This window comes from Paraburkholderia sp. WC7.3g (genome assembly GCF_050436345.1).
Taxonomy (GTDB): domain Bacteria; phylum Pseudomonadota; class Gammaproteobacteria; order Burkholderiales; family Burkholderiaceae; genus Paraburkholderia; species Paraburkholderia podalyriae.
The window spans coordinates 2,868,148-2,925,818 of record NZ_JBNDMA010000002.1; the positions used below are offsets into that span (position 1 = coordinate 2,868,148).

Annotated in this window: 47 protein-coding genes and 2 pseudogenes (1 of these 49 running past the window's edge); 22 read left to right on the forward strand and 27 right to left on the reverse strand. The window is 60.8% G+C overall.

Annotated elements, in window-relative coordinates:
- Positions 1-511: 511 nt before the first annotated feature.
- The 3 genes from OKW43_RS24555 to OKW43_RS24565 all read left to right on the forward strand — a co-directional run bounded on the left by OKW43_RS24555 (position 512) and on the right by OKW43_RS24565 (position 4,272).
- Positions 512-1,261: a nitroreductase gene (locus OKW43_RS24555; protein WP_184057122.1), complete on the forward strand. Its 750-nt coding sequence runs from the start codon at positions 512-514 to the stop codon at positions 1,259-1,261.
- Between the two features lie 270 nt (positions 1,262-1,531).
- Complete coding sequence (locus tag OKW43_RS24560; protein ID WP_187633097.1) at positions 1,532-2,818, forward strand: acetyl-CoA hydrolase/transferase family protein; 1,287 nt, start codon at positions 1,532-1,534, stop codon at positions 2,816-2,818.
- Positions 2,819-3,327: 509 nt separating this feature from the next.
- A complete protein-coding gene (locus OKW43_RS24565; protein ID WP_184057386.1) occupies positions 3,328-4,272 on the forward strand; it encodes a LysR family transcriptional regulator in 945 nt (314 codons plus the stop codon).
- A gap of 216 nt (positions 4,273-4,488) precedes the next feature.
- Here OKW43_RS24565 and OKW43_RS24570 read toward each other — a convergent pair whose 3' ends face one another.
- From OKW43_RS24570 to OKW43_RS24585, 4 genes are all read right to left on the reverse strand, one after another.
- Positions 4,489-6,162, reverse strand: a complete 1,674-nt coding sequence (locus tag OKW43_RS24570; RefSeq protein WP_184057126.1) for a GMC family oxidoreductase — start codon at positions 6,160-6,162, stop codon at positions 4,489-4,491.
- A gap of 27 nt (positions 6,163-6,189) precedes the next feature.
- Positions 6,190-7,680 carry an aldehyde dehydrogenase family protein gene (locus OKW43_RS24575; RefSeq protein ID WP_184057128.1) on the reverse strand — a complete coding sequence of 497 codons (1,491 nt, stop codon included), beginning with the start codon at positions 7,678-7,680 and terminating at the stop codon, positions 6,190-6,192.
- The gene (locus tag OKW43_RS24580) at positions 7,674-9,359 is read right to left on the reverse strand and encodes an aldehyde dehydrogenase (RefSeq protein ID WP_311734714.1); all 1,686 of its coding nucleotides are present in this window, start codon (positions 9,357-9,359) and stop codon (positions 7,674-7,676) included. Before OKW43_RS24580 ends, OKW43_RS24575 begins: the two co-directional genes overlap by 7 nt.
- 106 nt (positions 9,360-9,465) lie before the next feature.
- Positions 9,466-9,600, reverse strand: coding sequence for a hypothetical protein (locus OKW43_RS24585; RefSeq protein WP_260320969.1), 135 nt, complete (start codon positions 9,598-9,600; stop codon positions 9,466-9,468).
- A gap of 982 nt (positions 9,601-10,582) precedes the next feature.
- Between OKW43_RS24585 and OKW43_RS24590 the strand changes: the two genes are divergently transcribed.
- Positions 10,583-11,764: a porin gene (locus tag OKW43_RS24590; protein WP_184057130.1), complete on the forward strand. Its 1,182-nt coding sequence runs from the start codon at positions 10,583-10,585 to the stop codon at positions 11,762-11,764.
- 55 nt (positions 11,765-11,819) lie between these two features.
- On the opposite strand, the gene OKW43_RS24595 is transcribed toward OKW43_RS24590, so the two are convergent.
- Positions 11,820-12,029: a hypothetical protein gene (locus OKW43_RS24595; protein WP_187633098.1), complete on the reverse strand. Its 210-nt coding sequence runs from the start codon at positions 12,027-12,029 to the stop codon at positions 11,820-11,822.
- 289 nt (positions 12,030-12,318) lie between these two features.
- On the opposite strand from OKW43_RS24595, the gene OKW43_RS24600 reads away from it, so the two are divergent.
- On the forward strand, positions 12,319-13,518 hold the full coding sequence (locus OKW43_RS24600) for a multidrug effflux MFS transporter (RefSeq protein WP_187633099.1): 1,200 nt from the start codon (positions 12,319-12,321) through the stop codon (positions 13,516-13,518).
- A gap of 455 nt (positions 13,519-13,973) precedes the next feature.
- Here the strand turns inward: OKW43_RS24600 and OKW43_RS24605 are convergent, their stop codons facing one another.
- Positions 13,974-15,389, reverse strand: a complete 1,416-nt coding sequence (locus OKW43_RS24605) for an MmgE/PrpD family protein (RefSeq protein ID WP_187633100.1) — start codon at positions 15,387-15,389, stop codon at positions 13,974-13,976.
- A gap of 93 nt (positions 15,390-15,482) precedes the next feature.
- A complete protein-coding gene (locus OKW43_RS24610) occupies positions 15,483-16,553 on the reverse strand; it encodes a zinc-dependent alcohol dehydrogenase family protein (RefSeq protein WP_187633101.1) in 1,071 nt (356 codons plus the stop codon).
- Between the two features lie 483 nt (positions 16,554-17,036).
- On the opposite strand from OKW43_RS24610, the gene OKW43_RS24615 reads away from it, so the two are divergent.
- The 4 genes from OKW43_RS24615 (at position 17,037) to OKW43_RS24630 (ending at position 20,365) form a co-directional block, all read left to right on the forward strand.
- Positions 17,037-17,222, forward strand: coding sequence for a hypothetical protein (locus tag OKW43_RS24615; protein ID WP_187633102.1), 186 nt, complete (start codon positions 17,037-17,039; stop codon positions 17,220-17,222).
- A gap of 83 nt (positions 17,223-17,305) precedes the next feature.
- Positions 17,306-17,536, forward strand: coding sequence for a hypothetical protein (locus tag OKW43_RS24620; RefSeq protein ID WP_187633103.1), 231 nt, complete (start codon positions 17,306-17,308; stop codon positions 17,534-17,536).
- Between the two features lie 114 nt (positions 17,537-17,650).
- On the forward strand, positions 17,651-19,213 hold the full coding sequence (locus OKW43_RS24625; protein WP_187633104.1) for a class I adenylate-forming enzyme family protein: 1,563 nt from the start codon (positions 17,651-17,653) through the stop codon (positions 19,211-19,213).
- Between the two features lie 282 nt (positions 19,214-19,495).
- On the forward strand, positions 19,496-20,365 hold the full coding sequence (locus tag OKW43_RS24630) for an alpha/beta fold hydrolase (protein ID WP_246529972.1): 870 nt from the start codon (positions 19,496-19,498) through the stop codon (positions 20,363-20,365).
- A gap of 388 nt (positions 20,366-20,753) precedes the next feature.
- Here OKW43_RS24630 and OKW43_RS24635 read toward each other — a convergent pair whose 3' ends face one another.
- Positions 20,754-21,695 (reverse strand): LysR family transcriptional regulator, encoded by a 942-nt coding sequence (locus tag OKW43_RS24635; protein ID WP_187633106.1) that lies wholly within the window; start codon positions 21,693-21,695, stop codon positions 20,754-20,756.
- 481 nt (positions 21,696-22,176) lie between these two features.
- Between OKW43_RS24635 and OKW43_RS24640 the strand changes: the two genes are divergently transcribed.
- Positions 22,177-23,070: an alpha/beta fold hydrolase gene (locus OKW43_RS24640; RefSeq protein WP_187633107.1), complete on the forward strand. Its 894-nt coding sequence runs from the start codon at positions 22,177-22,179 to the stop codon at positions 23,068-23,070.
- A gap of 172 nt (positions 23,071-23,242) precedes the next feature.
- Here OKW43_RS24640 and OKW43_RS24645 read toward each other — a convergent pair whose 3' ends face one another.
- Positions 23,243-25,183 (reverse strand): AMP-binding protein, encoded by a 1,941-nt coding sequence (locus tag OKW43_RS24645; protein WP_246529959.1) that lies wholly within the window; start codon positions 25,181-25,183, stop codon positions 23,243-23,245.
- A 336-nt stretch (positions 25,184-25,519) separates the two neighbouring features.
- Here OKW43_RS24645 and OKW43_RS24650 point away from each other — a divergent pair, with 336 nt between their 5' ends.
- The 4 genes from OKW43_RS24650 to OKW43_RS24665 all read left to right on the forward strand — a co-directional run bounded on the left by OKW43_RS24650 (position 25,520) and on the right by OKW43_RS24665 (position 30,228).
- The gene (locus OKW43_RS24650) at positions 25,520-26,716 is read left to right on the forward strand and encodes an acetyl-CoA C-acetyltransferase (protein WP_187633108.1); all 1,197 of its coding nucleotides are present in this window, start codon (positions 25,520-25,522) and stop codon (positions 26,714-26,716) included.
- Between the two features lie 284 nt (positions 26,717-27,000).
- The gene (locus tag OKW43_RS24655; RefSeq protein WP_246529960.1) at positions 27,001-27,378 is read left to right on the forward strand and encodes a hypothetical protein; all 378 of its coding nucleotides are present in this window, start codon (positions 27,001-27,003) and stop codon (positions 27,376-27,378) included.
- Between the two features lie 43 nt (positions 27,379-27,421).
- Complete coding sequence (locus OKW43_RS24660; RefSeq protein WP_187633109.1) at positions 27,422-28,648, forward strand: ABC transporter substrate-binding protein; 1,227 nt, start codon at positions 27,422-27,424, stop codon at positions 28,646-28,648.
- A 71-nt stretch (positions 28,649-28,719) separates the two neighbouring features.
- Positions 28,720-30,228 (forward strand): aldehyde dehydrogenase, encoded by a 1,509-nt coding sequence (locus OKW43_RS24665; protein ID WP_187633110.1) that lies wholly within the window; start codon positions 28,720-28,722, stop codon positions 30,226-30,228.
- Between the two features lie 41 nt (positions 30,229-30,269).
- Here OKW43_RS24665 and OKW43_RS24670 read toward each other — a convergent pair.
- The 6 genes and pseudogenes from OKW43_RS24670 to OKW43_RS24695 form a co-directional block, all read right to left on the reverse strand.
- Positions 30,270-30,408, reverse strand: a pseudogene (locus OKW43_RS24670) (IS6 family transposase); the annotation flags it as partial.
- 154 nt (positions 30,409-30,562) lie between these two features.
- On the reverse strand, positions 30,563-31,243 hold the full coding sequence (locus OKW43_RS24675) for an ABC transporter ATP-binding protein (RefSeq protein ID WP_187633111.1): 681 nt from the start codon (positions 31,241-31,243) through the stop codon (positions 30,563-30,565).
- Entirely contained in the window at positions 31,227-31,973 is a 747-nt protein-coding gene (locus OKW43_RS24680) for an ABC transporter ATP-binding protein (RefSeq protein WP_184057160.1), read from the reverse strand. The genes OKW43_RS24675 and OKW43_RS24680 overlap by 17 nt, the downstream gene beginning before the upstream one ends.
- On the reverse strand, positions 31,970-32,962 hold the full coding sequence (locus tag OKW43_RS24685) for a branched-chain amino acid ABC transporter permease (RefSeq protein WP_184057162.1): 993 nt from the start codon (positions 32,960-32,962) through the stop codon (positions 31,970-31,972). Before OKW43_RS24685 ends, OKW43_RS24680 begins: the two co-directional genes overlap by 4 nt.
- A 3-nt stretch (positions 32,963-32,965) precedes the next feature.
- Positions 32,966-33,847: a branched-chain amino acid ABC transporter permease gene (locus tag OKW43_RS24690; RefSeq protein ID WP_187633112.1), complete on the reverse strand. Its 882-nt coding sequence runs from the start codon at positions 33,845-33,847 to the stop codon at positions 32,966-32,968.
- 13 nt (positions 33,848-33,860) lie between these two features.
- A complete protein-coding gene (locus OKW43_RS24695; protein ID WP_246529973.1) occupies positions 33,861-35,063 on the reverse strand; it encodes an ABC transporter substrate-binding protein in 1,203 nt (400 codons plus the stop codon).
- A 344-nt stretch (positions 35,064-35,407) separates the two neighbouring features.
- Between OKW43_RS24695 and OKW43_RS24700 the strand changes: the two are divergent.
- Positions 35,408-35,560: pseudogene (locus OKW43_RS24700) on the forward strand (acetyl-CoA C-acyltransferase); the annotation flags it as partial.
- A gap of 19 nt (positions 35,561-35,579) precedes the next feature.
- Here the strand turns inward: OKW43_RS24700 and OKW43_RS24705 are convergent.
- Complete coding sequence (locus OKW43_RS24705; RefSeq protein ID WP_246529974.1) at positions 35,580-36,770, reverse strand: acetyl-CoA hydrolase/transferase family protein; 1,191 nt, start codon at positions 36,768-36,770, stop codon at positions 35,580-35,582.
- Positions 36,771-37,474: 704 nt separating this feature from the next.
- Positions 37,475-38,422 carry a LysR substrate-binding domain-containing protein gene (locus OKW43_RS24710; protein ID WP_187633114.1) on the reverse strand — a complete coding sequence of 316 codons (948 nt, stop codon included), beginning with the start codon at positions 38,420-38,422 and terminating at the stop codon, positions 37,475-37,477.
- A gap of 152 nt (positions 38,423-38,574) precedes the next feature.
- Here OKW43_RS24710 and OKW43_RS24715 point away from each other — a divergent pair, with 152 nt between their 5' ends.
- From OKW43_RS24715 to OKW43_RS24725, 3 genes are all read left to right on the forward strand, one after another.
- A complete protein-coding gene (locus OKW43_RS24715; RefSeq protein ID WP_187633115.1) occupies positions 38,575-39,420 on the forward strand; it encodes an FAS1-like dehydratase domain-containing protein in 846 nt (281 codons plus the stop codon).
- A gap of 29 nt (positions 39,421-39,449) precedes the next feature.
- Complete coding sequence (locus tag OKW43_RS24720) at positions 39,450-40,610, forward strand: acyl-CoA dehydrogenase family protein (RefSeq protein WP_184057173.1); 1,161 nt, start codon at positions 39,450-39,452, stop codon at positions 40,608-40,610.
- A 146-nt stretch (positions 40,611-40,756) separates the two neighbouring features.
- The gene (locus OKW43_RS24725; protein WP_376776324.1) at positions 40,757-40,837 is read left to right on the forward strand and encodes a hypothetical protein; all 81 of its coding nucleotides are present in this window, start codon (positions 40,757-40,759) and stop codon (positions 40,835-40,837) included.
- Between the two features lie 467 nt (positions 40,838-41,304).
- Here OKW43_RS24725 and OKW43_RS24730 read toward each other — a convergent pair whose 3' ends face one another.
- The 5 genes from OKW43_RS24730 to OKW43_RS24750 form a co-directional block, all read right to left on the reverse strand.
- Positions 41,305-42,978: an electron transfer flavoprotein-ubiquinone oxidoreductase gene (locus OKW43_RS24730; RefSeq protein ID WP_187633116.1), complete on the reverse strand. Its 1,674-nt coding sequence runs from the start codon at positions 42,976-42,978 to the stop codon at positions 41,305-41,307.
- A 136-nt stretch (positions 42,979-43,114) separates the two neighbouring features.
- Entirely contained in the window at positions 43,115-43,945 is an 831-nt protein-coding gene (locus tag OKW43_RS24735) for an HpcH/HpaI aldolase/citrate lyase family protein (protein ID WP_187633117.1), read from the reverse strand.
- 125 nt (positions 43,946-44,070) lie between these two features.
- Positions 44,071-45,258: a CaiB/BaiF CoA transferase family protein gene (locus OKW43_RS24740; protein WP_246529961.1), complete on the reverse strand. Its 1,188-nt coding sequence runs from the start codon at positions 45,256-45,258 to the stop codon at positions 44,071-44,073.
- Positions 45,259-45,271: 13 nt separating this feature from the next.
- Positions 45,272-46,117 carry an enoyl-CoA hydratase/isomerase family protein gene (locus tag OKW43_RS24745; RefSeq protein WP_184057178.1) on the reverse strand — a complete coding sequence of 282 codons (846 nt, stop codon included), beginning with the start codon at positions 46,115-46,117 and terminating at the stop codon, positions 45,272-45,274.
- A 9-nt stretch (positions 46,118-46,126) separates the two neighbouring features.
- Positions 46,127-46,918 carry an SDR family oxidoreductase gene (locus OKW43_RS24750; protein ID WP_187633118.1) on the reverse strand — a complete coding sequence of 264 codons (792 nt, stop codon included), beginning with the start codon at positions 46,916-46,918 and terminating at the stop codon, positions 46,127-46,129.
- Between the two features lie 383 nt (positions 46,919-47,301).
- Between OKW43_RS24750 and OKW43_RS24755 the strand changes: the two genes are divergently transcribed.
- Together OKW43_RS24755 and OKW43_RS24760 are read left to right on the forward strand one after the other, a co-directional pair.
- Entirely contained in the window at positions 47,302-48,051 is a 750-nt protein-coding gene (locus OKW43_RS24755) for an electron transfer flavoprotein subunit beta/FixA family protein (protein ID WP_187633119.1), read from the forward strand.
- Positions 48,052-48,064: 13 nt separating this feature from the next.
- Positions 48,065-48,997 (forward strand): electron transfer flavoprotein subunit alpha/FixB family protein, encoded by a 933-nt coding sequence (locus tag OKW43_RS24760; protein WP_187633120.1) that lies wholly within the window; start codon positions 48,065-48,067, stop codon positions 48,995-48,997.
- 54 nt (positions 48,998-49,051) lie between these two features.
- Here OKW43_RS24760 and OKW43_RS24765 read toward each other — a convergent pair whose 3' ends face one another.
- From OKW43_RS24765 to OKW43_RS24775, 3 genes are all read right to left on the reverse strand, one after another.
- Positions 49,052-49,840 (reverse strand): IclR family transcriptional regulator, encoded by a 789-nt coding sequence (locus OKW43_RS24765; RefSeq protein ID WP_187633121.1) that lies wholly within the window; start codon positions 49,838-49,840, stop codon positions 49,052-49,054.
- 7 nt (positions 49,841-49,847) lie between these two features.
- Complete coding sequence (locus OKW43_RS24770) at positions 49,848-50,717, reverse strand: IclR family transcriptional regulator (RefSeq protein WP_184057186.1); 870 nt, start codon at positions 50,715-50,717, stop codon at positions 49,848-49,850.
- Between the two features lie 855 nt (positions 50,718-51,572).
- On the reverse strand, positions 51,573-52,727 hold the full coding sequence (locus tag OKW43_RS24775) for an acyl-CoA dehydrogenase family protein (RefSeq protein WP_187633123.1): 1,155 nt from the start codon (positions 52,725-52,727) through the stop codon (positions 51,573-51,575).
- Positions 52,728-53,077: 350 nt separating this feature from the next.
- Between OKW43_RS24775 and OKW43_RS24780 the strand changes: the two genes are divergently transcribed.
- Both OKW43_RS24780 and OKW43_RS24785 read left to right on the forward strand, forming a co-directional pair.
- Positions 53,078-53,983 carry an SDR family NAD(P)-dependent oxidoreductase gene (locus tag OKW43_RS24780; RefSeq protein ID WP_187633216.1) on the forward strand — a complete coding sequence of 302 codons (906 nt, stop codon included), beginning with the start codon at positions 53,078-53,080 and terminating at the stop codon, positions 53,981-53,983.
- 43 nt (positions 53,984-54,026) lie between these two features.
- Complete coding sequence (locus tag OKW43_RS24785; RefSeq protein WP_187633124.1) at positions 54,027-54,905, forward strand: MaoC/PaaZ C-terminal domain-containing protein; 879 nt, start codon at positions 54,027-54,029, stop codon at positions 54,903-54,905.
- Positions 54,906-55,667: 762 nt separating this feature from the next.
- On the opposite strand, the gene OKW43_RS24790 is transcribed toward OKW43_RS24785, so the two are convergent.
- Both OKW43_RS24790 and OKW43_RS24795 read right to left on the reverse strand, forming a co-directional pair.
- The gene (locus tag OKW43_RS24790; protein ID WP_187633125.1) at positions 55,668-56,336 is read right to left on the reverse strand and encodes a glutathione S-transferase family protein; all 669 of its coding nucleotides are present in this window, start codon (positions 56,334-56,336) and stop codon (positions 55,668-55,670) included.
- Between the two features lie 166 nt (positions 56,337-56,502).
- A protein-coding gene (locus tag OKW43_RS24795; protein WP_312892474.1) for an NADH-dependent flavin oxidoreductase crosses the window boundary here: on the reverse strand, positions 56,503-57,671 show its 3' portion. Its footprint extends 136 nt past the window's final position; only the last 1,169 of its 1,305 coding nucleotides appear in the window; the start codon falls outside the window, past its right edge; its stop codon occupies positions 56,503-56,505.

Sequence of the window (57,671 nt, forward strand, 5' to 3'; positions counted from 1 at the left end):
GCGGCGTGAATTGGGTCGGAGACGTCGGCGAACCGACGGATCCACATCGCGACTCAGCGAGACCGTGGGATCGGGCCCGCCACCGGTATGCTGATCTGTGCCTCAGCACGCGCATTCGCCGGCTGCGAATCGAAGCTTCGTAAATCACAAGTTGGCGCACAAGAATAAGCGCTTACACTTCGAGTCAGTCGGTGGCGTTTAACTGAGATTCAGTCTGTGGGATTGCAATGCACGTGCACGATTGCACACTGAAAGACCAGCCGCCCCGCCCTGCATCGCAGATCATTGTCTTCTACGGCGGCCTAGTATCGTTCGGCCGTGGACCCGTTGAAAGAGCTGCGCAAACCGAGTTCCGCGTACGCTGCGCTGATGTAATCCAGTGCAACTTGCTTGTCAGTCCCGCCTGGCCTAATGAGCGAAATCATTCCTGCGCGCCGGCGAATAGCAAGCAGTAGTCGCGCCGAATGTCATTCGTGATTGGATCAACACGAGTACCAATATGAACCGAGTAATGGATAGCGATCTTCAGGACCCGAGCAAAGTACCCGACGTGCTGGCAGTCGTCAATGACCCGCGAAGCGTCTACACGGCCATCGAAACGCGTTTTTGCTGCCGAGCCTTCCTGCCGAAATCGGTGGAACGTGCGACGATCGAGCGCATCTTGCGTGCGTGCAGTTGGTCGCCATCCGGTTCGAACACCCAGCCGTGGAAAGTTTACGTCGTGCAAGGCGCGAGCCGCGATGCACTCGTAAGCAAAGTGTGCGCCGCCCACGACGCATTACGCGACGACCCTTCGCTCGCGTCGGTCTACCGGGAAGACTACCCCTACTATCCGTCTGAGTGGAAGTCGCCGTATATCGAGCGGCGACGCGCGACAGGGTTTGGACTTTACGACGCGCTGGGCATCCGCAAGGGCGACCGAGACAGGATGCATGCTCAACTCCAGCGGAACTACAAATTCTTCGACGCTCCTGTTGGCATCTTCTTCACCAACGAAAAGGCGATGGCGCAGGGGGCGCTCGTCGATACGGCCATGTTCGTGCAAAGCGTGATGATCGCGGCGCGCGGCGAGGGGCTGCACACTTGCGTGCAGGCGGCATGGAATCCGTTCTCGTCAATAGTTCTGCCGCACATCGGTGCAACCGAAGAGCGGCTGGTCTGCACCCTTTCGCTCGGCTACGCTGACGCGGGTGCAGTCGTCAACGAGTATCGTCCCCAGCGCGAGGATCCAAGCGTCTTTACGCGCTGGCTTGAGAATTGACATTTGCCAAGGCCATGACAACCGAATTATCGCCTGCGCCTTATAAGGTCATCGGCTTGCGTGGAGAGAACTCGATCATCGTCGTGTGACCCGTCATCAGTGCGGGTGCGAGCGCACCTTCTAAAGCGGTTCACCCGCTTTCTGAGCACCGCCGCACTTCGAGTGTGGTCTCGGGCAGCCGCCTGCCACTTGCCGCCTGCGTCGGAGTCAGCCTCGACATCGCCGTGTATATTAGCTAATTGTCTCAATTGCGGAAGCACGCTAGATTGGATGACAACTGAGCCAGTCGAGATTCCCTTGAATCAATATCGTAGCCTGCAAAACCTAAGCGCGATTATCCGGCCCGGCGATACTGTGCTATGGGGACAAGCGCACGCTGAACCGGTAACGCTCATTCGCGCGCTCGTCCAGCAACGAGCAGCATTCGGACGGCTTAGATTGTTTATTGGCATCGGCGTAGCGGGAATCCTCCAGCCGGAACATGCCGATGCCTTTGACTTCCTTTCCTACTGTGGGACGGGTGAAAACCGCAAGCTCGCCGAGGCCGGAGTGCTGGATTTTTTGCCGGTGCACTACTCGCAATTGCCGCGCATGATTTGCAGCGGTCAGTTACATGCCGACGTCGTGTTTCTCCAAGTTTCGAAACCGGATGCTTTGGGGCGCTACAGCTTAGGGCTGGCCCGCGAATATGTCTCCGAAGCCGTCCGTCACGCGAGAAGCATCGTTGGCGAGGTGCATCCAGATGTCCCGTGGACTTACGGCGGTCCTTATCTGCGCGATCACGACTTCGCGTTGCTTGTCGACTCAACCTCGCCGCTTCCGATCAGTGCGAGACCGCTTCCCAATCCCGTCGAGACAGAGATAGGTCGACATGTCGCCGGTCTCATCGAAGACGGAGCCACATTGCAGACAGGTATCGGGTCCATCCAGGATGCAGTCCTCACACATCTCAAAGATCATCGCGAGCTGGGGGTCCATTCTGGAAGCATTGGCGAGGGAATCGCTTGCCTTTGCGAAGCGGGCGTCGTGACCAACTCTTGCAAAAGCATCGACGCCGGCCTGACCATTGGTGGGACCTTAATAGGCGGGGCGCCTCTCCACCGCTTCGCACACTTGAATTCATCGCTTGAGTTACGTGGAACGGAATACACGCACGATCCGTCGGTGCTGGCCGGTATTGAACGCTTCGTCGCGATCAACTCAGCCATCGAAGTAGATGTAACTGGCCAGGTTAACGCTGAAGTGGCAGGCGGGAGTTACGTCGGCGGCGTCGGAGGCATTGGCGACTTCCTGCGCGCGGCGCAAACCAGTCGCGGCGGCGTGCCTATCATTGCGCTACCCTCGGCCGCCGGCATACGCAGCGGCGTCGTGGCATCACTTTCTGGACCGGTGACTGTACCCCGCAGCGACGCATGCGTGATCGTGACGGAGCACGGGATCGCTGATCTCCGCGGTTTGTCAATCGCCCAGCGCATTCCTCGCATGCTCGCCATCGCGGATCCCCTTCATCGTGAGGCGTTGGAACGCGAGGTCCACGCGCTCATGAAGCACGCCTGAACAGCAGCAGTGCCTCCGCTGAACTCAGTTCCTTCAACGGGAAAAGTAAGCTGTCAGGCGTCGACGCCTTTCCGGCCAAGGGTTGAAGTAGCAACGAATACGTCGACTAATCTGGTGCGCCGACTCCGGAACGGAGGCCACGTTGGACTCGCTCAGGATGCCGACACGGGCTAACGCCGGACGAGGCTGCGAAGCTGATTTCTGACTGCAACCTCTCGCTATTGTCTCCGACCGTCAGCAAGAGTTGAGGCGCCGATTCGTATCCGATGCAGTTGCGTGCGGTCAGTCCGCGGGCGCGCTCACCAACCAGCCCCGAGACATGACGTCCAGATCTGCGAGCCATCGTGCGGCTCTGGAGCGTAGCTACAGGCGTGGCGCCATATACATGCTCCGATAGGGATTAACGCTCATGGTAAGCGAGAGGTTCTCAGCGGAAACTACGTTGCATAGGATCCGGCGGTACGACGGGGCGGTATTATCAGGTGTTCTCGCTGATCGTTATCTGGGCAATGAATTCCTTTAACAGACTGCATTTCATTCGGCAGGTCGATTTGTTCACTTTGCGGCTGTTTTTGTCCGCAGTGGAGGAACGTCAGATTGGCTTGGCCGCAATCCGTGAAAATATTGCTGCCTCGGCCGCGACGAAGCGAATCCAGGATTTAGAAGAGATTGCAGGCATCAAACTGCTCGAGCGCGGTCCAAAGGGTGTCGTACCAAGTCCCGCAGGACAAGTCCTCGTGGACTACATTCGCACTGTCTTCTCCAAGTTCGATGACATGAGAGCGGAGATGACCGCATTCAGCGAAGGCGTGCGCGGCACCGTGACTATCGCTTCCGCTCGATCGATCATTGCACCTTTCCTGGCGCGGGAGCTGGGCGAATTCGCACGTGAGTTTCCGCTCGTCGATCTCATCGTAAATGAGGTAGAAAATAGCGAAATCCCGAAGGCTGTGGCGCAAGGCGAAGCCGACATCGGCGTTTTCGCCGCTGCGCCTGGCCTGGACCTAGATGGGCTTGCTGTCGTCCCTTACCGCAAAGACCGCATGGTTGCAGTTGTGCCCGGCGGACATCACCTTGCACAACGGAAAAGCATCTCGTTTGAAGACTTGTTGCCCGAGAACATCATTGTCGCCGGCGCCATGCTCAGTGCTTTTCGTGAGGCGGCAAAACGGCTCGGACGCGAGTTAAATATTAAATATAGCGTACAGAGCGCGGGCGTGGCAATGAGCCTCGCACAGGCCGGTCTTGGTGTTACCGTGCAGCCTGAGTGCCTGCTGGACATCAAGTTATTCAGTGAAGTCGCAGCGGTGAACTTCACGGAGCCTTGGGCCAATCGCTCGATAGATATCGCGACCGCTGGGAGCCGCTCACTGGGGCCAGCGGTGCGTATGTTGCTAAAGCAGTTGCTCGATCGCCCGCCTGAGACGCCCTCCATCGTTAGCATAATTCGGTGATGAACAAGCGCTGGCGTACGGGCGGTCGGCCAATGGCGCCGGGCAAACTGGCGCGGTTACGATCCGCGAACAGCATAAACGGTTCGTTGTTCGCGCCGCAGCCCCTGCAAGGCTGACCACATGCATTGAACCGTGCTTCGCCGGAGTCACGCCTGCCGACTTGACTCCGGGCGGCGCCCGGTATGACCGTCGCCGCGGCCGGCTCGAATGTAACAGTTACATACTCTTGGCGACAGCAGGCGCGTGCCGCAGCGCCGACTCCACTTGCGCCTGAAACGCGTCCTTGTCTCGCGCGTCCTCGCGAATCATCTCGGCTCCCTTCTCGCCGATCATCATGGCAGGCGCGCTCGTATTCCCTGCCGTAATCTGCGGCATCACAGAGGCGTCGATGACACGGAGTCGATTGACCCCCCGAACGCGCAGCCGCGCGTCCACTACGGCCATCTGGTCATTCCCCATCTTGCAGGTGCCCACCTGATGCCAAGCGCAATTGCCGTGAGCGCGGAGATGATCGATCAGTTGCTCGTCCGTCACGGCTCCGGCGCCCGGTACCGTCTCCCGGACGATGCGCGTGGCCAAGGGCTCGGTGGCGAGAATGCGGCGCAGCATCCGCATTCCTATCACCATGCGCTGCACGTCGTCATTGTCGCCCAGATAGTTCGGATGGAATTGTGGTGCCTGCAGCGGGTCAGCGGAGGCAAGCTCTACATATCCGCTTGATCGGGGAAGCAGCAGCACCACGACGCCACTCAGACCCGGGAATTTGTCGATCATCACCTCGCCGGAGGAGGGGTGAAAATTGAAGGTCATGGGTCGCAGCACGAGTTGCAGATCGGGCTGGGGTGAGTCCGGCGAGCTTCGCACGTACGCGCTTGCCGGCGACATGCCCAGCGCCAGATAGCCGCCCCGCGTCATCAGATAGCGCAACCCGTGCCAGTACTTGCGCAAGCCGTGCAGGCTGCTGTTGTACGAACTCTCCGGAGTGCACTGCAAGAGTTGCGGGGCGAAGAAGTGATCCTGCAGGTTGCGCCCGACGCCCGGCAGATGGTGCAGCGTGGTGATGCCGAAACGTTGCAGCATGTTGCCGTCGCCGATCCCGGACAGCATCAGCAGGTGCGGCGAGTTCAGGGCGCCCGCCGAGACGATCACCTCGCGCGCCGCATGAATCACGCGACGTTGGCCTCCTTCCAACACTTCCACCCCGGTTGCGTCTCGGCCCTCGAACACGATCCGCATCACGTGGATCCCACTGCGCACGTGCAGGTTCGGCCGGTGTCGCACCGGAGCGATGAACGCGTCGTAGCTGCTGTGCCGGCGCCCGTCGCGGATGGTGAATTGCTGGTAGCCGACGCCCTCGTGCGGCGGCCCGTTCAGGTCCGCCGCACGGGGGATGCCGGCCCGGGCCGCCGCCTCGACGAAGTCGTCGGTCGTGGGGTGCTGGAGGACAGGATCGGACACGCACATGGGTCCTTCCGCTCCATGGAATGGACTGGCGCCACGCGTATTCGACTCGGAGCGCAGAAAATACGGCAGAACTTCAGACCAACTCCAGCCAGGATTGCCCTTGGCCGCCCACTCGTCGAAGTCCCGCGGGTGCCCTCGCATGTACACCATCCCGTTGATGGCGCTCGTGCCGCCGAGAACTTTGCCGCGCGGCCAGTACACTTTTCGCCGCTGCATTGAACGAATCGGCTCAGTGAAGTACCGCCAGTTGAACCGGCTGTCGTGGAACAGCTTTCCCACGCCCGCTGGAGTCTTCACCCAGAAAGAATTTGCGGCGGGCCCTGCCTCCAGCAGTAGTACACGGATATCCTTGTCCTCGGATAAGCGGCTCGCGACCACGCACCCCGCGGAGCCCGCGCCGATGACGATATAGTCGTATGTCTCCAATCTATCCTCCTCACCCTGTCCGCTTCTTCAAGCGTCAAGGTTGATCATCACCGTCTTGATTTCCGTATAGGCCTCGATGCCGGGCCATCCGCCTTCGCGACCGAGGCCGGAACCCTTGAAGCCGCCCACCGGTGAACTGGGAACCACGCCGTACCCGTTGATGCCCATGATCCCGGTCCGAACTGCCCGGGCGACCTTGAAGGCGCGCGAGATGTCCTTCGTGTACACGGTCCCTGCCAAACCGAAGCCGGAATCGTTGGCGAGCGCGATCGCATCCTCCTCGGTGTCGAACGGTATGGCGCTCAGAACCGGCCCGAAGATCTCTTCCTGGGCGATGCGCGTGCGGTTGTTAACGTCGGCGAACAGCGCGGGCTCAACCCAGTTGCCCGCCGAGAGCTCGCCTCCGGAACGCGTTCCGCCAAACACAAGCCGGGCGCCGTCCGCACGGCCCGAGTCCACGTACTCCAACACGCGCCGCGTCTGCTTCTCGCTAATCAGAGCCGCGGAAGTGGTGTCCATCGAGAACGGGTCTCCCCGACGGATCGTTTTCACCTGGCGCGCGGCGGCATCGAGAAACCGGTCATACACCGATCGATGCACGAGCGCCCGCGAGGTTGTCGAACAGACCTGCCCCGAAAGGAAGGTCGACGACAGACCCATGACGTGGGTTCCTGCAGCTTCCACGTCGCAGTCAGGAAACACAATGGCCGCACTCTTCCCCCCCAACTCCATCGTTGTCCGCTTCATGTTCTGGCCACTGCGCGAGAGGATGTACGCGCCGACTGCATTGCTGCCGGTAAAGGCGATCTTGTCAACGCGGGTATCCTCCACGATCGCGCGACCGGTCCCGCCTCCTCCCATGACCACGTTCAAAACGCCAGGCGGAAGGTCGACTTCCTCAATGAGTTGCGTCATACGCAGCGCGCAGAGGCCAGCGAGCTCGGACGGTTTGAGCACCACCGTGCAGCCGGCCGCGAGCGCCGGCGCGACCTTCATGGCGAACATCATGATGGGCGCGTTCCAAGGGATAATCGCCCCCACGACGCCCACCGGCTCGCGGAAGCTCATGAACTGCATATTCGAGTGGAAATCCGGGTACGTCTCGCCGTTGATCTTGTCGATCCAGCCTCCGTAGTGGTCGAAGATGTCCACGGCATTACGTGCGGACACACGCCCATTGAGGCTGTAGGCGATCGGCATGCCGTTGTCCAGCGTCTGCAGCCAGCTGAGTTCGTCGGCATGGCGCTCGATGACGTCCACAATGCGGCGGAACAACTGCTTGCGGTCGCGCGCTTTCATACGGGACCAGGGACCCTGGTCGAACGCCCGCCGCGCGGCCTGCACCGCGACACCCACCGTTTCAGCATCAGTCTCAGGCAATTCCGCCGTCACCTCGTTGGTCGCAGGATGACGCTGGACATAGCGTTCTGACACCCCCTCATTCGTCCAGCGACCGTCGACGTAATTCATCAACGGCGGCAAGGTCATGTCGTTGCGTCGCCCGAGGATGCTTAGCATGGCTTGGCCTCCATGATGATGGTCTTGGACTCCAGGAACGCAGCGAGGCCCTCAGGCCCGCCCTCCCGGCCGATACCGGACTGCTTGAAACCACCGAAGCCGACGGAAAAATCGGTGCGCGACGCATTGTGACCCACCGATCCGGCGCGGATCTGCCGGGCCACTTGCATCGCCAAGTGCGAGTCGTCAGTGAACACTGCGGCGTTCAGGCCGTAAATGGTGTCGTTGGCGATCTGGACGGCATGCGCTGTGTCGTCCGCCGGAATGACGCATAGCACCGGACCGAAGATCTCCTCCTGGGCAATCGTCGAACGGTTGTCCACGTTCGCGAAGACGGTCGGTTCGAAGAAGAAGCCCCTTTCCTTGTTGGCCGGGCGCTTGCCTCCCGTGACGAGAGTCGCGCCTTCGGATGTGCCTTTGGCCACGTACCGTTCGACCGTTTCCCGCTGCCGTGCAGTTGCCAACGGACCGGCTGTGGAGGCCGCATCGAACGGATCACCCAGCACCATGTTCCGCGCGACTTCAGCCAGCGCCTCTGTCATCGCGTCGTGCTTCGCGCGCGGAACGATCACGCGCGTCAGGCTGTGACAAACCTGCCCGGATAGGTAACCGAAGAAGGACGCGCCTATCGTCTTTGCTGCCACCTCGACGTCGTAGTCGTCGAGCACGAGCGCGGGCGACTTGCCTCCCAGCTCCAGCGTCACCCGGGCGATCCGATCCGCGGCCACCGCAGCGATCCGGCGGCCGGCCGCAGTTGATCCGGTGAAGGTGATCTTGTCGACTCCGGGGTTTCGGACCAATTCCTCGGAGACCGCGCGATCCGCCGTCAGGACGTTGACGACGCCCGGCGGAAAGCCGACCTCTTCACACATTTGCGCGAACAGATAGGCGGAGCATGGCGCCTCGGGAGAGGACTTGATGATGACCGTACACCCTGCGAGGAGCGCCGGCGCCACCTTGTACGCCATGAGACCGGCCGGGCCGTTCCACGGGATGATCGCGACGACCACGCCCGCCGGCTCGTGAACCCGGTAAGCCGCATTGCCGGTGGCCGATGTGCAGGGCTCCGTGAACGCGAACGTCGATGCCATGGCGGTGTACTGCCGGAAGGCGCCGCTTAGGAAGACGCCGATGCGCGGCTGCGCGACCCGATAAACGATGCCAGATTCGATGGACCACACGCGCGCATATTCGTCATTCATTGCCTCGAAACGCTGCGCGAGCTTCTCGAGATAGGCGGCACGTTCCAGGACAGTCATCCGAGGCCAAGGGCCGCTGTCGAATGCTTTCCGTGCGGCCTGCACAGCGCGTGCGACGTCGCCGGACCCCGCTTCCGCGACGCTCGCAACGACCTGTTCCGTGCTGCAATCGAGCACGTCGAAGCTCGCAGACAGGGACGGCTGGATCCACTCGCCTCCGATGAAGAGGCGGTGCGGATGCTGCAGTTGGATGGTTCTTTCGCTCATCAGGGAATCCTCGGTAAATGGTTGAAAAGGGCCGCCCGGATTACGAGCCCAGGAACTGAGCCGGTAGTTGCCGGCTGCTGATCCCGCGTTGTCGTTTCCATACCAGCGGTGAGAGGCAAGGTCGATGAATTTGACATTCTGCCGTCCGCCGGTGAGCGCCAGATGCTTCCCATCGAACGCGCTTTGATATTGCCCCCACTGTGTTGCCGGCATACGTTAGCCGCAGGCGCATGGGTTCAGAAAAAGCGAAAGAACCTCGCCGGACATGCGCGCGAAGGGCAAGATTTTTTTCCACCGTCGAAGGGTAAGTTCGGGAGTCTCAGTAGCAGCCGATGCTTGCGCCCAAGGCGCCGAAATCGGATGCCGCGGCGGTCCCGATCCGTTCACTGCCGGCTTTGGCGAGCGCGACAAGGGTGAAGAGGATGACGACGGCAGTTGTTGGCAGTGGGATCACGGGTGTCTCCTTTTTTGTGAGAACCATTGAATCACTGAATGCAGCTTATTTTCAAAACCTTCGCCCAAATATTCCGTACAACGGAACCAGGCGTGTCGCGGGCCGTCCGCGCGTGGCCCGGGAGAGCCGCAACGATATGTGCTGCGTCGACGGCTTCCTGACTTATTGAACCTAGCCACAGCAGAAACGACCGAAGGAACAATCTGCTTTCACGAGGGATTGCGAGAAGTGACCTATCCCGTTTCTCGTACCCCAAAAACCCCCGCTCGTTTGTAGCACCGAGTTCGGAGACATGACACGGTTCCACCCGGATTCGACAGCAGCTTTGGCATTCCAAGATTAACGACGTTTATCAGCGATTCGCCTCACTTGCCCGTGTCAGTCAGACTGACGTCTCGGCCACGTTGCCTCTCGGGGCTTCCACGCAGCGCCCCCGCGACGCTGCGGACCTTCGGACTCCTTGTCGGAACGGCTTCGCACATCACCATTGCCAGTAGGGCATGCGACCCTAGCCGTAACAGCCGCCTCACAGGGGCTCAGCTACAGCGATAGAACAAACTCACGGTTGGACAATGGTGTTAGCGGGCATGCACTGCACCCAACCACCGAGCCTGATGCTTCGCCTGCTCCATCTTCAAAGTACGGAACACCTTCCGAGGTCCTATTGCCTGGTCGAAGGCAACTCTATCCAATGGCGAAAAATCAATCAGATATGGAGACGCTCTATGTTCATCGGCAACATCAGCAGACTGCTCGCTTTTCGCACGCTACGCGCAAATGCGTTCCACGTCCCAAGGAAAGTAACCATTCCTTTGGCGATCGTCAGGAATGCTATTTCGATAGTTCTGTGACGACATATAAGTTCGACCATCGACACAGCCAAGCGTGCAATGGCCCGCCCCGAGTGGTCTGAAGATTCGCTTCAACTGGTTCTTTTGCAATGCAAGTATCACTTGCCAACAATGATGAACGGAGGCCGTCAATGAAGAAGTCTTGCATTACTTTCGCAATGCTCAGTTTAGCCAGCAGTATCGCTTATGGCCAAAGTAGCGTGACGTTATACGGAATTATAGACGAGGGCATTAACTACAATAGTAACGCGAATGGTAAGGCGCTCTACAATATGGCCAGTGGCGTATTGCAAGGAAGTCGCTGGGGTCTGCGTGGAAAAGAAGATCTTGGCGGAGGGCTGTCTGGAATTTTTGTCCTTGAGAGCGGATTTGATGTCAACACCGGAAAGCTTGGCCAGGGCGGCCTCTTATTCGGCCGGCAAGCGTACGTGGGCCTTTCCAACCAATATGGCACGGTAACGTTGGGGAGGCAGTACGACTCTGTCGTTGACTATCTCGGACCACTCGAAGCTGGTGATCAATGGGGTGGCTATCTCGCCGCGCACCCTTCCGATAACGATAACTTCAATAACACGAATCGCACAAACAATGCTATCAAGTACACTAGCCCTAACATCGCGGGCCTAACATTTGGCGGTGTGTATGCCTTGGGCGGCGTGGCCGGCAGCGTCGGACGCAATCAGATCTGGTCACTCGGTGCAGGCTACTCGAATGGGCCGCTTGTCGCCGGCGTCGGCTACCTTAATGTGCGCAATCCTAACACTTCGTTCTACGGCGCTGGCGGGACTGTCGCACCTACGACAGCCGGCGTACCGGGATCGAATTTTGGCGCCTCCCCTGTCATTTCTGGTTACGCGTCGGCGCGTTCTCTCCAAGTGATTGGCGCGGGCGTGGCATACACGTTCGGTGCAGCAACTATCGGCGCGAATTATTCGAACAGTCAGTTTCGGAATCTGGGAGACAGGACCTCGGGACCTGTTCCCATTGGTGGCATCAGCGGAACGGCTACATTCAATAACGCCGAAGTCAACTTCAAATATCAGATCACACCAACTCTTCTCGCGGGCGCAGCTTATGTCTATACAAAGAACAGTGGCGCCAACGGATCCGACGGGGCCACGTACCACCAAGGCGCTGTCGGTGTTGACTACTTTTTGTCTAAACGTACCGACGTATATCTGATCGGAGTCTACCAAAAGGCCAGCGGTACAGACTCATCGGGTAAGGAAGCGGTCGCGTCAATCAACCAGTTGACGCCGTCGACGTCAAATCATCAGGTTGCAGTACGAATCGCCATTAGACACAAGTTTTGATCTGATTCTTCATGTCCTTCCCGCTCCGTTTAGGTTAGCTCCGTGTTGATGCGGCTTATTCGTCGGAGATCGGGAAATCGGGGTGGTCAAGCGTATGGCGAGCATGCATGTCTTCATGCACTCGCCGCTGCGCAAGTACGGCCACGTCGCCACCTTCGATGGTGTCGTCCCGGGAGCGTACGTCGTCGACCTTCCCCGTGATTCGCTCAGACGCATTGCTGGCGCTCCCTGCGCTTTTTTTGTCTTGACCGAACCAGTCGAGCAAGCTTGTGCTGTCGCTGGATAGTCGTGGATGCCACAGTCGACATCATCGATCAGACGAAAACGCATGCGCTTCGGCATCCGGAACCACCTTGAGAATGACGACGCCACTATCTCCTCGCACGATCGGCGCGGGCACCGGAACCGGAGAAGGAGTGTCGTTTTGGAGCCTATAGCTGCAAAGTACGGAACAGCCTGCACCACGCCGTTGACTTGGGGACCTCGCACCGCGATTCTCACCGGTGGCTTGCTATCAAACAGCGGAAGCCGCCTTGCAACGAGAAAGGATTACAATGAGTTCTGAGTGCGTCGATTCGATTCCGCGTGCAGCGCCGCCTTTCTGGGTGCTGGCGCTGATCGCGTTGGGTGGAACGATGGCCATGCACATGTTCGTGCCGGCGCTGCCCGATGCCGCCCAATCGCTTCACGCGCAAGCGGGCCAGATGCAGATGGCTATCAGCATCTATATCATCGGGCTGGCCGCAGGCCAGCTCATATATGGTCCGCTATCGGATTCGTTTGGCCGCCGTCCGCTGCTGATGATCGGGCTCATCGTGTACGTCGTCGGCGGACTGATCATCGCGCTCGCCCCTAATCTCCCGTGCCTGCTTTTCGGGCGCCTCGTACAAGCCCTCGGCAGCTGCGCCGGAGTGGCGCTGGGCCGCGCGATCGTCCGCGATACCTCAGATCCCAGTTCGTCAGTCTCGCAACTCGCGCTGCTCAATCTCCTGGTCGTCATGAGCCCCGGTTTCGCTCCGATGGTCGGGGGTTTCGTCGCGGGGGCGTGGGGATGGCGCATCATGTTCGCCCTGCTGTCCCTCGTCGGGGCCTTCACACTTGGGGTGGCGTGGAAACTATTGCCCGAAACGCGACACGCAGCGCGCCGGAGGGATGTCCTGAATCTTGTGGCCGATTACCGCGCACTGCTTGGGTCCGCCCAATTTCTGGGGTTCGCCGTTGGCAACGGCCTCGCGACGTTTTCGATCTATGCGTTTCTATCGGCAGCGCCCTTCATTCTTGTCAACGAATTGCACCTACCTTTGCATCTCGTCGGCATCTACATGGGGCTCATGATCGCCGGCATGGCGATTGGCAACGGCATTACAGCCAAGCTGGTACACCGCGTATCCCCCGAGTCCTTGATGCGGGTAGGTTGTACCATCAGTTTTGTCTGCGCCTTCACGCTCCTTTGCATCCTGCTGCTCGGCCAGCTCGATGTGCATACGGTGGTTTGTGGCATGATTCTCTTCACCTGTGGCTCCGGCATGGTGAATCCCGTCGCGCTTGCGAATGCTCTCAGCGTCAATGATCAGTCGATCGGTTCGGCGGCAGGATTGTGCGGGTGCATCCAATACGCCGTCGGCGCAGCGTGTACGACTCTTGCAGCACTCGGCCCGAGCCCCGCGTTCTCAGCGTTACTGGTCCTTGTCATCGCGACAGCGACTGCGCAATTCGCCTTTTTCCTAGCGCTCCGCAAACGGCCCGCTGGATAGCGGGGAATACATCTCGCACCTGAAAGCGGAGCGCCGGCGGGAAAGCCAGTCAGCAATTCACACTACGCACGTCATGTCGCAGCGCCAAGATAGCCCTCTCGTAGAGGCGAGAAGCCGTTCGTCGACTATTTGAGCAAGAAGCTCGGGTACTCAACCCGGACATCGACGAAATCCGCGCTGTAGAACAGTTCATCGCCGCGCTCGACGCGTCCAGCCTGACATCTGCGGAATTCACCTTTAACCCGCAGTTGCCAGACTAGAGTGGCTCGCACGTGCGCGCCTGATCCGGAGATCAACCCGCCCCTCTGTGACGGTCATCCCGGGCACGCATTAGAAAGCCCCGCGGCGTAAAATCAGTGGAACAAGCAGTGTGGACTCGCTTTAGACATGATACATATCAAGTCGTGACGAGCCTTAGACGTATCAGACGGACGAACTCCCTTTGCCGAGATGCATCACGCGGCGCACATCGCCATCAGGTCGGCAGCCTTCGTGCGAGGGTCCATCTCCTTGAGGGTGGTCAGCAGCGCCTTTGCCCGAGCGTCACCGAGCACATCAGTGGTCAGTTCCATGAACTTCGCATCCTGTTGCTGCTCGGACATCGGATTGACGAGCGTGCCGATCGGGTCCTCCACGAATACGTGCTCCGACTTTCCGTCGCGAAACGTGACAGTCACTTCAGCCACGAACTTGCCCGGGTACTGCTGCTCGAGTTCAGGGGCTTCAGTAATCTTGATACCGCGTGCCGCAGCCATCACAGGGCTCATATCGATCTTGCCATTCAGATAGTCGCGGTGCACCCGGTAACCGTTGCCCTTGCCGAGCATCGCGAACGCCATTTGCACAGGCAGGCTGAACTGCACATGCTCGATGTTCTGCGGCTCGTATGCGTTCGCATTGGCGGTGCCAACAACCACGTTGAACGCCGGGTGGATGCGGGCCTCCACGCCCGAGATGTCGGCGAAACGGTCAGCGAACGGCCGGATCGCATCGATGTACGCGTGAGTGCAGTAGCAGGCGCAATACGCCTTGAGCCAGACGGTGCCAATCTCGAATGGTCGATCCAGCGAGAACTGCTCCTCGGCCTGCTCGCCAGGACCGCGCTGCAGGAAGGTGCGAAATAGCCCCTTATTGCCGCTCAGGAACGATCGAGGCCCGGTAATGCCGGAATGCGCCATGTCGGCGGCCACCATGCCACTGCGCGTGCCAATACCGGCATGCACACGCTTGATCGAGCCTCCAGTGGACGTGTACTCGGTGGTGCCGGACGCATGGCTCAGCGCGATGGAAAGCGCATGCAACGTCGTCTCCGCATCGAACTTGCGCAGCTTGGCCGCCACCGCCGCGGCGCCAAAATTGGACAGCACCGCGTGCGGATGGAAGCCGCGCTTGAGCAAGTCGGGTGCCGCCAGCACGCCGATGCGAGTGTATACCTCGTAACCAGCAACGATTGCCGTGATGACCTCTTCGATATTAGACCCCAGCTCTTCGCCAATCGCGAGTGCTGCAGCAACCACGCAACTGCCTGGATGGCTGGCGCTGGGCCCGTGCGCGTCGTCATACTCGAAGCCGTGGCCAAACGCGGCGTTGACGAATGCGGCATCCGCGGCGCTCAACGCGAGCGCGCTAGCGGACACGCGGCTGCGCCCGGGGCGCTGTTGAGCGCCTGCGAACGCCAGCACCTTTTGGGACCAAGGCATTCGCGAGGTGCCGATCTGCAGCGCGAGCTGGTCGCGCATGAGCCGGCTTACTCCGGCGTGCGCCGCATCGTTCAGGTGGTCGAACTTCAACTCCTGGACAAGGCGGACCACCGCGTGCTCCAAAGGCGGGCAATTGGCCGGCGATCTGGTGTCGGGCTGGTTCGTAGTCAAACGGTCCTCTCGATGGAAGTTATTGGTGACAGGCGTCCAGTTGATATTGGACGCGCAGCATGTGACACCCTGGTTTCTCGCACGGCGCGTGCTTCAAAAGACGAATACGGCCTTGCCCCCCGCCTGGCCGTCGAAGATGCGATACGCTTCCTCCGCCTGCTCGAGCCTCCAGTGGTCAGTGAACAACTTGTCCACGTCGACGCCGTGATCGGCGATGAAGTGGGCGCAATCCTTCATAGCGACCTCCGAAAACGTGTAGGACCCGATCACGGTACGCTGCTTGCCGATCAGGTCCTTCATCGCGTCGACGGTGAGATTGCCGCCGACAGCCACCAGCGCTATTTTTCCCCATGGCCGGGTCGAGCGCACGGCCTGCTGCCGCGGCACTTCCCCGCCGGCGCAATCGATCGCGCAGGTCACGCCTTTGCCGCCGGTGAGCTGGAGAATCTCCGCCACGGCGTCGACCTGACTGCCGTCGACGGCGTGGGCGACGCCGAACTCCCTGGCCCGGCTGACACGCTCAGCCGAGATGTCGACGCCGATCACCTCGACGCCCATCGCCGCGGCGAGTTGCGCGGCAGAGAGGCCGACGGGACCGAGCCCGAACACCGCCAGCGTGTCGCGCGCGCTGATGTCGAGACGCAGCAGCGCGCCAAAGGCGGTGCCGGTTCCGCACGACACGGCCGCGCCGCCCGCGAACGACATCTCCTGTGGCAAATGGACGAGCGACGAAACAGGCACTTTCATGTAGTCGGCATGGCCGCCGTGCGCGATCAAGCCGTGAATTGTGGCACCGTGATCGCATAACTGAGTCCAGCCCGTGCGGCACGAATCGCAGTGCTTGCAGCCTTCATAGTGAAACACCATCACGCGATCGCCGATCTTGAAGAGGCCCGGGTCCACGCCCGCGCCGACGGCGGCGATCACCCCGCAGGGCTCATGACCGCCGATGACCGGCGCACGCTCGTCGATGCCGCGTGAAGCCAGGTCCCTGAAACCCAACGACCGGATGACCTCAGCCGGATCGTTCCGATAGAAATGCAAATCGCTGCCGCACATGCCCGAAGCCTTCATCTCGATCACGGCTTCGCCCGGCCCCGGGGTCGGGTCGGGAAATTGCATGAGTTCCAGCTTGCGGTCTCCTTTGAACACGACGCCACGCATGTCTGCTCCTGATAGGTGGAACCCGAACGACGAAACGGGCCCGTGACAACGAAAATCAACCCTGCTAACGGCGGGTAGCTTTAGCCAGTGTGCGACGCAGCGCCCCGAGCGTTAGCCCCGCATCTGCCGAATTGGAACACCGATATTTCATTCCGGTTCGCTTCGGGCGATTTGATTCCGTACTTCGATTTAGGATTGGGTACGTGTCGATAAAGAGCTATTTGCCACGCTGACTCATCTGCGCGCAACGTGTAAGGATTAACACCCATGGCGATTCGCCTGTCGATCAATAAAACTAACATCTCTTAGCTGGTACGTAGATAAAAGATGCATTTCGGTCGCGCGACCTACGCCGGCACATGCTTCACGGATGCCGACGCATGCACGCCCGATCTGCCCGCATTCAGTTCTGCGGCACGTCGTACTTTCCCGCCGCCTACCGAACATTCCCCGACAGGCCCGTCGGCCGATTGCGCGAGCCTGATGACCAACGACCACCTCGCCGCCAAGTTCCACCGAAACACTGCAGACGTGATGTCAGCCGACTGCATCGACCATGTGATCGACGCCGTCTTCAATCTTGAGGACATCGGCGACGTTGCGTCGATCATGCGTGCGCTGGAGGCCAATATAAGCCGCGCGCATGCGTGCGAACGGAGGACCGGATGATCGCGGCCTGCCTCATCTCGCTTCGATGGCTATTACTGTGCAACGAGACGTGCGACGGAGATTCGCGTACGCGGACCGCAGGCTTGGTGATTGAAGAGCGTGCGGGTCGTGCCATTCCTCTCGAACGATTTGGTGGGACGTTCCGTGAGAGCCTCGCGGCGGCTGCATCAGCAGGTCACATGCCGGCCGGGGTGCAACGGTCCTGTTATCTTTTCGGACTGCTGTCACTTCCTTATTCGCTTGCGCATCTCGACAGCCAGGCGATCGATCGCCTGATCAATCCCGCCGAGGCATTACCGCTGCGCGACGACTGAACTGCCGGCCCGGGGTCGACATAGAACCGAAGTGGGACGGCTGGACGAAACCGGACCCTTCGGCACGCACGAAGCCGCGACCGGCTGGAAAGCGCACATGATCAGGAGAACTCGATGACGGTTCCAGATAAACTCGCACGGATCAGCGGGATTCCGTGCTTTTGGGCGTCGCGCGCGCCAGATCTCGTTGCCATCGTCGATGGCGAGCAACGCACGACGTTCGGAGAACTGTGGGCGCGCATCCAAAAGGCCCGCGCATTTTTCGAAAGCCGGGGCGCAATGCCCGGCGACCGCGTCGTGATCGTCGGTGAGAACTGCACGGCGCTAATCGTCATGCTGTTCTCGTTGTCGGAAATTGGGGCTTGGCCGGTCGTGGTCAATGCACGTCTGTCGGAGCGAGAGCTTTCCGCGATTTGTGCGCATTGCGAGCCGCGGCTGGTGTTGTTCACGCACGATGTTTCGCCGGACGCGTTGCGTCACGGCGAACGGCTTGGCGCTCGCATAACTGTAGCGGACGGCATCGGCGCCGTCTTGTGCAGCGATGCGGATTCAAATGCTCGCCCCGAGAGCGGGACGACGGCGCGCGAGGTGGCCATCCTGATCTATACGTCGGGGACCACGGGCCAGCCCAAAGGCGTCATGGTCACGCATCGCGGCTTGTTGCACTTCGCGCGAGTTTCCGCGATCTCACGTGACTTAAAACCAGGCGACTGCGCGTACGCGGTGCTGCCGATGTCTCACATATTCGGCATCGGCACCTTGCTTCTCGCCACGTTATACGGCGGGGCAAGCCTGCACTTATGCGCGCGTTTCGATCCAGGAGACGTGATCGAAGCGATCGAAAGCGGCGCGATCTCAATTCTGCAGGGCGTGCCGACGATGTTCACACGCGTCGTCAGCTATTTGCGGGAGTCCGGACGGACGGTGGGCGCGTCGAAGCTCCGTTACCTCTACACCGGCGGCAGCCTGCTCGACCTGACGCTCAAGCGCGAAGTCGAAGCGCGTTTCGGGCAACCTCTGCACCACGGATATGGCATGACCGAATACGCGGGATCACTGGCGGTGACGCGTATCGAACGGCCGCGGCAAGACTGTTCTGCAGGCGAAATAGTTGAGGGTGCCGAGTTGCGCGTGTTGGACGAAAACCGCAACCTTGTCCCGCGCGGAACGCCGGGCGAGTTGTGGGTGCGCGGTCCCGGCGTCATGCGAGGTTACTACCGCGCGCCGCATGCGACCGCCGAAGTGCTGGACCCAGACGGTTGGCTCGATACCGGCGACATCGGCACGATCGATGCCGACGGTGCATTGTTCATCGTCGGGCGGTCGAAGGACCTGATTATCCGTTCAGGGTTCAACGTCTATCCGGTCGAAGTGGAAACGGTGATCAATTCATTCGATGGGGTCAGGCAATCCGCCGTGGTCGGCCGACGCACAGAAGACAGCAATGAGGAGGTGATCGCCTTCGTCGAGTTCGAAGCCGGAGCAACGGCCGACGTCGACGCATTGAATCGGCACCTGGCCGCGCGGCTGTCGCCATACAAGCGGCCCTCACGGATCATCGTCATTCCGGAAATACCAACGACTGCCAGCGGAAAACTGATGAGGCATATTCTCCGTGCGATGGCACAAGATGATCACGCAGTGCCATCGCATCGAAGTTCGGCTACTCCGCGATAACACGCTGCGACAGCAAGCGCTTCGAAGCCCTTCGCGCTCCGCGGATCTATTACTCGCTAAATGCTGCCGGTCCTGTTCCCGTTTCTACGTCGGAACGACCGACCAGAGTACGGAACACCTACGCGACTGGGATTGACGCCGTGACGCTCCGCGTTGAAGTTACGGCTATACGTGTCGACTCGTGCGCAAAGCATGCACGCACACGCCGCGCAACCTGAGAGCAATTCGACCATGAAGACTTCGACGGAAGTGGGCACATGCCTGCCGGCCGCGCCCGCCCCCATGCATGTATGGAGAAGCGCGGACGGCATTCGCCTCGCTGGCGACTCGTGGGGCGACCCGGACGGTACCCCTGTCATCCTCCTGCACGGCAGCGGCCAAACCCGTCACAGCTGGAGTGGAACAGGAAGAGCACTCGGTGACGCAGGTTTTTTCGCCGTGGCATTCGATGCCAGGGGCCACGGCGACTCCGACTGGTCTCCCATCGGCCACTACAGCCTGGGCGCTATGGTCCGCGATCTCGAATGCGTCGCCTCGACGTTAGGCGAGCGGCGGCCCATGATCGTCGGCGCCGGGTTGGGCGGCGCAGCCGGTCTCCTCGCGGTGGGAGAAAACTATCTGAACGCCCAGGCGCTGGTTCTCGTCAATATCGCGCCTCATACCGAGCCTGCGGGCGTATCGCGTCTCCAATCGTTCATGCGACAAAAGCCCGGCGGGTTTCGGTCGCTCGACGAAATTGCTGACGTGATCCGGCAGTTCCATCCGCAGCAACTGCAATCGCCAAATCCGGAAGGCCTGACCCGAAGCGTGCGCTTCGGAGACGACGGCAAATATCGCTGGCATTGGGATCCTCGCTTCCTTGCGTGGCCACGCGATCTCCCGCGCCGTCATTCACGATTTTCGGCGAGCGCGCGCAAGCTGAAGCTGCCAACACTTCTGCTGCGCGGCGAAAGCTCAGAGATCGTCAGTGAGGCAGGAGTGGAGGAGTTTCTGCGTTTGTGCCCACATGCGGAATCGGCCGATGTGCAGGATGCCGGTCACATGGTTGCATGTGAGCGCAACGACGTATTTGGCGAAACGGTACTTCGTTTTCTCGTTCGCCAGGCGCGCGCCGATCAGTCGGCGACGCGCCGCGCGGTTGCATATAGTTGAAGCCGCCGCTGGAGAATGCTTCCGGCGCGCCGCAGAGCCGCCGGCGCCACGGGTTCACGACGAAGCGGCGACCCTCTATCTTGCGCGCGGTCCGCCGTGGCTTGGTAGCAGGCTTCACGCCCTCGAAGAACATCGTGCAAAGCTGATCCGCGACGCTTTCCAATGTGCCCTTCTTCCGATTGAACCAAGTCTAACCGGAATTGATGCGGCTGAGAACGAACACCCTGCACTGCGCAATATCGCCATCTCCCCGCAAGAATCCTTGTGAGCAGGTCGTCGAACAGCGCCGCCTATATCTTACTTTTGCCATGCAACCCAGTTGTCGAAATCGCCGACCGCGGAGGCGACAGCCGCGCCCCTAGAACGACCGCCCTGCCGATGCATCGGACTATTGCTTGCCGTACATGCACAATGCCGTCTTGTCGGCCGCGAGCGCCTGCGGAACGGCTTCCCGGAGGAAATGGACGAATGTCCCGATCTTCGCGTCGAGGTACTGGCGCGACGCATACAGGACGTACGCGGTCAGATTCTGCAACTGATAGTCGGGCAGCACGCGAACCAGCGCACCACTGCGCAGCGCCGGCATCGCCGTCGCCATAGGAAGCGAGCCGATGCCGACGCCCGCCCTCAGCGCAACACTCAGAGCATCGATCGCGTTCACCTGAAAATCTGCCGGCGGAAATTCAAACGTTTCCCGGCCATTGGGTCCCTCCAAATGCCAGCGATCACGCGGAAACACGGATGCGACGATCTGCAGACAAGCGTGCCCGCGAAGCTCCTCCACCGAGTGCGGCGTGCCATGTTTGCTCAGATAGGCCGGCGCGGCGCAGAGCACGCTGGGCAAGTCGCCGAGTCGATGCGATACAAACCCCGAGTCGGGCAAATCCGTCATGCTCAATTGAAGCGAGACGTCATAGCCCTCGTCCAGGAGGTCCGGCACGTGCTGCGATAACGTCAACTCGACCGATACCGCTGGATTCTGTTCCCGATAGCGCAAAACCGCGGGTAACACGTACGTCTGGCCGAAACTCGACGTCGCATGCACGTGCAACTTTCCGGAAGGCCGGGCATGCGCATCCGCGGCTTCGGCCTCGGCCTCCTCGACATAGGCGAGAATTCGCTCGCATCGTTCCAGATAGCGCTGCCCCGCCTCGGTGAGCGCGACGCGGCGCGTGCTGCGGTTGAGCAAGCGCGTGCGCAGATGCGCCTCCAGTTGCGCGATCGACCGCGACGCATTGGCGTTGGTGATATTCAGACGTTGAGCTGCCTCCGTGAAGCTGCCCTCTTCTGCGATGCGAACAAATATCCGCATCATGTGTAGCGTGTCCATTGATCCTTTTCCCTGCGATGAATTCGCCTCGCACTCCGTCACGTGGCGAGGCTTCCGAAGGTCCCGAGCGAGACCTGTCGTGGTGTTGCAGCAGCGCGGTCACCGATACGTATCGACCGCTGTTTCGATCTCGTGGGTGCCGCCTAAGACGGGAGTCTACGAAGTGCGGAGAAACTACCTGAGCGCCCGGGACGTGTCCAGCGAAAGGCTCGTGCCGCGCGGCCGGTAACTGCGATCCGCCGGAACCCAGCTCGATACTCGATCAACGACCGCCCTCGGTCCATCAAAGTACGGAACAGCGCGATCGTCTAAGTTGACACATTTGCTGCCACCGGCGAAGTTTGACGAGGGCGCGGAGAATGCCGCCCGTCTCGGCATCTTCGTTCGCAGGCCAGCAGCCTGTCCGTTCGCGCCGTTCAGCAAGACGTCCGGCCGCCGCACGCTAGCCACATGCCGTACCCACCCAACCATGAGGATCACGATGAAAGCAGGAAACCGCCTTCCCGGCACCCCGGAGCCGATGCACATATGGAAAGGTTCCGGTGGCGTCCGGCTCGCGGGCGACACGTGGGGTCATGCCGACGGCCCACTCGTCGTCTTGCTGCATGGTGGCGGCCAAACCCGCCACGCGTGGGGCGGAACCGGCGAATTGCTCGGCAAGACCGGCTATTGTGCCGTAGCCTACGATGCCCGCGGGCACGGGGATTCCGACTGGGCTCGCGACGGCGACTACAGCCAGGACGCACTGGTGCGCGATCTCACGTGTGTCGTAGCGGCGCTCGGCGCAAGACGCCCCGTGCTCGTCGGCGCCTCGCTGGGCGGCGGCACTAGCCTCGTTGCAACCGGAGAGCGCCAGATCGACACCAGCGCGTTGATCCTCGTCGATATCGTGCCTTATACCGAGCCCGCCGGCGTCGCCCGAATTCACACGTTCATGCAGCAAAGTCCCGACGGATTCGGCTCGCTCGAGGAAGTCGCCGACGCGATCGGTCAATATCGCCCGACTCAAGCGCGCCCGCGCAATCTCGATGGCCTGTCCAAAAACGTCCGCTTCTGTGACGACGGACGTTACCGGTGGCATTGGGATCCGAGATTCCTCGCCGGCACCATCGATCTGCGCACGCGTCACGAGCGGTTGGCGGCTTGCGCGCGCCAACTGACGCTGCCAACGTTGCTGGTGCGCGGCGGCAGTTCCGATGTCGTCAGTGAAGCGGGCGTGCGCGAATTCCTCGAACTCTGCCCGCACTCGGAATACGTGAACGTCGCGGAAGCCGGACATATGGTGGCAGGAGACCGCAACGACGTATTCGGAAAGGCGGCCGTTCAATTCCTCGCACGCAATGTTCCGGTTGCCTCGCTTTCGGGTCAACCTTAACAACGTGCCCGGCTTCGCTGCATAGGTCCGTGGCGGCCCAAGGAACGACGCGCTTCTGATACGAACAGCAACGCTACCGGCCCCGCGCTGCCCTTTCCTCAACCAGATCGGCAACAGCAAGCGCTGCCGCTGCCGGCCCGAGCACCGCGATCAGCGCAGCGCCCAACGCAACTCAACGCCCCGCGGCACGACGAATGTCATCCAGCGCACCCGGGTTATCGAGCGACGACAAGTCTCCCGGAGGCTGTCCCGCATAAACGCTGCGAATCACGCGCCGCATGATCTTCGAACTGCGCGTCTTCGGCAGTTGCGCGACCACATGCACCGCGGATGGACGGAACGGCCGCCCAAGCCTGCCGTCGACATGCTTGGCGAGACTTTGTTCAAGTTCAACCGGTGACACGTGCGATCCCGCCGTCTGGATGACGAACACGACGAGCTTCTGCCCCTTGACGGCATCGTCGACGCCGATCGCCGCTGCTTCGGCGATCTCTGGCAGTTCAAGCAGCACCTCTTCGATCTCGGCCGGGCCGACTCGCTTGCCGGCCAGTTTGATCGTGTCATCGGATCGGCCGAGCATGAACCAGTGTCCGTCTTCGCGGTGCATCGCCAGATCGCCGTGCACCCAGATGCCTGGAATCGTTCGCCAGTAAGAATCGAGGTAGCGCTCGTTGTCCTGCCAGAACGATTGCGTCATGCCGACGAACGGTGCATGCACCGACAACTCGCCGATGCGGTCGACCAGCGATTCGCCGGTCGGCCCGACGACGTCGACCTCCACCGATGGAGACGCCGTGTTGAATCCGCTCGGCACGATCGGTCTGACGACAACGCTCGACAGCAACGCGCCCGATACTTCAGTGCCGCCCGTGTAGTTGATGACGGGGCGGCGCCCCGAGCCGAACGCTTCCTGAAACCAGACGAAATGCTCCGGATCGATGCCCTCACCGGCGGTGATCAGCAACTGCACTGTAGACACATCGCCTTGCATGGCGATCCCGGCGTTGGCCGCGAGACCGCGGATCAATGTTGGCGCCGAACCGAAATGCGTAATGCGATGACGCTCGATCAGACGCGACATACGCGACCAGTCCGGAAAGTCGGGTGCGCCGTCATAGCAGACTAGTGTCGCACCGCGCAGCAACGCGCTCGACATCACAAGCGAGCCGGCAATCCAGCCCATGTCGGCGGGCCAGCAAAACACGTCGCCCTGCTTGACGTTGAAATGCACGGCCGAGTCGTGCGCGATCTTCAGCGGGAAGCCGCCGTGCGTATGCACCGCCCCTTTGGGCTTGCCCGTCGTTCCGGACGTGTAGATCACCATGAACGGGTCTTCAGGCGACATCCGCTCGGCCGCCGGGTCCGGCTGTGCGTCGGCGACCGCGCGCCAGTCGAGCACCTTTGCGTCGAAATGGATCGGCTCTGCCGCGCGTTTCCAGATAACAGTGTCGATATCCGGCAAGCGCGTCAACGCTTCGTCGACCAGCTTGCGCGTATCGACCCACTTGCCGCGACGCGAGAAGCCCGTTGTTGCGATCAATAAGCGTGCGGAACATGACGACAGCCGCGACACGATCGCGTCGACGCCAAACCCGCTGAAGAGCGGCACCGCAACCGCGCCAACCCACGCAATGCCCAGCAACGTAACAGTCGCCTCGACGCCGTTCTCCATCAGCAAGCCAATGCGATCGCCACGTTTCACGCCTTGCGCCTTCAGGCCTGCCGCGAACGACGCGACTCGCTGCGCCAACTCACCGTAGGTCACGCGCTGAATCGAGCCGTCTTCCCGCTCGGCGACGACTGCGTCCTGTTGCACGGTGGCCGGATCGTCCGCCCACTTCAGGGCAGTCTTGACCCAGTTCAGTTGTCCGCCGCGGAACCACTTCGGAAACTCCTTGCCCGCGGAGAGATCGGCATACGTGTGGTAATCGACGTCCCATACGATCCCACAGAAATCGACGACGGTTCGCCAATAGTGTTCGGGTTGGGCGTTCGAGAAGGCCAACAGTTCGTCGTAGTCCTCGAGTCCTAGACGCTCGATCAGTGCAGTGACATTCGACGTTGCGATATCGTCGGCCGTTGGTCTCCACACATTCATCCTATGTTCACTCATTGAAGTTCCAGGCGGGTAAGGTAAAGCCGGGAATCGGCCTGATCATTGTCTTGTCCATCGTGATCCGCCCGCGTTGCCAAGTCAACGCGGCGAATCGGCGTGTTCCGTGCAACGGAATGACGCGAGCCTGCGCAAAAATGCGCTCCGTACCTGCACGAGCCGTATGTTTGCTTCCGGTTTCACCGTCCTCGGGACCGTCGTCGTATCGAAGTACGGAAATCTTTCTGGGCCCGCGTTGACGCTCAGTTAGCACGCCCCGCAATGTGAACAAACATTCGACATGCCTCGCCATATCCAATCGCACGCATGCCACCTACAACGCAGAAGGACATTTTCATGAGACGAGCAGCCATTGTTGCACCCGTTCGAACCCCGGTGGGTACGTTCGGCGGATCCCTGCGCAACATCCCGGTAGAAGGCCTGACGGATGCGGTCATCAAGGCCACACTCGCGCGCACGAAAATAGATCCGTCGCGTATCGACGATGTCGTGTTCGCGCAATCGTATGCAAACAGCGAAACGCCCTGCATCGGTCGATGGGCGGCGCTGAACGCAGGCCTGCCGATCAGCGTGCCTGGAATGCAGCTCGATCGTCGTTGCGGCGGCGGGTTGCAGGCCATCGCCACCGCTGCGATGATGGTTCAGAGCGGCGCGGCGGATGTGGTGCTGGCCGGCGGCGTCGAAAGCATGAGCAACATTGAGTACTACACGACCGACATGCGCTGGGGCAAGCGCTCCGGTTCGGCGCGCTTTCACGACCGCCTCGAACGCGGCCGCGAACGCTCGCAGCCGGAGGAACGTTTCGGCTATATCTCGGGCATGGTCGAAACGGCGGAGAACCTCGCGCGTGAATACGGTATCTCGCGTGCCGAGGCCGACAGCTTTGCCGCTCGTAGTCACGAGCGCGCCGCCGCCGCATGGGAAACGGGCAAGTTCAATGACGAAGTCGTGCCGATCGCCGTTCCCCAGAAAAAGGGGGAACCGGTAATGTTCTCGCGCGATGAAGGCATTCGCCCCGATACGACGTCAGATACGCTTGCCAAGCTCAAGCCGCTCATGAAGGACGGCATCACGACGGCGGGTAACGCGAGCCAGCAAAACGACGCCGCCGCGGCTTGCCTGATCGTCGCGGAGGACAAGCTGGACGAACTCGAGTTGGCGCCGCTCGGTTATCTCGTCGGATGGGCGGCCGCCGGGTGCGAGCCGTCGAAGATGGGCATCGGCCCGGTTCCTGCCGTCGAACGCCTGTTCGCCCGCACCGGCTTTTCGTTCGATCGCGTCGATCTCGTTGAACTGAACGAAGCGTTCGCTGCGCAAGCGCTCGCTGTGCTGAAGGGCTGGAATTGGGACGACCGCGAACGCCTGAACGTGAACGGCTCGGGTATTTCGCTCGGCCATCCGATCGGCGCAACGGGTGTGCGGATGATGGCGACGTTGCTGTATGAGTTGAAGCGGCGCGGAGCACGTTACGGTCTCGAGACGATGTGCATCGGCGGTGGTCAGGGTCTGGCCGCGTTGGTCGAGTCAGCGTGACCCACAACTGGAGAATTTACTGCTGCAGCCTGCGGCGTGAGTGGATATCCGTCGCGTCGCAGGATTCGATCATTCATATGCCCGCGTCATGGTTTTCAGCTCGCCTTTGATTCGATTTCTTATTTAAATTCAGATAGCCCGGCTGATATAGATTGACCGCAGCAGCTCATCGTATGTGCTCGCGCTTCTCACTTTCTCGTATTCGCTCGCCTACATCGATCGTCAACTGCTTAGTCTTCTGGTCGATGCGATCCGGCATTCGCTGCCGATCTCCGACACCCCAGTTGAGTCTGATCCAGGGCATCGCATTCTTCTCCGCCAATCTTCTGGCGGCGCCCGTTTTCGGCCGACTGGTCGATGTCTTCGATCGACGCAATATTCTGGTGGTTGCCATCTGCCTGCGGAGCCTCTTCACCGCACTCTGCGGACGCGCCGATACCTATTCGGACTGTTCGTCGCTCGCTTCGGCGTCGGTGCGAGTGAAGCATGTGTCTGGGTATGCCGCCCCGGTTTCCCGCACGGATCGATGCGTTGAATCGTATTTCAATCTATCAGTTGTTAGGTTTGTGACCCGAGGTGAGCGTACGTCTGCGGCAGACCGTATTGCTTCAATTTCAAGGCGTGGAACGATCGATTCACCGAGATTGTCCTCGCGCATCTAACGGACTTACAACAGATCACAAACCAACACGAGGAGACATCGCAATGAAGCGACTTTCATTTCCCTGCGCCGGCATATCACTTGCCGGCCTCCTGCTCGCCCTGTCGAGCACCATGTCATGTGCGCAAGACGCGATGCCGATAAGAATCGTCGGCTCGCTCGATCTCAGTGGGCCTGCTTCCGACCTCGGCGAACAGTCGCTTGCCGGGATTCAGTTCGCGATCGACAGTCTGAACAAACATGGTGGGGTACTCGGACGACCGGTCACGTTCGACAAGCAGGACAACGGCACCAATCCGCAACGTGCAATTAACCAGGCCAGCGCGCTCGTCCAGCCGGGCGCGTCTCTATTGCTCTCTCCGACCAGCTCGGGCAGCACTATCGCCGTCAGCAAAATGGTCTCCGGGAAGCTGAAGGTGCCGATGTGTGTCGCCATCTCGGCCGCCGAGGAGATCACGATGAAGGACTATCAGCCCTACGTCTTTTCGATGGCGCCAACGACCTACATGCTGATGCGCGCCGTCACCACGCGGCTCGCGAAACAGTCGTACAAGCGCTACGCGCTGCTCGTGCCCGACTACGCGGGCGGACGTTCGGCCGCTACACGGTTCAAGGCGTTCCTCAAAGAGATGAACCCGCAGGCACAGATCGTCGTCGAGGAATATCCGAAACTCGGCGCAATCGACTACACCGCGAGCATCAACAAGATCCTCGCGGCGAAGCCCGACTATGTGTGGGCCCAGATCTACGGCGCGGACCTCGTCACGTTTTCGAAACAGGCCAACGCACTGGGCTTCTTCAAGCAGATCAACAATCACTTCATGACGGTGGTCGATGCGAACACACTGAAGATCCTCGGCGACGACGCGCCGCTCGGCACAGAAGCCTATCAATACGCGCCATTCAACTATCTGGAGAAAACGCCGCATGCGAAGGATTTCGTCTCGCAGTTCAAAGCCCACACGGGCAACTATCCGTCGGATTGGGCAAGCGTCGGCTATGACTGCGTGATGACTTGGGCGCAGGCAGTCACTACCGCGAAATCGACGCAATCCGATGCGGTCATGCGGGCGATCGAAACGAACGCCTTCGACTTGCTGCGCGGGAAGGTCCGCTTCGGTCAGTACGATCACGAAGCCGAAGTGCCGGTCTACATCGGCAAAATGGTCAAGAGCGCCCAATACGGTCAGCCGGTGCTCGATATCGACGAGGTGGTGGCCGCTAGCATCACGCGTCCGTCGAAGGCGGTTGTCGAGGAAGCCCGCAAATAGATCTGCGCGGCTCTTCTCCCGAAGCACAAGGCAATCTTCCGAACGAAACAGCACCTTTCCCGGAGCATCGAATGTCGAACCAATCATTCGCCCCCGCAAGCGACACATCGCTGCGGCGCTACGAACATCTGTACATCGACGGCGAATGGGTGAAGCCGCTCGACGGTGAACTCATCGAGAGCATCGATCCCGCCACTGGCAAGCCGTGGGCCATTGCACCGATGGGCGGCCCGCAGGACATCGACCGCGCGGTCGCCGCGGCGCGGCAAGCGTTCAACGGCCCGTGGCGCCGGATGCCCGGTCACGAAAGAGCGGCCTTGCTGCGCCGCTTCGCCGATCTCTTCAGCGCGGCGATCCCCGAGCTGGCGGTCATCGAATCGCGCGACAACGGCAATCTGGTGCGCGAACACCGGGCGAGCCTCACTGCACAGGTCCAGTGGTATCAGTGGTTCGCGTCGCTCGCGGACAAGGCGCAGGGCACCACAATCCCGATCGACGACAGCGTGCATGCGTTTACGACGCGCGTGCCGATCGGCGTAGTCGGCGCGATCATTCCTTGGAATGCACCGCTGCTTGCGACCTGCCTCAAGATCGGCGCGGCGTTAGCGGCCGGCTGCGCAGTCGTGGTCAAGCCCGCCGAGCAGACGCCCGTTTCAGCGCTGGAGCTCGCGCGTCTGATGCACGAAGCCGGCATTCCGCCCGGCGTGTTCAATGTCGTGCCGGGTTTCGGACGGACGGCGGGCGCGCATCTCGTCAAGCATCCGGACGTCAACAAGATTTCCTTTACCGGCGCGAGCCAGACCGCGAAACACATGGTGCGCGACGGCGCCGAGAATCTGAAGCGCTTCACGTTCGAACTCGGCGGCAAGGCGCCGCATATTATCTTTGCCGACGCCGATCTCGACAATGCGATCAATGCCGCGACAGCATCGGCGTGGCGGCTGACCGGACAGAGTTGTGCGCTCGGTTCCCGCGTACTCGTCGAGCGCCCGATCTACGACCGCGTTGTCGACGCGTTCCGCACGCGTGCAAAGTCCGTGCGTGTCGGTCTACCATCGGTCGATACCAACCATATGGGTCCGCAGGCGCATGAAGAGCAGCTCCGGAAGACTCTCTCGTACATCGAGTTCGGCAAGCAGGACGGCGCCGAGCTGATCACGGGCGGCAGCCGTGTCCTTACGCCAGCCCTTGCGCCCGGGTACTTCGTCGAACCGACCGTGTTCGCCGGCGTGACGAACCGGATGCGAATCGCCCGCGACGAAATTTTTGGCCCCGTTGCGTCGCTGATTCCATTCGATGGCGAGGACGAAGCGGTCGCGATTGCGAACGACACGCCATACGGTCTCACCGCCGGTCTGTGGACTCGCGACGTCGGACGCGCACATCGCGTATCGAACCGTATCGAGGCGGGCATGGTGTGGGTCAATACGTACTCGTTCCTGCGCTGGTCGACGCCCTACGGGGGATTCAAAGTCAGCGGCTGGGGCCGCGAGAACGGCATCCATGCACTCGATCCGTACCTCGAGACGAGGACGACGGTCATCAGCACGAGCGGCCAGTTCCCGAATCTGTACACATGAACCGAATAAGAAGGAAGCACGCATTTTGTTCTGACAGTATGCCGGGCACAACGAAGAGTCTGGAAGCTAGCCACGGGCTGAGTGCGTCGCTTGATCGCCGGATGATCTTGCTCGACAACGTTGCAGATACTTGTTCTGGCGAATCTTGATCGGTGATTCACGCTTCGCGTTGATGGCCTCAAACAATGGAATCATGCGAAATGCAGTGACGCGAGCGAGATGTGGAGGTTGCACGGTGGCCTGAATCGGTTTCCCCATAACAATGATTGCCGAGGGGCATTTGTGTCGCAGCCGCAATGTGATGGCTGATTAACACACCCGAGTGAAGATGGAATCAGGCGCGGGGCAGCATCGCCGTCGGTTGTCTGTCAGTGATCGCGCCTTTGTCGATTCCGTACCAGCGCTGACAGACCAGGTCGGTGAATTTGACATTCTGCTCGGCAACGAGGATGCCAACGCCTCTGGCCTGCAAGGCTTTGATCGACTCGGCAAGGCGCAGCACCACGATCGGTGCCAGGCCTTCGCTCGGCTCATCCATTAGCAGCAGCTTGGGGTCGAGCATCAAGGCACGCCCGATGGCGACCATCTGGCGCTCGCCGCCGGACAGCTTGCCGGCATATCTTGACCGCAGGCGCAAGAGCTCGGGAAAGAGCGCAAAGATCTCGGTGACTTTTTGCAGGTCGGGATGCGGCACGCCGATGGCGAGATTCTCTTCCACTGTCAGCGACTTGAACAGCCGCCCACCGCTAGGGACGATAGTGACGCCCGCTCCCACGCGGCGATGCGCCGGCAACTCAGACACCTCCCTTCCTGCGAGCACGATACTTCCGCTTGCGCAGGCCAGTAGACCGGCAATCGCGTTGATAAAGGTCGTCTTACCCGCGCCGTTTCTTCCAAGCAACCCGACCACCTCGCCGGCATGCACGGCGATCGCTGCATTGCGAATTACCCGTACAGAGCCGTATCCCGCTTCCAGCGCTTCAACGCGCAGGACCTCCTCAGAAGTCTTCGCCAAAATACGCCTCCTTTACGCGCTCGTCCGCGCGCACGCGCTCGGGCGGCGCGTCAATCAGAACCTTGCCTGCCACGAGCACAATCACTCGAGTGGCAAATGAAAACACTACGTCCATGTCGTGCTCCACGAAGGCGATCGGAATTTTCTCCCGCCTGGTGATTGCGCGGATCTGGGCGAGACACTCGCGTGACTCCTCCCGGCCCATTCCTGCGGTGGGTTCGTCCAGCAGCAGGACTTTGGGCCGTGTTGCCAAGGCCACGGCCAGGTCCAAGGTGCGCAGATCGCCGTGCGACAGTTCGCCGGCGCGCACGTGTGCCTTTGCCGACAGCCCGACACGATCGAGCAAGTCATCGGCTTCCGCACGCAGCGTTTTTGTTGCGAGCAGGAACACATTCCAACTCAGGCTGTTCGCGGCCATCAGCGCGACCTGCACATTCTCACGCGCGGAGTACGCCGGGAATAAGCTGCTGAGCTGGAAGGAGCGACCGAGCCCCTGCTTCACCCGCCGCCACGGCGGTTGCCGGGTAACCGGCTTTCCAAAGAGGTGTATCTCGCCCGCATCCGGCATCTTGCGCCCGGTGAGTAGATCGAAGAGGCTGCTTTTTCCCGCCCCGTTAGGCCCGATGATGGCGACCGCTTCCCCCGTGTGCACGGTCAGCGAAACCCCGTCCACCGCAGTGAAATCGCCGAAGGACTTGCACAGGTTCGACGCTTCGAGTACGGCGCTCATCGCTGTTCTCCAGCCAGCGGCTGCCGTGCTGCCGCCGGATCCGGCTTGGCCAGGGGTTGCCGTGATCTCGACCACACGATCTTCTTGAAAAGCGATCCGATTCCTTCCGGGCAGAGCAAGGCACACAGAATTACCACGCCGCCCACCACCAGATCGGAGTGCGCCGAGTGCACCTGCACCGCTGCGCGAGAAGCCTCCAACAACACCGCACCGAGCAACGGTCCGAAGAACCAGGTGCGCCCTCCGATCGCGACCATGTTGAGCAATATGGCACTCGTCATCCAGGACACGATGCTCGGCTCCACGCTTCCTTCAGCGAGCACCCAGACCACCCCGAACAGCGTTCCGAGCACACTAGCGATGACCATGGCTGCGATTTCATACAGCTTCGGGTTGGCGCCGATTGCGGCAACCCGGTCCCTGTTGTCGCGTACCGCCCCAAGCATTACGCCGAAGGGCGAGGCCAGTAGTCGCAGGAGCAGTAAGCAGACCACCAACAGGACGCAGACGCTCGCATAGTGATGCGCGATGTCACCATCCAGCCATGATGGTATCGGCACACCGATGAGACCATCGTCCCCACCCGTTAGCGTGTAGCTGCTCGCTACATACACAAATGCAACCTGCCCTAACCCGAGCGTAAGGAGGCCGAAGAAAAGGTGCCGAGCCCGCAGCGTGACTAAGGCGGTCAACAGTGACATCGGGACAGAGATGCCAAGCGCCAGTGCCGCTGCGGACCAGAACCCCAACCCAAATTTCAGAGTGCCGACCGACACGATATATGCGCCCAACCCCAGGAACATGCCTTGCCCTAACGAAATCAATCCCGTCGAACCTACGAGCACGTTCAAGCTCATTGCCGTGCCCGCCAGGATCACCACGCGAGTTGCCTCCGGCAAGAGCGAAGCTGGGAGGATCAGGGGCGCAAGCGCAAGGACGGCGCAAATTACAAGAAGTGTCCAGAAGCGGGCGGGAGTGAATCGTTCCATGGCTTACTCCCTGCCAACAATGGTGCGGAAACCGGTCGGCCGCACCAACAACACGACAACCATTACGGCGAAAATCACCATCTCGCCGCCGGTTTTCATGAATAGGGTAGACACCGTTTCCGCCACCCCAATCAGGACGGCTGCCGCGAGGCTGCCCCAGACCGCGCCGAGACCGCCAATGACAATTACCGCGAACGCGATCACGATCATCTGTACATCCAACTGCAGATTGATCGCGCCGCGGGGCACCGCGATGACGCCCGCGATGCCTGCGAGCAAGGCGGCTATCGCCATCACCTTCGTTCGAAGCCGCCGCACATCCACCCCGACTCCCTCCAGCATCTGCGGATCATCAACGGCGGCCCGGATCAGACGTCCGGTGCGGCTCTTGTTCAGGACCTGCCAGAGGTACCACGCCACCGCGGCGGTCACGACCAACATGGCCAGCTGATAGGTCGCCAGGCGGATCCCCGCAAACTCGACGGATCCCGACAGCAGCCGTGGGGGTGACATCGAGAGGGCCTGCGCACCGAACACGATACGTACCAGGTTGTTGATAACCAGCAACAGGCCGAAAGTCAGCAACAACTGGCCCCAAAGACCATAGCCGTACACGCGACGGAACAGCGTGGTCTCCAGGCCGACAGCGAGCAGCGCCACCAGTGCGGGAACGATTACCAGAGCAGCGAGCAAGCCGAATTCCGGGCCCCAGAGGCGGATACAGGCGGCGGCGCCGAACGCCGCCAGCATGAAGAAGGAGCCATGAGCCATGTTCACTACGCCCAGTGCGCCCCACAGCAACGTAAGGCCCGAAGCCACGAGAAAATACAGCGCGCCATTGGCGACGCCCGCTACCACCTGCGCGGCTAGCAGTTGCCAGTTCATGTTGTGGCACCTCCTACTGTTGCCGGGATTTCAGGATTACCGCATCCGGGGCGCGTGACAATGAGCCCGGGATAGCCTCCTCGACTTCAAGGACAGGTTGGGCAAATTCCTTGCTGTCCACGACCTTGCCAATGAAAGTGGGAACCTCACCCATGTGATCGATCTTGCCGAAACGGAACTTGCCACGAGTGGAGTCGAATTCGTTTGAGACGATAGACTTCATCACGTCATCCGCTTTGGTTGACTTCGCCATAGTTGTCGCCTGCGCCCAAGTCATGACGCAGTCGTAAGTCATGCTGGCGTCGTCCCCTGGATATTGGCCATATCGCGCCTTGTAGCGTTCGACGAAATCGCGCGATTCCGGGCCCATCTTCGTCATGTAATTCATCGGCGCCGCCGCGTAGCCCTCGGACCCGAGCACTGCATCCGCGCCGAGCGACTTCAGGGTCTCCGAGTCGTACAAGGTGAAGAACTGCCCCGGCTTGAAAAACCCCATGGCCTTGCCCTGTTTGGACAGGGTTATCACATCCGAGCCGAAATGGCCGGAGAACACCCAGTCCGGTTTCGCTGCAGCCACCTTATTCAGCGTCGCGGTGAAGTCCTGCAGCCCAAGGGGCGTGTACTCCTCCGCTACAACCTGAATTTGCGGATTCTCTTCCTTGAGGAAGCCGATCAACTGCTCCACCGAACTTCGTCCGCCGGCGCTATCGTTGCTGATGAGGGCGACGCGCTTGTGGCCCTGCTTTGCGACGCGAATGGCCACCGCGCGGAGAGCCATGTACTGATTGGGCACCACTGAGAAGATGTAGGGCTGGAAGTCCTTCATCGTCGTATCAACGGTGCGCGACACCGACACGCACATTGGCACTTTCATTTTCGCCGATACAGTCTTGCTCACCGCCAGGGTGCTTGCCGAAATCTGCGGGGCGATCAGGAACACGGCGCCATCGCGTACCATTGCGGTCGCCTGGCTTACCGCGCGCTGAGGGTTCGTTCCGTTATCCTGAATATTGAGGACTACGGGGTGGCCTAGCACGCCGCCGCGCTTATTCAACACCTCCACGGCAAACTGCGCGCCGTTCTGGGCCATCTGCCCATAGCTGGCGGCCGGTCCGCTCAGGTCGAAGGAAGCGGCGATCTTGATTGGTTCTCCCCCCGTTTGTGCGAGCGCGAGGGAGGAAGATAGAATGGCAACGGCAGCTGCTATGAGGCGCATCACGAGTGTCTCCTTGTATTGTGAATCTATTGGACCATCCAACTCTTTCGCCTCTCGCAACTGCCGCTTGAATATTCCGTACAACGGAACTAGATGGAACAGCGCTCAGCTTGCTGAAGCCGCGTTCTCCCAACTTACGAACCACCGTGCAGATCTTGTGGAGAGACGTCGGGTTGCCCTGCGACGACAGATCACTCAGCGGCAAGCTACAGTAGACGCGGCCGATCACGCGTCGCATGATTTTGAAAGGCACGTCTTTGCAGTCGGCTCACGAGGTGGAGCGCATTGGGTCGGAATGGCTAACCAAGACGCTTGTCGAGGTGATGCGCGACCTGTTTCGGGCGACGGCGGACAACGCCAGTCAGCAGAACACCGCCGCCGCGGCTTGCCTGATCGTCGCCGAGGACAAGCTGGACGAACTCGAGTGCGTGCCGCTCCGTCATCTCGTCGGATGGGAGGTCGACGGGTGGGAGCCGTCGAAGATGGACATCGGCCCGAGCTCATTTGCAGTGCTTCTCAACGACTTGTCCGCGCTTCTCGTTCCAGCCGCTCCCGGTGATCGGGATGCGCAAGGGCGATCAGCTTCGGAATACGTTGGCGAAGCGAGAGACCTCGCAAATCCGCGACGCCGTATTCGGTGACGATCACGCACGCATCGCCTCGCGGTATGGTGACCGGCCCCGAAAGCTGCACCACGATCCGGCTGTGGCGGCCCGCCGTCGACGGCAGAGCGATGATCGGCACGCCTCCATGGCTGAACTGCGCCGCGCGAAGAAAATCGCCGATGCCGCCGACCGCCCCTACATAGGTGCCCGCCGCAACCTCGGCGTTCACCTGCCCAGTCAGATCCACTTCCACGGCCGAATTGATCGCGACGAACCGGTCGATCCTGCGCAACACGTCCGGGTTGTGCGTGTATTCCGTGCCGCGCAGCGCTAGCGCACGATTGCAGTGCGCGAAGCGGCGAACGCGTTCGGAACCGATGACAACTCCGCCGACGGTGATCCCCTCGTCGATGGTCTTCCGCGCATTCGTGATGACGCCCGCTTCGCAGAGTTCCGCGATGCCGTCTCCGATGCTGCCGGTATGGACGCCGAGGTCGTGTTTGTTTCGGAGTTGCGCAAGCACCGCGTCGGGAATTGCTCCAATGCCTGTTTGCAATGTGGCGCCGTCTTCCACGAGGGTCGCCACATGTTGGCCAATCGCCAGCTCCACAGGACCGGGGACGGAAGCCGGTCCGGCCGGAAACGGAACGTCCGATTCAATCAGAAGATCGATGTCGGACGCCTGCAGGTATGGCTCGCCATACGTCCACGGCACATCGGGATGAGCTTCGGCGATGATGGCGCGGGCGTTCTTCACCGCTTCGACGAGGTATTCGCGCGCCAGTCCGAGGCTATAGCGTCCGTGCTCGTCCGGCGGCGACACCTGCAGCATCACGACGTCAATACGCAGCGCGCCGCTTCGAATCAACCCCGGAAGCTGCGAATAATGAGCGGGAAGAATGTCAAGTACGCCCGCGCGCGCCAGCTTGCGGTTAGACCCGCTGCCACAATACGCGAGAAAATCGAACGCGTCGGCATGCTCGGGAGTCAACACATCGGCGAGGCCGATGCCGAGAAAGATGCGGATGCGCCGCAGCCGATCCCGCTGTGCGACGAGCGCACGCATCAGCGTAACGGGCTCGGCATGCGACTGCCCCCACATCACCGTGTCGCCGGAGCGGATCAGGCTGGAGAGATCCAGACCACGGCCGACCGATGCAGTTGCATTCGATCCTTCCAAAAGGGTTAGTTCCGCGGAACTCATGCCGGACCGAGCGCAGGTGTCACTCGTCTCATTTCGTCTCCTCCGGGCAATGACCCGGTATGGTTATTTTCAGCCCGCAGGACGTCGCCGGCTGACCGGTGAAGAGTTTTTCTCGTATTTACTATGATTAGCTAATTACAAATAAAACTTCCCACCTTGCCGATCACTACATTCCAAGCCGTCCGCTCAGAATCGTCTGCTCACCAATCGCGATTCCATCATCGCCAGATTTGCCGAAGCACGTTAAGCCCATTGCATCATCGCCCTATTCGAGCGTCAACGCGGCTTCCATGACTGTTCCGTACTTTGACGAACAAATAAAAGTGCGCAACATGCGTTCCGATCGACGCACTCGCCACAGCACAAACTTAAGGATGCGTCGTCGCGAAATCGCACCGTTCGGCATGGAGATTGTGTGCGCGCAACTCATGGATTTCCATTAGACGAGCCAATCCCGCTCTCACTGTACGGAACAGCAGGAGCAGTTTAAGGATTAATCCAGGAAGTCAAGGCTGAAAGATCAGCGATCTGAATAAGCGCGTGCCGCAGCAGCACCGCATTCGATGTTCAAGCGTTTCCCTGCGTGTAGCCGTTTCGCGCTATCAATGCGCGTCTACAGGCGGGCGTAACATAATGCCCGTCCATGCCCCACTTTCGGTCAATTCGACGATCAGTTCTACGATGATCTGCCGCACGGCCAACGTCGCCGACATGACGGGCGCGGTGTTCGACCAGCACAGGCTGGCCGGTCGACTGATTTCCGGGTCCACGATTCGGCGCATTTTTGGCCGGCTCGCGATATCGCGTGAAGCAAGTGCGGATGCCGGCAGAATGGTGCATGCCGCGCCCGAGTGAGCGATGGATAACAGGGTCGGCAACGAATCGATATCGGCAACGATATTCAGCGGTGTCTCCTCGCGCGCAAATGCGCGTTCGAGCAGCAGACGCAGCCCGTTCGACACGCTCGGTGCAACCAGCGATGCGCCGGCGAGAGACGCAAGGCTGCAGGTCCGCGCTCGCGGCGCGACATCGCCACCCGGTTCGCCGAGCACGTACAGTTCTTCGTCGAATAGCGGCATGGCGGTGATGCCGGGCGTATTAGATTCGCGAAAGAGAATCGCCAGATCGAGCCGCCCATTCGCCAGCAGTTCGTTGATGTACCCGCTCATGCTCTCGAAGAATTGCAGGTGGATGCCCGGGTAGCGCGCTCTGACTCGCTCGAATACGGGCGTGGCAAGCAACGACGTCATCGTGGTGGGAAACCCAACCGCAACCGTGCCAGACTCCACGCCCGCGTCCGCCTTGACCTCCTGCCGTAACTGATCCATCTGCCGCAGCACCAGCCTGGCATGCCGATACAGCGCTTGTCCAGCCGGCGTAGGCTTCATTCCCTGCGGGCTACGCACGAGCAACGCGACGCCCAGATCCTCCTCGATCTTCGCGACCTGATGGCTCAGTGACGGCTGGGCGACGTAGAGCTTTTCCGCCGCTTTGCCGAGGCTCCCATATTCGACGATGCTGACGAAATAGCGCAGTTGGCGAATGTCCATGGTGCAGGCGGTCAAATGTGATGCCATAGGATACATCTATGGCAGGCACGTTCAATTGGTATTTCCGTTGCAACGGCCGTTCACATACAGTCGGCTAAATACCATTCCAAAGCGGCTCGCATGCAGCCACGCATGCAGCCATTGAGACAGCCATGAACGAATCCCACGCAAGCCGCCTCGATGGCGCCACTCAGGTCGCTCACGATCTGATCTCTCCGGCTCCCGCCACCGCCCTCGCCGCGACGCTCGATCGCAACACCGGCTTCAATCTCGGCGACGCACTTCCGCCCATCTGGCATTGGCTCTATTTTTGGTCCGTCGCGCAGCAGTCCAATCTGGGAGCGGACGGCCATCCACGCATCGGCGGCTTTCTTCCCGATCTCGGGTTGCCGCGCAGGATGGCCGCCGGCGGACGTCTTTTCTTCCACGACCCGCTACGAATCGGCGACGCCGCGACACGCATGTCGCGCGTATTGTCGATCGAGAACAAGGGGGGGCGTAGTGGCCGGCTCGCGTTCGTCACCGTCGAGCATGTGATCGACGTCAGCGGTCAAACGGTCATTCGCGAAGAACAGGACATCGTCTACCGCGAACCCGCGGAACCCGGAGCACCGTTGCCACGCCCGCAACCGGCTCCCACTAACGCGCATTGGCAACGCGAGATTCTGCCGTCGGAGCCAATGCTGTTTCGCTACTCTGCGCTGACTTTCAACGGCCATCGCATCCACTACGACAAAATTTATGCGCGCGACGCTGAAGGCTATCCCGATCTGGTCGTTCATGGCCCCCTGATTGCGACGCTGCTGCTCGATCTGCTTTCTCGTTCTCTGCCTGACGCCGTCGTTCGCGAATACGCGTTCAAGGCGGTTCGTCCAACGTTTCTCGGCCATTCGTTGTCGGTGTGCGGCCAGTTGTCTCCCGGTGGAAAGTCGGTGGAACTGTGGGCAAAGGATCACGAAGGCTGGCTCACGATGTCCGCGCGTGCGACGCTCGCCTGATTTTCAATCATTTCTTTGGGATGCACTCGATGAATCATGCAACCGATCAATATCAAGACCTTCGCGAAGCCGTTCGCGACCTGTGCAGCCAGTTTCCGGCGGAGTACTTCCGCAAGGTCGACGAAGAGCGCGGCTATCCTGAAGCCTTCGTTGACGCGCTGACGAAGGCCGGCTGGCTCGCGGCGCTGATTCCGCAGGAATATGGCGGTTCGGGCCTTGGGCTCACCGAGGCGTCGATCATCATGGAGGAGATCAACCGTTCAGGCGGCAATTCCGGCGCGTGCCACGGACAGATGTACAACATGGGCACGCTGCTACGCCACGGCTCGGACGCGCAGAAGGAGCGCTATCTGCCGCGCATCGCATCGGGCGAGTTGCGCCTGCAATCGATGGGCGTAACGGAACCAACAACCGGCACCGATACGACGAAGATCAAGACGACGGCGGTGCGCAAAGGCGACCGCTACGTGATCAACGGACAGAAGGTATGGATCTCGCGCGTGCTGCACTCGGACATGATGATCCTGCTCGCGCGCACCACACCCCTCGCCGACGTCAAGAAGAAGAGCGAAGGCATGTCGATCTTTCTCGTCGATCTTCATGAGGCGGTTGGCAAAGGGCTCACCATTCGTCCGATTCCGAACATGGTGAACCACGAAACGAATGAACTGTTCTTTGACAATCTCGAGATCCCGGCGGAAAACCTGATCGGTGAAGAAGGCAAAGGATTCAAGTACATTCTTGACGGTCTGAACGCGGAACGCACGCTGATCGCTGCGGAATGTATCGGCGACGGCTATTGGTTCATCGACAAGGTCTCGCAATATGTGAAGGACCGCGTCGTGTTCGGCCGGCCGATCGGCCAGAATCAGGGCGTGCAGTTTCCAATTGCGCGCGCCTACGTCAACGTCGAGGCAGCGAACCTAATGCGTTTCGAAGCCGCCCGGCGCTACGACGCGCACGAGTCTTGCGGTACGCAGGCCAACATGGCGAAACTGCTCGCAGCTGATGCATCGTGGGAAGCGGCCAACGCCTGTCTGCAGTTCCACGGCGGCTTCGGCTTCGCGTGCGAATACGACGTCGAACGCAAGTTCCGCGAGACGCGCCTCTATCAGGTTGCGCCTATCTCAACGAACCTGATTCTGTCGTACGTGGCGGAACACGTCCTCGACTTGCCGCGTTCGTTCTGACGGAGAAGCATCATGGGTCCCCTTTCAGGTATCACCGGCGACTTCGTGCGCGATTGGGTTGAACGCGTGTCGAGCCTTGCGTCCACTTGGTATGGGCCAATCGTTTGCAGGAGAGTCTGACGCTCGACGTCAAACAGCCCGACGCAGTGAACATCGTTCTTCAGTTGCTCGCGCAGGCGGACGTTCTCGTGCGGAATCTCCCGCCCGGCGCAATGCAGCGACCCTAATCGGTGATCCATACTGCCATACTGCCGTCTCCAAGTTGAGCGCGGAGAGGTCGTTGTGCGTCTGAAAGAGGCTGGTATCGCGAACGCTCGGGTGAACGACATGCGCGCTGCCTGGAACACGATCAACTGCGCGCGCGTGCCGGCCCTCGATCCGCCACGATTGACGGCTCGGAATGAGCCGGAGATGCGCCAGCGCGGCGCTCGCTGAACAAACCAATGCGATCCTGCACGGGTTGGGCATGACGAGAGTCGCATTGCCGGGCTGCGCAACTGGGGCGTCGTGTAGCATTGACTGGCTTATGCCTCTCCGATGGTCGGGGAAGCGCGGAAGAAGCGGGCTGCGTCACTGCATGGCTGTCCATTGGACTCGGTGCCGCCTCAGCAAACCTCATTTCTACGTCTACCCACTCACAGCGGCGCAAACACTTAAAGACGAAAAGCGCCGCGAAGACGCGGCGCCCACCGCATTACATATTCGGATAGTTCGGACCGCCACCGCCTTCCGGCGTGACCCATACGATGTTCTGCGTCGGATCCTTGATGTCGCACGTCTTGCAATGCACGCAGTTCTGCGCGTTGATGACGAGCCGCTCGCTGCCATCGTCGTTCTTCACGAACTCGTACACTGCGGCCGGGCAATAGCGCGACTCCGGTCCCGCATAGGTCTGCCAGTTCACGTTGACCGGCACGGTCGGATCCTTCAGCGTCAGGTGCGCCGGCTGGTTTTCTTCGTGGTTCGTGTTCGAGATGAACACCGAAGACAACCGGTCGAACGTCAGCTTGCCGTCCGGTTTCGGATAGGTGATCGGCTTGCACTGAGAAGCCGGCTTCAGCATTTCGTGATCCCAATGCTGGTGATGGAGCGTCCACGGCACGTTGCCACCGAGCAGCTTCTGTTCGAGACCGACCATCAGCGTGCCGAGGTACAGACCCTTGCTCATCCACTGCTTGAAATTGCGCGCGCGATACAGCTCGGTGTAGAGCCACGACGTCTTGAACGCTTCCGGGTAGGCGGTCAGTTCGTCCGACTGACGGCCGGCCTGCACGGCGTCGAACGCGGCGTCGGCCGCGAGCATGCCGGTCTTGATCGCGGCGTGCGAGCCCTTGATCCGCGACGCGTTCAGGAAGCCCGCATCGTCACCCACCAGCGCACCGCCCGGGAACACCAGCTTCGGCAGCGACATCAGGCCGCCCGCGGTGATCGCGCGCGCGCCGTACGACACGCGCTTGCCGCCTTCGAGAATCGCGCGGATCGCCGGATGCGTCTTGTAGCGCTGGAATTCCTCGAATGGCGACAGATACGGATTCGAGTAGCCGAGGCCGACCACGAAGCCCACCACGACCTGGTTGTTGTCCATGTGATAGAGGAACGAGCCGCCGTACGTGTCGTTTTCGAGCGGCCAGCCGGCGGTGTGCATCACCAGACCCGGCTTGTGCTTCGCGGGATCGATTTCCCACAACTCCTTGATGCCGAGGCCATAGACCTGCGGATCGGCGCCGTCGCGCAGCTTGAATTTATCGTTCAATTGACGGCCGAGGTGGCCGCGCGCGCCTTCGCAGAACAGTGTGTACTTCGCGTGCAGTTCCATGCCGAGCTGGAAGTTCTCGGTCGGCTGGCCGTCTTTGCCGATGCCGAGGTTGCCGGTCGCGACCCCCTTGACCGACCCGTCTTCGTTGTACAGCACTTCGGCCGCCGGAAAGCCCGGGAAGATTTCCACGCCGAGCGCCTCGGCCTGCTGGCCCAGCCAGCGCGTCACGTTCGCGAGGCTGATCACATAGTTGCCGTGGTTCTTGAAGTTGTCCGGCAGCGCCCAGGCCGGCACGCTCTTCGCGCCCGTCGCCGAGAGGAACAGGAAGCGGTCCTCGGTCACGTCGACCGTCAGCGGCGCGCCTTTTTCTTTCCAGTCCGGGATCAGTTCGGTGATCGCGCGCGGGTCCATCACGGCGCCCGACAGGATATGCGCCCCGATCTCCGAGCCTTTTTCGAGTACGCACACGCCAATGTCAGCGCCTTGTTCGGCGGCGCGCTGCTTCAGGCGAATGGCCGCCGACAGGCCCGCAGGGCCGCCGCCGACGATGACGACGTCATATTCCATCGACTCGCGCGGGCCGTACTGCTCAATGATGCTGGGGTGAGACATATGCTGATTTCGAGAAATGTGAGAATGCGACAGACTCCGGTCCCGTTGGGAAACCGGCCGCGTCATGACGGCTGGCCATTTTTCACTGTGTTGATAGTGGCAAATCCGCGTTTAAAAGCGCGCGCGCCTGAGCGGATTACGCCTGCAGCGAGCCCGCAGCCGACGCAAGCAGTCGTTGGGCGCGCAACAAGACCGGTCGATCGACCATTTTTCCGTCTACAGTGATCGCGCCGGGGCCCGATTGCGCCATCGCCTCCACGACACGCTTCGCCCACGCGAGTTGCTGTTCATCGGGTCGATAACACGCATGGACGGCCGCGATCTGCTTCGGATGAATGCACAGCTTCGCACCGAAACCAATTCTCTTTCCGTTCGTGGCATCGGCGATCAATCGCTCGGCGTCGTTGATGTCGGGCGTGACGCCGTCGACCGGTTGCTCCAGCCCCGCAACGCGCGAGATCAATGCAAGCTGTGCGCGATACGGATTCAACGCCTCGCGATCTTCCTGCATGCCCATTTCGGCAATGAAATCGAGCGTGCCGAACATCAGCCGTTCCACGCCGGGCGCCTTGGCAATTTCCATAGCCGACAACATGCCGACAGCCGTTTCGATGAGCGGAAAAACGGGTAGCCTGCGTCGCGCCAACGAAACCAGGTTGATCACGTCGGACGCGTGCTCTGTCTTTGGAAGCACGATGCCCGCCACGCCATCCAGCGACGCCAGCTTTGCGTCTGCTTCGAACCAGGGCGTACCCCAGCCATTGATTCGCAGTAGCACAGGACGGCTGCGCGACAGCCATGCGGCGACCGACGCGCGGGCCGAGTCCTTTGCCGCGGGCTCGACCGCGTCTTCCAGATCGACGATGACGGCATCGGCGCCGCTCGTCAGGGCGCTCTGAAAGCGGTCCGGCCGGCTGCCCGGCACGAACAGATAAGACTGCGCCGGAAATGGTGAGTTAAGCGACATTTTGAATTCCTGCTGCACGTCGGTTGTTCAGTTGGTCGCAGGAATGCACCGAGGCACGCCGAGCGAAGACGGCTCGCCGACAGGCCGCGGCCGCCGCGATGTTCGGCGCCACTCGTCGCATCGGCTTACGCCACGCCCAGGTCGCGAAGCGCAGCGATCTCCGAATCGCTGTAGCCGACCTCGCGCAGAACCTCGGTCGTGTGCTCACCGATCGTCGGCGGACGCGATTCGATCGTTGGCGGCGTGCGCGACAAAGTGGTGGGCGACAACACGATCGGCGCGGAACGCGAAAGCCCCGGATAATCGACCCAGTCGAATGCCTTCGATGCTCGGACCACCGGATCGTCGAGTGCTTCGCGCGGCGAATAGACCGGGCCGGCCGGAATCTTGGCCTTCTCCAGCGCGTCGAGCGCCTCCGCGCGGTTGCGTGCCGCGCACCACTGCGACATCATCTCGCTCAATATCTGCCCGTTCTCACCACGGCTCACATCGTCACTGAAGCGCGGATCGTCGATCAGTTCGGGGGCGCCGACCATGTGCGCCCATCGCTTGAACGACGATTGTCCGATCACTTGCGCGATGATCCAGCCATCCGCGGTACGGAAGATATCCGATGGCCCATAGCTTGGGCTGCGATTGCCGGTTGCTTGCCTATCGAGGCTCAAAACCGATTCCTCGATTAGTACGCCGCTCGCGAAGGTTAATGCCGTCTGCAGCAGCGAGCCTTCCACGACCTGCCCCTTGCCGCTCTTGCGACGCTCGTACAGCGCCATGACCGTACCGAGCGCACATGACATGGCGGTCGCGAAGTCCACCACCGGCACCATCGCTTTCGCCGGGTTGTTGGGCATGCCTGACAGATACACCGCGCCGCTCATTGCTTGCCCCACCCCGTCGAATCCGACTCGATGCGCCGCATCCGCGTGCGTTCCGAATGCGGACGACGCCGTCAGGACGATATCCGGCTTGACCGCACACAAGGATTCGTAATCGAGGCCAAGGTTCGCCAGCGTCTTCGGCGGCATGTTCGCGACAACCACGTCCGCGGTGCGAATCAGCCGCTGCGCGACCTCTCGTCCCTGTGGGCAATCGATATCTAGCGTCAACGAGCGCTTGTTTCGATTCGACTGCAGAAAGACTGCCCCTTCGCCGCCCTCGGTCACCGGCATCACGAAGCGATCCTCGCTGCCGCCGATCCGGTCTATCCGGATCACGTCAGCGCCGAAATCCCCAAGCAGGGCCGCGCAGAACGGGCCGGCGATATAGCGCCCGAAATCGAGAACACGAATGCCTTCCAGAACCTTCGCCATCATTCGTTATCCTTTCTTATGCACAGCGCGCCGGGGAAACCGGCGTATCCACGGGAAATTCGGGCACACGCTTCTCGCGGAACGACTTCACACCTTCGCACACCTCGGCGCCCCCGAAGCCAAGCATTTCAAGCGCGAGGGACGCATCGAAAATCGGCCCCGCCTGACGCAGCCAGTTATTGAGCGCGTACTTGGTCCAGCGGGTTGCCGAAGGCGCGCCGCTCACGAGCCGCGTCGCGATCGACAGCGCCATCTCCTGCACGTCCGCGTCGTCCACCGCGACCGATACAAGCCCGATTTGCTCCGCCTTCTCGCCGCTCACGGGTTCACAGAGCATGAGGTGATATTTGGCCTTCGCCATGCCGCAGAGCAACGGCCAGATAATCGCCGCGTGATCGCCTGCGGCCACGCCCAGTCGCGTATGTCCGTCGACGAGGCGTGCCGAGCGGCCCGCGACCGAGATGTCCGCAAGCAGCGCGGCGACAAGACCGGCGCCGACCGCCGAGCCGTGAATCGCGGACACGATCGGCTTCGAGCAGTTGATGATGTTGTAGACGAGATCCTTGGATTCGCGCCACACGCGCACGCGTGCGTCGAACGAATCGATCATTTCTTCCACCATGTCGAAGTCGCCGCCGGCGGAGAACGATTTCCCCGCGCCGCATAGGATCACGGCGCCGACGCTCGCATCCTCATCGACGTCGCGCCACACCCGAGCCAGTTCATCGTGCCCGCGTGCGTCGAGCGCGTTGAGCCGCTCCGGGCGATTCAGCGTGATACGCAGGACCCCGCTCTCGGGACGATCGAACGCAAGACTCGAATAAGAGCCGTACGTGGACGTCTCCTTGTTGCTCTCAGACATACTTCCTCCTTATGTTTGACTCACCGATCGGCGCGACGTGATGCCGCCATCCACCGTGACGATCGTTCCCGATGTGTAGCTCGACTTACTGGACGCCAGGAAAACGAAGAGCTCCGCAATCTCGTCGACGGTCGCTGCACGGCCGAGCGGATAACCCTTGAGTAATTCGACGAAGCGCGATTCGTCGCCGAGCTCACGTTGCGCGTGGCCCTTCAGCACCTTCCTGATGCGCTCGGTTTCCACTGGGCCCGGATTCACGCCGACTACGCGAACGCCGTCGTCCGCGAGGCTACGGCCCCCCAGCGCGCGCGTGAATGCCATCAGCGCCGCATTACCAGTCGAACCGGCGATGTAGTTGAAATCGAAATTCTCTCCACCGTTGCCGATGTTGTTCAGAATCACACCGCGGCGACGCGCGGCCATTTCCGGATAAAGCGCGCGGATGAGGTTGATGTAGCCGAATACTTTCAGCTCCCAGCCGCTACGCCACTGCGCCTCGTCGACATCCCAAAGCGTGCCCGCCGGGATGCTTCCCGCGTTGTTGATCAGCACGTCGACGCCTCGTGCAAATTCGGCCACTCGCGCAATTGCGCCTTGCCCGGTCATGTCGATCGCGAGCACATCGACGTCAACGTCCCAGCTCGACACAATCTCTTGCGCCACCAATTCCAGTTTTTCAGCGCAGCGGGCCACGAGGCACAAGCGGCAGCCCTCTCGTGCGAAGGCCTTCGCAATGCCGGCTCCGATTCCTTGCGAAGCACCGGTAACGAGGACTGATCGCCCTTCAAGATCCAGTTTCATAGATCGCCTGCCTGAACACCGGGGGGCCGCATGCCGTGCTTCGAGCGCGGTCGAGATGCAGGTCAATCGTGTCCGCTGCACATGGAGACGTCAATGCGGGCGTCGACGTTGTTCCGTCCGTCGAAATGCGGGCGGCACGCCGCATTATCTCAACCGCGAAAACTGGGCTTACCGAGGTGGATAAGCAGGCACCGTGCGGTTTTTGAAGTACGGAATCATTGATCGGGCGATATTGACGCGCCAACCCGTCGACCGACACTGTTGATCCCGAGGCACGTATGGCGGCTCACGCGCGGCTAGACGATTTGTCGCTGAAGCAAAACAGGTACGATTCAAGGTCCGCAAAATTGAAAGCGGAGTGTTGGACACAAAGGAGGCACAGAGTGAAAGTATTGGTCCCTGTCAAGCGCGTGGTCGACGCGAATGTGAAGGTCGGCGTGAAGTCGGACGGCACGGGTGTCGACATTGCAAACGTAAAGATGTCGATGAATCCGTTCGATGAAATCGCGGTGGAAGAGGCAGTGCGACTGAAGGAAGCGGGCGTAGCGACGGAGGTGATTACCGTATCGATCGGTGTCACGCAGGCTCAGGAAACGCTGCGCACGGCGCTGGCAATTGGCGCAGACCGTGCGATTTTCGTCGAGGCGAATGCTGGCTTGGAACCGCTGGCGGTTGCCAAGGTGCTGAAGGCGCTAGTCGACAAAGAACAGCCGTCGCTGGTCATTCTCGGCAAACAGGCCATCGACGACGATTCGAACCAGACCGGACAGATGCTCGCGGCGCTCGCGAACCTGCCGCAGGCGACGTTCGCGTCGAAGGTGGTGGTTGCCGACGGTAAAGCGACGGTGTCGCGCGAAGTCGATGGCGGTGCCGAAACGCTGTCGCTGACGCTGCCCGCCGTGGTGACGACCGATCTGCGCCTGAACGAGCCGCGCTACGTGACGTTGCCGAACATCATGAAGGCGAAAAAGAAGCCGCTGGAAACGCTCAAGCCCGAAGAGCTCGGCGTCGATGTCACGCCGCGTCTGAAGACGCTGAAGGTCGCCGAGCCGCCAAAACGCTCCGCCGGTGCGAAGGTGCCGGACGTGAAGACGCTGGTCGAGAAGCTGAAGACCGAAGCGAAGGTGCTGTGAGGAGACACGAGATATGACGAACCTGGTAATTGCAGAACACGACAACGCGTCGATCAAGGCCGCGACGCTGAACACGATCGCGGCGGCACAGAAGATCGGCGGTGACATTCACGTGCTGGTCGCGGGTCACAACGCGCAGGCTGCGGCCGATGCGGCAGCGAAGATCGCCAGCGTTTCCAAAGTGCTGCTCGCCGACGCGCCGCAACTCGCCGCGGGCCTCGCGGAAAACGTCGAAGCGACCGTGCTGGACATCGCGAAGAACTACACGCACATCCTCGCGCCGGCCACTGGGTACGGCAAGAACATCGCGCCGCGTATCGCCGCGAAGCTCGACGTCGCGCAGATCAGCGACATCACAGCAGTGGATAGCGCCGACACGTTCGAACGCCCGATCTATGCGGGCAACGCGATCGCGACGGTTCAGTCTCAGGATCCGGTCAAGGTCATCACCGTGCGCTCGACCGGCTTCGACGCAGTCGCCGCCGTTGGCGGCAGCGCAGCAGTCGAGAAGATCGAGGCGGCAGCCGACGCGGGCATCTCGCAGTTTGTCAGCCGCGAAGTGACGAAGCTCGATCGTCCGGAACTGACGAGCGCGAAGGTCATCGTCTCCGGTGGCCGTGGTCTGGGCAATGGCGAGAACTACACGAAGGTTCTGGAACCTCTCGCGGACAAGCTCGGCGCGGCGCTCGGCGCATCGCGCGCGGCCGTCGATGCGGGCTTCGTGCCGAACGACTATCAGGTCGGCCAGACAGGCAAGATCGTTGCGCCGCAACTGTATGTCGCGGTCGGCATCTCGGGTGCGATCCAGCATCTGGCCGGCATGAAGGACTCGAAGGTCATCGTCGCGATCAACAAGGATCCGGAAGCGCCGATTTTCAGCGTCGCCGATTACGGCCTCGTCGGCGACCTGTTCACGCTCGTACCGGAACTGACAGCAGCGCTATAAAGGCGTAAGCAACCCTACGACCGGACCCTTATTGCAAACAATTTAGCTCCGATATCAGGGCTCGCAGTCGACGTCCACAAGAAGTTCGGTCAGCCTGACGGCGGCGGACTTCAATTCCGGAATGACTCGTTTCCGAATCGCCATCATGTCCGGAACCAATTCCACCGCCCCGCAGTTCAGTGTCATCAAGGTATGCGATCGTCCGATCACCAACGGAAGCGCGATCCCGTACGCGTTTCGCTGGTACTCGCCGACCGCCATGCACACTCCTGATTCCCGGAGATCGTCGAATGCGGTGTCGAGATTCTTGCGGACAACATCCGCGTGGTCGCCGGCCGCCTCCAACAGTTCCGCGATGAGCGGTTCACGCTCAGCCTGCGGGAGCGCATACAGGTAGGCACGGCCGACCGCCGTCGTTTCTATCGGGAGCAGCGATCCGACACCCAGCCGCAGCGTCGCGATCTTGCCGCTCGCGCGCCATCCGATATACAGCATGTCGAGATGGTGCGGAATGGCCAGCGCGACGGACAAATCCAGCTTGTCGGCCAACTTCTGCATGACCGGATTGACGATGCGCGTCATCGGATTCGCCTCCAGATAAGCATGGCCGATGCTCAAAGCGCCCGCGCTCAATTCAAACTGACGTCCGCCGCCTACCCTGCGAAGATATCCGACCGAGATCAGCGTCGTCGTCAAGCGAGACACGGTCGCCTTCGGAAGTCCGGTGCGTCGGACCAGTTCGGCGTTGGACAGCGGCGAACGCGCGGCGCGGAAGGCGCACAGCACCTCGAGTCCGCGTTCGACGGTCAACGTGATGTTTCTTTGCGCGTCCGTAGTAGTCATGTTCGCCTCAGTCCATCAAAACCGCTTGTTCCTGCAGAGATTGAGCCGCGGCAACCAGCCGAGGGCCCAGTTCCCGCTCGACGCGAGCACGCCCGAGCTTGACGCTCCTGCCAATACACGCAAGCACGAGCGGCGTATGGTCCTGAATGATCAACGGCGCGGCCAGAATTGTCAGATCCGGCTCCCATTCGCCGAGCGACATGCAATAGCCGACGTTGTGCACCTGCGAGATTCCTTCACTGATCCGCCGTCGCAGATGAGGCCAGTCCCGTCCGGCTTTCCTTTCCACGTTGCCGAGCAGATAAAAGCGCTCAAGTTCCGGCAGAGCAGCAAGCAACGCCCAGCCCATTGGCGACGACGCAATGCGCAGACGCGTGCCTGCGCCCAGCTTGAGATCCAGGGACGCCGGTTTGCTCGCACAGGTTTCGAGCACGATCACGTCGAGACGATCGCGCGTGCCCAGCACGACGTACGTCTCGCTCGCGTTTGCGAATGACTGCATTTCGAGCCGTGCAAGAAGCTGAACATTCGAGTGTGCGATGGCCGCATAACCCAGTGACAAAACCGGCGCCGCAAGCCGGTACTTTCGATGCTCCGGTGAATAGCGCAAGTAACCTAGCGCGACGAGAGAGCGGAGCATGCGCGAAACCGTCGGCGCGGGAATGCCTGTCTCGTGCACGAGCTCCTGATTTCCGAGCCACGGCTCCTGTGGCGTAAATGCCTCCAGGATCGCGAGACTTCGGGCAAGCGGCACAATCATCGTCCGCTCGCTGCGTCCTCTTTCCCCAACTTTGCCGCCTTCGATCGATACCGCTTCCCAGCGGGCGACTTCCCGCCCGGAAAGGGACGAAATATCCTGCTTTGCTTGCGACGACATCGATCGCTCCGTTTGTGTTACGTGGCCTTCGACACGGCAATGATCTGCTCACTCGGATCGATGGCGCTGGCATTTGATACCTGATCCGCCCCTCAACCTTCTTATGTGTCCGATGTCATGAATTACAGGATCTCGCCTCGGCGGCGTCAACCAAACGGGCATCGCGTTCCGTACTTTGAAATGAATATTCTAATGAAGATATGGCAACTATGCAGGAAAACCCTTGAGTTAGGCCGAAAAGCGGGTGGGGATCGGTTGGCAACTGGCACCCACAGTACGGAACGCGACACCCGTATTGGTGTTCGATCGCCTCGCCCACCGACGACGCGCGTTTAAGCGATCTCGGACTCGCATCGTCGATTCGCCTACCGGGGCAATCAATGGGCTTTGGTCAGTGGGTACCTGAAGAAACCGATGAATAGCATGCCAACGAGTCACGAGTTATCGTGCAGGTCTTCGTGACATGAATCTTTGGCAAATGCACGAGCGTCCATTCGCTTTCATGGCGCGGTGACAATCTCGCTGCGCCGAACATGGAGCGGCTGGCGCCGTCATTTCTCCGGCGCCAGCCGCACCGACTACGCGACGCGCATCGTCACGCGGCGCGGAAACGGCGGGAAGACTTGCCACGCTCCATCGTCGTGTTGAAAGAAGCAGATCGCGACCTGTCCCGTCGGCACCCGGGCTTCGATCTTCACACATCGTTTGCATTCGGTACGCCGAAACGAGCGCACACGAAACGGGATCGCTCTATTCGGGGTCAACCATCGTTCCACTGCATCGCGCAATGAGTTCCGCGCCGTGTCCATTTGTGCCTCCTAGCCTTATCGTGCCGCTCTTCGCTCGCCTCGTCGACTACGCCTTCGCTTCGCGCAGCATGTTGCGGGCAATGACCAGTTGCTGAACCTGGGTGGTGCCCTCGAAAATCCGGAACAGGCGTACGTCCCGATAAAACCGTTCAATCCCGTACTCGCTCATGTAACCCGCGCCACCGTGAATCTGAACTGCACGGTCCGCAACGCGTCCGCACATTTCAGAGGCGAACAGCTTCGCGCACGACGCCTCGGTGCTCACGCTTTGCCCGTCATCGCGGCGGCGCGCGGCGTCAAGCACCATGCAACGCGACGCGTAGAGTTCCGCCCGGCTATCCGCGAGCATGGCCTGCACCAACTGGAATTCGCCGATCGGCTGACCGAACTGCTTGCGTTCGATCGCATAGAGCAACGCGTCGTCGAGCATTCGCTGTGCGACGGCCACGCAAATCGCCGCGATGTGGATCCGACCCTTGTCCAATACCTTCATCGCAGTCTTGAACCCCTTCCCTTCGACGCCGCCGATCAGGTTCTCCGCAGGGACGCGGCAGTTCTCGAAGATGACGTCGCACGTGTGCGAGCCGCGTTGCCCCATCTTCTTGTCACGCTTACCGAAGCTCATGCCCGGCGTGCCCGCTTCTACGATGAAGGCCGAGATGCCGCCTGCCCCTTTGTCTTCCGGGTTGGTGCGCGCCATCAGCGTGAAGATGCCGGCCTGCGGTGCGTTGGTGATGTAGCGTTTGGTGCCGTTGACGACGTAGTGATCGCCGTCGCGAATCGCGGTCGTACGCACCGATGCGGCATCGGAACCTGCCTCAGGCTCGGTCAATGCAAACGAAGCGATGATCTCGCCGGTCGCCAAACGCGGCAGATACCGCGCCTTCTGCTCCTCGGTGCCGTCGAAGAGAATGCCCTGCGAGCCGATGCCGACCGTGGTGCCAATCAGCGAGCGAAACGCCGGCGATGCGCGGCCCAGCTCGAACATCGCCAGCACTTCTTCTTCCATCGTTAGCTGGAGGCCGCCGTACGACTCAGGGATCGTCAGGCCGAACAGGCCCATGGTCTTCATATCGTCGACGACGTCTTGAGGAATTTCGTCGGTGTCGGCCACGCGTTGTTCATTGGGGATCAGACGCTCACGTACGAAGCGTGCAATGTTGTCGCGCAGTACGTTCATCGTTTCGATATCGCGAATCATGGTTCCTTGTCTCTCCGGATACTTCGTCATGCAGTCATCGTGCGAGCCGGCACAGTCGAGCGTCAACGGCGTTGGTCGAGATGTTCCGTACTTTGAATCAGCCAGTACGCCCTTCAAGTGGATGCATCCTAGTGTTCTTCTTATTCATCCCGCGCCCATGACAGCCCGTGTGTTTCGAAGTACGGAATGTCATTTCCCGTCGCGTTGACAGCGTTCGGCCGCGGCCCGCATTCTGAGCGCTGGTTGATCGGATTCCCGAACGCATCGAAGTTCACGCAGGCAGACGTGGTTAATCCAACCTTGTGCCGGCATGCACCAGCAGAATGGAGACACTCATGACAGGCAACAACATGATGGAAGGCAAGGTCGTCATCGTGACGGGCGCGGGTGGCGGCATCGGTCGCGATATCGCGCTACTGATGGCGCGCTATGGCGCACGTGTGGTCGTCAACGACATCGGCGCCTCACTCGAGGGCACCGGACACGATAGTTCGCCGGGCGAACGCGTCGTAGCCGAAATTCGCGCGGCTGGCGGTGAAGCGGTCGCCAACACCGACAGCGTCGCGGACAACGGAGCCGGCACGCGCATCGTCACGCAAGCGCTGGACACGTTCGGCCGCATCGACTGCATCGTGAACAACGCCGGCATTCTGCGCGACCGCTTCTTCCACAAGATGTCCGATGAAGAATGGGATGCGGTGCTCAAGGTCCATCTGTACGGTACCTTCAATCTAAGCCGCGCGGCCGCGCCGCATTTCAAGGATCAGGAGAGCGGCGCCTTCGTGCACATGACGTCCACCTCGGGCCTGATCGGCAACTTCGCGCAGGCCAATTACAACGCCGCGAAGATGGGCATTGCCGGGCTCTCGAAGTCGATCGCGCTGGACCTCGGCAAATTCAATGTTCGATCGAACTGCATCGCCCCGTTCGCATGGAGCCGCATGGTGAGTTCGATTCCGACCGACACGCCCGAACAGGCGGCCCGCGTCGAAAAGATCAAGCAGATGACGCCGGCGAAAATTGCCCCGCTCGCTGTGTATCTGGCGAGCAACGGTTCCCGCGATGTCAACGGCCAGATCTTCACCGTGCGGAACAACGAGATTTTCCTGATGAGCCAGCCGCGCCCCCTCCGCTCGGTGCACCGCAGCGACGGCTGGACGCCGGAATCGATCGCCGAGCACGGCATGCCGTCACTGAAGGCGTCGTTCGTTCCGATGGATCGCTCCGGCGATGTGTTCAGCTGGGACCCTATCTGACCTGATCGCCTGGGACTGGTCGCATCAAGAAACGGAGGCAGAGTTGGCGATCGATTATCAGACTTTGAAGAACTGGCCGTTCGGCGATGTCGAACACACCTACACCGAGCGCGATAGTGCGCTGTATGCGCTCAGCGTGGGGTTCGGGTTCGCCCCGCTCGACCGCCGCGCACTCAGATTCACTTATGGGCCCGAGTTGTCGGTTGCTCCCACCATGGCTGCCGTTTTGGGCTTTCCTGGTCAATGGATGAGGCAGCCTGAAAGCGGCATCGACTGGGTCAAGGTCGTGCACGGCGAGCAACGCGTGCGACTGTTTCGTCCCCTGCCTGCGGCCACGACGATCATCGGCCGGACTCACGTCAAGGCGGTCGTCGACAAAGGCGAAGGCAAAGGCGCGCAGGTGTTGATGGAGCGGGACGTCATCGACAAGAAGACCGGCCAACTGCTGGCAAAGGTCGAGCAGTTGAACTTTTGCCGCGGAGACGGGGGGTTTTCCGCTCGCGGGCAACCAAGCGACCCGCCTCTTTCTCCGCCTTCGGCCGTGCCCGAAACGGAGCCAGACATCGTCTGCGATTTGCCGGTTTATCCCAATGCCGCGCTGCTTTATCGATTGAACGGGGATCCGAATCCGCTCCACGTGGACCCGGAAGTTGCGCGCGCAGCAGGCTTCGAGCGTCCCATTCTGCATGGTCTCGCAATGTATGGCATTGCCGGTCATGCGATCCTCCGCAGCGTTTGCGAATACGAGGCGGCAAGACTCAAGATGCTATACGCGCGTTTTTCCACGCCGATATTCCCCGGAGAAACGGTTCGCGTGGAAATGTGGTTGCCAGCCGGTACGGGAAAGCCCCTGCACTTCCGAGCGCGTGCGTTGGAGCGCAACGTCGTGGTGCTTAACAACGGCGAAGCAGAAATACTTTGACCGTGAGCGTGGCCTGGAAGCCGCCCCAGGACGAAACGCAGCAATGGGCGAACCATGCTTCTAATAGATCATGCCTAAGCGCGGTCGAGGACGATCGTCGATGCGCGAGGCGTTGTGTCTCACTGTACAGGAAGCCATCTGCGTCGCGGCGTCCATCGCGCGTTGCGTAGCGCGAGTTGGCATCAAGGCTGCATGCCTCACCGGACTATTTCGAGAGCCCCCTCGATCCGGATCGTCATCGCAAAGCCGAAGGGCGCCGGGACGGCTCGACAAGACTGTCCTGGCGAACCTCATCGAGCCTTCCAGGACACTTTGTCAGCTCATTCAGCAGCCAACGCTTGCGTATCGAGCGAAAACCGATCCTCCGTCGCCTGAATCACCTTCCACAACTGGTCCGGAATCGCTAACTCCGGCAGTCGCGACATATCCAGTGCGGTGGCAATGTCCGCCGCCCGGCGTAGACCACATTCAATCTGTCACTGTTGCGACAGTAAATGTGTCACAACGCTCGGCCGGTTGCGAATCGTCGGTCTCGGCCACACCCTGCTGGGCGCCGCGCTACGATGCTCCCCGCCACACTGCAAAGCGCATGAGCCGTAGTCGGCCATCTACGGCCCACCGCATCGCGTCCAGACTGACACTCAGGCGTCCGCTCCAGTCGCGCCAAACTTGCATGCTCATGACGGCGCATCCGATTTTTCGGTTCGTCCCCGCAATCTACGACTGAATCAACGCTGCGGCGTTTTGGCGAGAGCCACGCACCTATTGCAGGATCAGCGCATGTTGCCTGGAAAGCTGTTCCCGAAAACGGACCGCGTAGTCGGCGCCCACCGCTGCTGCAACGCTGGGTCGGGACCTCAACGTTTGTCGCCACTTCTCAATCTTCGGAGCGTATTCAAAAAATACTGACGTACGATCCGCAGGGAGACAATCGAAAAAACGACTCAGTGGGGCCATGGCAGCATCAACCATGCTGAAAAACTTGCCATTGAAATACGGTCCAGAGGAAACTTCGCCCTCTATCTGACGGATCTTTGCACGGAATATGGTTTTTTTGCTTTCGAAAACTTCCATATCGTTCGCGTTGAGCATCAGCCAGACGTCCGCGTACATCGATGAGATGTACTCCGCCCATGCTCGATCGCGCGCGCGGTCAAAGGCATTTGATGGGTGCATCGGCGTACCTTCCTGCGACTCTTCAAGGAACTCGCATATCACCGTGGTTTCGAAGAGAACAGCCTCACCACCGTCGGGGCGCGACGCGATCAAAAGAGGTACCTTGCCGGTTGGAGATTTTTTCAGAAACCATTCGGGTTTCTCTGACAGATCAACGTTGATCCGATCAAATGCTATGCCTTTCTCCCCAAGCACGATTGCGGCACGTTGGACGAAAGGGCACAGGTGATGGCTAACCAATGACAGCGCGTTCATTTCAGTATTGCTCCTCCAGGAGCTCGGTTTCCCCATCGTGAGGATGTAAAGGGACGGCGTGCTGGCCGGAGTTTGAGCTCCGGCCTTCTCGCTCCTGGCGCCGGGAGGGGTCGACAAGACTCTCCTGGCGAACGACATCGAACCTTCCAAGACACTTTTCGTCAGCTCATTCAGCAACCACCGCTTGGGAATCCAGCGAAAACCAACCCTTCGCTGCCTGAATCACTTCCCACAGCTTGTCCGGAATCGTCAGTTCTGGCACTCGCGACGGATCCAGTGTGGTGGCAATCTCCGCCGCCCGGCCATCGCTCGCAAGCTCGACCCAATCCGGATTCATCACCAGCGCCTGTCCGATCGCGACCAGCGAAAGCCCCGATGCCAGGGACTTGCCGGCTTCATCAGGCGTGCGGATCAAGCCAGCTGCAACTAGAGGTATGCGGCCACCGACATGTTCAACAATCAACTCGGCGGTCGTATGCTCGCCCGTATAGTCCAGCGGCCTCGCATTCGGGATGTCAAAGAGCGAGGCGTGGATGTAATCGACACCGCTCTCGATCAGCGCGTCAATCAGGACATAAGTGTCGTCCATCCGCAGTGCGCCTTCGCCGGGTTCTTCAGGTGACAGGCGATAACCGAGCAGGAAGGGCCGCCCGGCATGTTCCGCGATTACGCGCTGCACTTCACGCACGACCGCGAGTGGAAAGCGCATGCGGTTTTCCAGAGAGCCACCCCATTCGTCGTGACGTTGGTTGAAAAATGGCGAAAAGAAGTTCTGAATGAGGAATCCATGAGCGCCATGCAATTCAACGCCATCGAACCCTGCCTCGATGGCGCGGCGTGTTGTCTCTCCAAACGCATGAATGATTTCCACGATTTCGTCGTGAGTGAGGGCCTGACTGGTGACTTCGCCGTCGTTGAACGGACCAGGGGGCGCCTTTAGCGCGCTGGCACTGACCACCCGACCGTCCGGAACCAGATGCCGCACGGCCTTGTTGCCAGCGTGGAAGATCTGCAGGATTGCCGGCGCACCACCGCTTTTTGCCGCCTGCGCGAGACGGCGCAGGCTCGGGATAAACCGGTCCTCATGAGCAGCGAATTCACCGGTAAACCCGATGCCGTTTGCCGTCACGTGGGTGCAGCCGGTCACAATCATGCCAACGCCTTCAGCTCGGGCGCGATAGTAGGCCACCTCCTGATCGGACACCGTGCCGTCGGCATTGGCGGACCAGGTCGTCATTGGCGCCATGACGGAGCGATTGCGAAGGGCAACGCCGTTCCCGAATGCAAACGGCTGGAAGAGTGGCGATGTTCGTTGCGTCATAAGAGTCGATTTGA

Bases quoted from the DNA above. Each gene is read 5' to 3' on its own strand.
- OKW43_RS24660 (WP_187633109.1), top strand. From the start codon at position 27,422: ATGAAGCGACTTTCATTTCCCTGCGCCGGCATATCACTTGCCGGCCTC.
- OKW43_RS24740 (WP_246529961.1), bottom strand. From the start codon at position 45,258: ATGATGGCGAAGGTTCTGGAAGGCATTCGTGTTCTCGATTTCGGGCGC.
- OKW43_RS24625 (WP_187633104.1), top strand. From the start codon at position 17,651: ATGACGGTTCCAGATAAACTCGCACGGATCAGCGGGATTCCGTGCTTT.
- OKW43_RS24640 (WP_187633107.1), top strand. From the start codon at position 22,177: ATGAAAGCAGGAAACCGCCTTCCCGGCACCCCGGAGCCGATGCACATA.
- OKW43_RS24765 (WP_187633121.1), bottom strand. From the start codon at position 49,840: ATGACTACTACGGACGCGCAAAGAAACATCACGTTGACCGTCGAACGC.
- OKW43_RS24665 (WP_187633110.1), top strand. From the start codon at position 28,720: ATGTCGAACCAATCATTCGCCCCCGCAAGCGACACATCGCTGCGGCGC.
- OKW43_RS24720 (WP_184057173.1), top strand. From the start codon at position 39,450: ATGAATCATGCAACCGATCAATATCAAGACCTTCGCGAAGCCGTTCGC.
- OKW43_RS24565 (WP_184057386.1), top strand. From the start codon at position 3,328: ATGAATTCCTTTAACAGACTGCATTTCATTCGGCAGGTCGATTTGTTC.
- OKW43_RS24600 (WP_187633099.1), top strand. From the start codon at position 12,319: ATGAGTTCTGAGTGCGTCGATTCGATTCCGCGTGCAGCGCCGCCTTTC.
- OKW43_RS24645 (WP_246529959.1), bottom strand. From the start codon at position 25,183: ATGAGTGAACATAGGATGAATGTGTGGAGACCAACGGCCGACGATATC.
- OKW43_RS24635 (WP_187633106.1), bottom strand. From the start codon at position 21,695: ATGGACACGCTACACATGATGCGGATATTTGTTCGCATCGCAGAAGAG.
- OKW43_RS24790 (WP_187633125.1), bottom strand. From the start codon at position 56,336: ATGAACGCGCTGTCATTGGTTAGCCATCACCTGTGCCCTTTCGTCCAA.
- OKW43_RS24610 (WP_187633101.1), bottom strand. From the start codon at position 16,553: ATGCGTGGCGTCGTGTTCAAAGGAGACCGCAAGCTGGAACTCATGCAA.
- OKW43_RS24745 (WP_184057178.1), bottom strand. From the start codon at position 46,117: ATGTCTGAGAGCAACAAGGAGACGTCCACGTACGGCTCTTATTCGAGT.
- OKW43_RS24590 (WP_184057130.1), top strand. From the start codon at position 10,583: ATGAAGAAGTCTTGCATTACTTTCGCAATGCTCAGTTTAGCCAGCAGT.
- OKW43_RS24760 (WP_187633120.1), top strand. From the start codon at position 48,065: ATGACGAACCTGGTAATTGCAGAACACGACAACGCGTCGATCAAGGCC.
- OKW43_RS24630 (WP_246529972.1), top strand. From the start codon at position 19,496: ATGCATGTATGGAGAAGCGCGGACGGCATTCGCCTCGCTGGCGACTCG.
- OKW43_RS24775 (WP_187633123.1), bottom strand. From the start codon at position 52,727: ATGATTCGCGATATCGAAACGATGAACGTACTGCGCGACAACATTGCA.
- OKW43_RS24580 (WP_311734714.1), bottom strand. From the start codon at position 9,359: ATGCCGGCAACACAGTGGGGGCAATATCAAAGCGCGTTCGATGGGAAG.
- OKW43_RS24695 (WP_246529973.1), bottom strand. From the start codon at position 35,063: ATGCGCCTCATAGCAGCTGCCGTTGCCATTCTATCTTCCTCCCTCGCG.
- OKW43_RS24575 (WP_184057128.1), bottom strand. From the start codon at position 7,680: ATGCTAAGCATCCTCGGGCGACGCAACGACATGACCTTGCCGCCGTTG.
- OKW43_RS24680 (WP_184057160.1), bottom strand. From the start codon at position 31,973: ATGAGCGCCGTACTCGAAGCGTCGAACCTGTGCAAGTCCTTCGGCGAT.
- OKW43_RS24730 (WP_187633116.1), bottom strand. From the start codon at position 42,978: ATGTCTCACCCCAGCATCATTGAGCAGTACGGCCCGCGCGAGTCGATG.
- OKW43_RS24780 (WP_187633216.1), top strand. From the start codon at position 53,078: ATGATGGAAGGCAAGGTCGTCATCGTGACGGGCGCGGGTGGCGGCATC.
- OKW43_RS24690 (WP_187633112.1), bottom strand. From the start codon at position 33,847: ATGAACTGGCAACTGCTAGCCGCGCAGGTGGTAGCGGGCGTCGCCAAT.
- OKW43_RS24710 (WP_187633114.1), bottom strand. From the start codon at position 38,422: ATGGACATTCGCCAACTGCGCTATTTCGTCAGCATCGTCGAATATGGG.
- OKW43_RS24735 (WP_187633117.1), bottom strand. From the start codon at position 43,945: ATGTCGCTTAACTCACCATTTCCGGCGCAGTCTTATCTGTTCGTGCCG.
- OKW43_RS24555 (WP_184057122.1), top strand. From the start codon at position 512: ATGGATAGCGATCTTCAGGACCCGAGCAAAGTACCCGACGTGCTGGCA.
- OKW43_RS24750 (WP_187633118.1), bottom strand. From the start codon at position 46,918: ATGAAACTGGATCTTGAAGGGCGATCAGTCCTCGTTACCGGTGCTTCG.
- OKW43_RS24615 (WP_187633102.1), top strand. From the start codon at position 17,037: ATGACCAACGACCACCTCGCCGCCAAGTTCCACCGAAACACTGCAGAC.
- OKW43_RS24770 (WP_184057186.1), bottom strand. From the start codon at position 50,717: ATGTCGTCGCAAGCAAAGCAGGATATTTCGTCCCTTTCCGGGCGGGAA.
- OKW43_RS24705 (WP_246529974.1), bottom strand. From the start codon at position 36,770: ATGTGGGGGCAGTCGCATGCCGAGCCCGTTACGCTGATGCGTGCGCTC.
- OKW43_RS24715 (WP_187633115.1), top strand. From the start codon at position 38,575: ATGAACGAATCCCACGCAAGCCGCCTCGATGGCGCCACTCAGGTCGCT.
- OKW43_RS24650 (WP_187633108.1), top strand. From the start codon at position 25,520: ATGAGACGAGCAGCCATTGTTGCACCCGTTCGAACCCCGGTGGGTACG.
- OKW43_RS24560 (WP_187633097.1), top strand. From the start codon at position 1,532: ATGACAACTGAGCCAGTCGAGATTCCCTTGAATCAATATCGTAGCCTG.
- OKW43_RS24685 (WP_184057162.1), bottom strand. From the start codon at position 32,962: ATGGAACGATTCACTCCCGCCCGCTTCTGGACACTTCTTGTAATTTGC.